The 57671-nt window shown below is 52.2% G+C and carries 48 protein-coding genes and 4 pseudogenes (2 of these 52 running past the window's edge); 29 read left to right on the top strand and 23 right to left on the bottom strand.

Features of this window, described 5'->3' with window-relative positions:
* Positions 1-423, bottom strand: partial view of a formate dehydrogenase N subunit beta gene (gene fdnH, locus OGY15_RS18735; protein ID WP_151225463.1) — the start only. It extends 462 nt beyond the left edge of the window; only the first 423 of its 885 coding nucleotides appear in the window; the start codon lies at positions 421-423; its stop codon lies off the left edge, out of view.
* A gap of 12 nt (positions 424-435) precedes the next feature.
* Entirely contained in the window at positions 436-3483 is a 3048-nt protein-coding gene (fdnG, locus tag OGY15_RS18730) for a formate dehydrogenase-N subunit alpha (RefSeq protein WP_286540597.1), read from the bottom strand.
* Between the two features lie 286 nt (positions 3484-3769).
* Between fdnG and yddG the strand changes: the two genes are divergently transcribed.
* The 3 genes from yddG to OGY15_RS18715 all read left to right on the top strand — a co-directional run bounded on the left by yddG (position 3770) and on the right by OGY15_RS18715 (position 6710).
* A complete protein-coding gene (yddG, locus tag OGY15_RS18725) occupies positions 3770-4651 on the top strand; it encodes an aromatic amino acid efflux DMT transporter YddG (RefSeq protein ID WP_286540595.1) in 882 nt (293 codons plus the stop codon).
* Positions 4652-5109: 458 nt separating this feature from the next.
* Entirely contained in the window at positions 5110-6186 is a 1077-nt protein-coding gene (ompD, locus tag OGY15_RS18720) for a porin OmpC (protein WP_210905099.1), read from the top strand.
* A gap of 83 nt (positions 6187-6269) precedes the next feature.
* Complete coding sequence (locus OGY15_RS18715; RefSeq protein ID WP_444505652.1) at positions 6270-6710, top strand: GFA family protein; 441 nt, start codon at positions 6270-6272, stop codon at positions 6708-6710.
* Here OGY15_RS18715 and OGY15_RS18710 read toward each other — a convergent pair whose 3' ends face one another.
* On the bottom strand, positions 6711-8198 hold the full coding sequence (locus tag OGY15_RS18710) for an MFS transporter (protein WP_210905100.1): 1488 nt from the start codon (positions 8196-8198) through the stop codon (positions 6711-6713).
* Between the two features lie 116 nt (positions 8199-8314).
* On the opposite strand from OGY15_RS18710, the gene OGY15_RS18705 reads away from it, so the two are divergent.
* The 7 genes from OGY15_RS18705 (at position 8315) to OGY15_RS18675 (ending at position 18186) form a co-directional block, all read left to right on the top strand.
* A complete protein-coding gene (locus OGY15_RS18705) occupies positions 8315-8893 on the top strand; it encodes a TetR family transcriptional regulator (RefSeq protein ID WP_151225465.1) in 579 nt (192 codons plus the stop codon).
* A 212-nt stretch (positions 8894-9105) separates the two neighbouring features.
* Positions 9106-10491, top strand: coding sequence for a NarK family nitrate/nitrite MFS transporter (locus OGY15_RS18700; protein WP_151219255.1), 1386 nt, complete (start codon positions 9106-9108; stop codon positions 10489-10491).
* A 49-nt stretch (positions 10492-10540) separates the two neighbouring features.
* Positions 10541-14281, top strand: coding sequence for a nitrate reductase subunit alpha (locus OGY15_RS18695; protein WP_278237954.1), 3741 nt, complete (start codon positions 10541-10543; stop codon positions 14279-14281).
* The gene (narH, locus tag OGY15_RS18690; protein WP_286540587.1) at positions 14278-15822 is read left to right on the top strand and encodes a nitrate reductase subunit beta; all 1545 of its coding nucleotides are present in this window, start codon (positions 14278-14280) and stop codon (positions 15820-15822) included. The genes OGY15_RS18695 and narH overlap by 4 nt, the downstream gene beginning before the upstream one ends.
* Positions 15822-16517, top strand: a complete 696-nt coding sequence (gene narW / locus OGY15_RS18685; protein WP_286540585.1) for a nitrate reductase molybdenum cofactor assembly chaperone — start codon at positions 15822-15824, stop codon at positions 16515-16517. The genes narH and narW overlap by 1 nt, the downstream gene beginning before the upstream one ends.
* Complete coding sequence (gene narI, locus OGY15_RS18680; RefSeq protein WP_187252403.1) at positions 16514-17194, top strand: respiratory nitrate reductase subunit gamma; 681 nt, start codon at positions 16514-16516, stop codon at positions 17192-17194. The genes narW and narI overlap by 4 nt, the downstream gene beginning before the upstream one ends.
* A gap of 98 nt (positions 17195-17292) precedes the next feature.
* Positions 17293-18186 (top strand): PhzF family isomerase, encoded by an 894-nt coding sequence (locus OGY15_RS18675; protein ID WP_151225467.1) that lies wholly within the window; start codon positions 17293-17295, stop codon positions 18184-18186.
* 56 nt (positions 18187-18242) lie between these two features.
* Here OGY15_RS18675 and nhoA read toward each other — a convergent pair whose 3' ends face one another.
* Positions 18243-19088 (bottom strand): N-hydroxyarylamine O-acetyltransferase, encoded by an 846-nt coding sequence (gene nhoA / locus OGY15_RS18670; RefSeq protein WP_252838794.1) that lies wholly within the window; start codon positions 19086-19088, stop codon positions 18243-18245.
* A gap of 157 nt (positions 19089-19245) precedes the next feature.
* Here nhoA and OGY15_RS18665 point away from each other — a divergent pair, with 157 nt between their 5' ends.
* Positions 19246-19818, top strand: a complete 573-nt coding sequence (locus tag OGY15_RS18665; protein ID WP_151219262.1) for a flavin reductase family protein — start codon at positions 19246-19248, stop codon at positions 19816-19818.
* 28 nt (positions 19819-19846) lie between these two features.
* On the opposite strand, the gene pptA is transcribed toward OGY15_RS18665, so the two are convergent.
* Positions 19847-20074 carry a tautomerase PptA gene (pptA, locus tag OGY15_RS18660; RefSeq protein WP_151219263.1) on the bottom strand — a complete coding sequence of 76 codons (228 nt, stop codon included), beginning with the start codon at positions 20072-20074 and terminating at the stop codon, positions 19847-19849.
* A 34-nt stretch (positions 20075-20108) separates the two neighbouring features.
* Positions 20109-20213, bottom strand: a pseudogene (locus OGY15_RS24725) (GntR family transcriptional regulator); the annotation flags it as partial.
* Positions 20214-20338: 125 nt separating this feature from the next.
* Between OGY15_RS24725 and OGY15_RS18650 the strand changes: the two are divergent.
* A pseudogene (locus tag OGY15_RS18650) lies at positions 20339-20464 on the top strand (glucarate transporter); the annotation flags it as partial.
* Positions 20465-20533: 69 nt separating this feature from the next.
* On the opposite strand, the gene OGY15_RS18645 reads toward OGY15_RS18650, so the two are convergent.
* Positions 20534-21151: a glutathione S-transferase family protein gene (locus OGY15_RS18645; RefSeq protein WP_151219266.1), complete on the bottom strand. Its 618-nt coding sequence runs from the start codon at positions 21149-21151 to the stop codon at positions 20534-20536.
* A gap of 120 nt (positions 21152-21271) precedes the next feature.
* Between OGY15_RS18645 and OGY15_RS18640 the strand changes: the two are divergent.
* The 4 genes and pseudogenes from OGY15_RS18640 to ansP all read left to right on the top strand — a co-directional run.
* A pseudogene (locus tag OGY15_RS18640) lies at positions 21272-21613 on the top strand (LysR family transcriptional regulator); the annotation flags it as partial.
* A gap of 2 nt (positions 21614-21615) precedes the next feature.
* Positions 21616-21753 (top strand): annotated as a pseudogene (locus OGY15_RS18635) (zinc-binding dehydrogenase); the annotation flags it as partial.
* 441 nt (positions 21754-22194) lie between these two features.
* A complete protein-coding gene (locus OGY15_RS18630; protein ID WP_286540579.1) occupies positions 22195-23736 on the top strand; it encodes a methyl-accepting chemotaxis protein in 1542 nt (513 codons plus the stop codon).
* Positions 23737-24014: 278 nt separating this feature from the next.
* Complete coding sequence (gene ansP / locus OGY15_RS18625) at positions 24015-25457, top strand: L-asparagine permease (protein ID WP_003833088.1); 1443 nt, start codon at positions 24015-24017, stop codon at positions 25455-25457.
* Between the two features lie 174 nt (positions 25458-25631).
* Here the strand turns inward: ansP and yncE are convergent, their stop codons facing one another.
* Positions 25632-26693, bottom strand: coding sequence for a 7-bladed beta-propeller protein YncE (gene yncE, locus OGY15_RS18620; RefSeq protein ID WP_286540576.1), 1062 nt, complete (start codon positions 26691-26693; stop codon positions 25632-25634).
* Positions 26694-26951: 258 nt separating this feature from the next.
* Here yncE and pqqU point away from each other — a divergent pair, with 258 nt between their 5' ends.
* Positions 26952-29072, top strand: a complete 2121-nt coding sequence (gene pqqU / locus OGY15_RS18615) for a TonB-dependent receptor PqqU (protein WP_286540574.1) — start codon at positions 26952-26954, stop codon at positions 29070-29072.
* A gap of 30 nt (positions 29073-29102) precedes the next feature.
* On the opposite strand, the gene curA is transcribed toward pqqU, so the two are convergent.
* Positions 29103-30140: an NADPH-dependent curcumin/dihydrocurcumin reductase gene (curA, locus tag OGY15_RS18610; protein WP_278237960.1), complete on the bottom strand. Its 1038-nt coding sequence runs from the start codon at positions 30138-30140 to the stop codon at positions 29103-29105.
* 58 nt (positions 30141-30198) lie between these two features.
* Positions 30199-30774 (bottom strand): helix-turn-helix domain-containing protein, encoded by a 576-nt coding sequence (locus tag OGY15_RS18605; protein ID WP_286540571.1) that lies wholly within the window; start codon positions 30772-30774, stop codon positions 30199-30201.
* A gap of 37 nt (positions 30775-30811) precedes the next feature.
* Between OGY15_RS18605 and OGY15_RS18600 the strand changes: the two genes are divergently transcribed.
* Together OGY15_RS18600 and OGY15_RS18595 are read left to right on the top strand one after the other, a co-directional pair.
* Entirely contained in the window at positions 30812-31330 is a 519-nt protein-coding gene (locus OGY15_RS18600; RefSeq protein WP_187252395.1) for a GNAT family N-acetyltransferase, read from the top strand.
* Complete coding sequence (locus tag OGY15_RS18595; protein ID WP_151219271.1) at positions 31327-31776, top strand: DMT family transporter; 450 nt, start codon at positions 31327-31329, stop codon at positions 31774-31776. Before OGY15_RS18600 ends, OGY15_RS18595 begins: the two co-directional genes overlap by 4 nt.
* Before the next feature lie 60 nt (positions 31777-31836).
* On the opposite strand, the gene OGY15_RS18590 is transcribed toward OGY15_RS18595, so the two are convergent.
* Both OGY15_RS18590 and OGY15_RS18585 read right to left on the bottom strand, forming a co-directional pair.
* The gene (locus tag OGY15_RS18590) at positions 31837-32070 is read right to left on the bottom strand and encodes a YdcY family protein (RefSeq protein ID WP_151219272.1); all 234 of its coding nucleotides are present in this window, start codon (positions 32068-32070) and stop codon (positions 31837-31839) included.
* Positions 32071-32087: 17 nt separating this feature from the next.
* Positions 32088-33686 carry an ABC transporter substrate-binding protein gene (locus tag OGY15_RS18585; RefSeq protein WP_286540567.1) on the bottom strand — a complete coding sequence of 533 codons (1599 nt, stop codon included), beginning with the start codon at positions 33684-33686 and terminating at the stop codon, positions 32088-32090.
* A gap of 282 nt (positions 33687-33968) precedes the next feature.
* On the opposite strand from OGY15_RS18585, the gene OGY15_RS18580 reads away from it, so the two are divergent.
* From OGY15_RS18580 to OGY15_RS18570, 3 genes are read left to right on the top strand one after another with little or no spacing between them, the layout of a single operon-like run.
* On the top strand, positions 33969-35276 hold the full coding sequence (locus OGY15_RS18580; protein ID WP_252838798.1) for an SrfA family protein: 1308 nt from the start codon (positions 33969-33971) through the stop codon (positions 35274-35276).
* A 4-nt stretch (positions 35277-35280) separates the two neighbouring features.
* On the top strand, positions 35281-38262 hold the full coding sequence (locus OGY15_RS18575; RefSeq protein ID WP_286540563.1) for a virulence factor SrfB: 2982 nt from the start codon (positions 35281-35283) through the stop codon (positions 38260-38262).
* On the top strand, positions 38259-40418 hold the full coding sequence (locus OGY15_RS18570; RefSeq protein WP_286540561.1) for a virulence factor SrfC family protein: 2160 nt from the start codon (positions 38259-38261) through the stop codon (positions 40416-40418). The genes OGY15_RS18575 and OGY15_RS18570 overlap by 4 nt, the downstream gene beginning before the upstream one ends.
* 19 nt (positions 40419-40437) lie before the next feature.
* Here the strand turns inward: OGY15_RS18570 and OGY15_RS18565 are convergent, their stop codons facing one another.
* Positions 40438-40611, bottom strand: a complete 174-nt coding sequence (locus tag OGY15_RS18565; protein ID WP_016153148.1) for a GhoT/OrtT family toxin — start codon at positions 40609-40611, stop codon at positions 40438-40440.
* A 192-nt stretch (positions 40612-40803) separates the two neighbouring features.
* On the opposite strand from OGY15_RS18565, the gene yncL reads away from it, so the two are divergent.
* Positions 40804-40899 (top strand): stress response membrane protein YncL, encoded by a 96-nt coding sequence (gene yncL, locus OGY15_RS18560; RefSeq protein ID WP_071524268.1) that lies wholly within the window; start codon positions 40804-40806, stop codon positions 40897-40899.
* Between the two features lie 543 nt (positions 40900-41442).
* Here the strand turns inward: yncL and patD are convergent.
* The 7 genes from patD to OGY15_RS18525 form a co-directional block, all read right to left on the bottom strand.
* Entirely contained in the window at positions 41443-42870 is a 1428-nt protein-coding gene (patD, locus tag OGY15_RS18555) for an aminobutyraldehyde dehydrogenase (RefSeq protein ID WP_151219277.1), read from the bottom strand.
* A 21-nt stretch (positions 42871-42891) separates the two neighbouring features.
* Positions 42892-43698 (bottom strand): ABC transporter permease, encoded by an 807-nt coding sequence (locus tag OGY15_RS18550; protein WP_151225474.1) that lies wholly within the window; start codon positions 43696-43698, stop codon positions 42892-42894.
* Positions 43688-44632: an ABC transporter permease gene (locus OGY15_RS18545; RefSeq protein ID WP_151225475.1), complete on the bottom strand. Its 945-nt coding sequence runs from the start codon at positions 44630-44632 to the stop codon at positions 43688-43690. The genes OGY15_RS18550 and OGY15_RS18545 overlap by 11 nt, the downstream gene beginning before the upstream one ends.
* The gene (locus OGY15_RS18540) at positions 44633-45649 is read right to left on the bottom strand and encodes an ABC transporter ATP-binding protein (RefSeq protein WP_151219279.1); all 1017 of its coding nucleotides are present in this window, start codon (positions 45647-45649) and stop codon (positions 44633-44635) included.
* Between the two features lie 16 nt (positions 45650-45665).
* Entirely contained in the window at positions 45666-46811 is a 1146-nt protein-coding gene (gene ydcS, locus OGY15_RS18535; RefSeq protein WP_151219280.1) for a putative ABC transporter substrate-binding protein YdcS, read from the bottom strand.
* A gap of 329 nt (positions 46812-47140) precedes the next feature.
* On the bottom strand, positions 47141-48550 hold the full coding sequence (locus tag OGY15_RS18530; RefSeq protein ID WP_151219281.1) for an aminotransferase-like domain-containing protein: 1410 nt from the start codon (positions 48548-48550) through the stop codon (positions 47141-47143).
* Positions 48551-48642: 92 nt separating this feature from the next.
* Positions 48643-49053, bottom strand: a complete 411-nt coding sequence (locus tag OGY15_RS18525) for a type II toxin-antitoxin system HicB family antitoxin (protein ID WP_252838834.1) — start codon at positions 49051-49053, stop codon at positions 48643-48645.
* 132 nt (positions 49054-49185) lie between these two features.
* Between OGY15_RS18525 and OGY15_RS18520 the strand changes: the two genes are divergently transcribed.
* The 4 genes from OGY15_RS18520 to OGY15_RS18505 all read left to right on the top strand — a co-directional run bounded on the left by OGY15_RS18520 (position 49186) and on the right by OGY15_RS18505 (position 52144).
* On the top strand, positions 49186-50589 hold the full coding sequence (locus OGY15_RS18520) for a cytochrome ubiquinol oxidase subunit I (protein ID WP_286540553.1): 1404 nt from the start codon (positions 49186-49188) through the stop codon (positions 50587-50589).
* Positions 50589-51599 carry a cytochrome d ubiquinol oxidase subunit II gene (cydB, locus tag OGY15_RS18515; protein ID WP_286540552.1) on the top strand — a complete coding sequence of 337 codons (1011 nt, stop codon included), beginning with the start codon at positions 50589-50591 and terminating at the stop codon, positions 51597-51599. The genes OGY15_RS18520 and cydB overlap by 1 nt, the downstream gene beginning before the upstream one ends.
* Entirely contained in the window at positions 51599-51724 is a 126-nt protein-coding gene (locus tag OGY15_RS18510) for a DUF2474 domain-containing protein (protein WP_005126742.1), read from the top strand. The genes cydB and OGY15_RS18510 overlap by 1 nt, the downstream gene beginning before the upstream one ends.
* Positions 51725-51913: 189 nt before the next feature.
* Entirely contained in the window at positions 51914-52144 is a 231-nt protein-coding gene (locus OGY15_RS18505) for a DUF2554 family protein (protein WP_286540752.1), read from the top strand.
* A gap of 3 nt (positions 52145-52147) precedes the next feature.
* On the opposite strand, the gene OGY15_RS18500 is transcribed toward OGY15_RS18505, so the two are convergent.
* Positions 52148-54109 carry a peptidase U32 family protein gene (locus OGY15_RS18500; protein WP_151219285.1) on the bottom strand — a complete coding sequence of 654 codons (1962 nt, stop codon included), beginning with the start codon at positions 54107-54109 and terminating at the stop codon, positions 52148-52150.
* 79 nt (positions 54110-54188) lie between these two features.
* On the bottom strand, positions 54189-54725 hold the full coding sequence (locus OGY15_RS18495; protein ID WP_151219286.1) for a helix-turn-helix domain-containing protein: 537 nt from the start codon (positions 54723-54725) through the stop codon (positions 54189-54191).
* A 105-nt stretch (positions 54726-54830) separates the two neighbouring features.
* On the opposite strand from OGY15_RS18495, the gene OGY15_RS18490 reads away from it, so the two are divergent.
* Positions 54831-55997: a benzoate/H(+) symporter BenE family transporter gene (locus OGY15_RS18490; protein ID WP_286540548.1), complete on the top strand. Its 1167-nt coding sequence runs from the start codon at positions 54831-54833 to the stop codon at positions 55995-55997.
* On the opposite strand, the gene OGY15_RS18485 is transcribed toward OGY15_RS18490, so the two are convergent.
* Positions 55980-56849, bottom strand: a complete 870-nt coding sequence (locus OGY15_RS18485; RefSeq protein ID WP_151225481.1) for an AraC family transcriptional regulator — start codon at positions 56847-56849, stop codon at positions 55980-55982. The genes OGY15_RS18490 and OGY15_RS18485 overlap by 18 nt on opposite strands.
* 186 nt (positions 56850-57035) lie before the next feature.
* Between OGY15_RS18485 and OGY15_RS18480 the strand changes: the two genes are divergently transcribed.
* Positions 57036-57671 carry the 5' portion of a DMT family transporter gene (locus OGY15_RS18480; RefSeq protein WP_187259624.1) on the top strand. 273 nt of this gene lie beyond the right edge of the window, so the window shows 636 of its 909 coding nt (coding positions 1-636); its start codon is at positions 57036-57038; the stop codon falls past the right edge of the window.

Below are 57671 nucleotides of genomic sequence, written 5' to 3'. Positions count from 1 at the left end.
GGCAATACAGTAGCCGCAGCCAATGCAGTGCTCTGACTGGAAATCGACAATCCCGTTGGCATACTGAATGATTGCCCCGGCAGATGGGCATGCTTTCAGGCAGCCCGGATCTTCACAGTGCATACAGCCGTCTTTACGAATCAACCATTCCAGCTTGCCGTTCTGTTCGGTTTCGGTGAACCGCATCACCGTCCAGGACTTAGCGCTGAGATCGGCGGGGTTGTCATACACCCCTACGCAGTGGCCGACTTCGTCACGGATATCGTTCCATTCTGAGCATGCCACCTGACAGGCTTTACAGCCTATACAGGTGGAGACGTCGATTAGCTTCGCAACTTCGGCTTTGTAATCACGGCCCTGAGGCGGCGGCGTGATGGAGTTTGTTGCGGACCTTTTGATGATGTCCTGCGTTTCCATAGACATTTGTTCGCCCCCTTACGCCTTCTCGATGTTAACTAAAAACGCTTTGTATTCCGGCGTTTGCGAGTTTGCATCACCGACATTCGGCGTCAGGGTGTTGGCGATAAAGCCTTTACGCGCGACTCCTTCAAAGCCCCAGTGAATTGGGATCCCAACCGTTTCAACCTGCTGACCGTTGACGTTCAGGGTACGCAGACGACGAGTGACGACAGCAACTGCGCGAATAAATCCACGCTTGCTGCTGACTTTCACGTAATCGCCATTGTTAATTCCCTTCGCTGCCGCCAGTGTTTCGCTGATTTCCACAAACTGCTCTGGCTGGGCAATCGCATTCAGTAATGCGTGCTTGGTCCAGGTATGGAAATGTTCGGTCAGACGATAGGTTGTCCCGACGTACGGGAAATCCTGCTTCGTCCCCATGCGTAATTTATCCGCCTCGTACAGACGTGCTGCCGGGTTGGAGATCACGCTCGGGTGCAGCGGGTTAGTACCCAGCGGTGTTTCCATCGGCTCGTAGTGTTCCGGGAACGGCCCTTCCGCCATTTTATCGATAGCGAACAGACGACCCAGCCCTTCCGGCTGCATAATAAACGGATTAGTGCCACTGCCCGGTGCCGCGGTGTTGAAGTCCGGGATATCGTTCCCCGTCCACTTCGTGCCGTTCCACTGGATCAGCATACGTTTTGGATCCCACGGCTTGCCCTGCGGATCCGCCGATGCGCGGTTATACAGGACGCGACGGTTCAACGGCCATGCCCAGGTCCAGCCCAGCGTATTACCAAGACCTGACGGGTCGGCGTTATCGCGGTTGGCCATCTGGTTGCCCTGCTCGGTCCAGCTACCGGTATAAATCCAGCAGGAGGATGAGGTCGTTCCATCATCGCGAAGGAGTGCAAAGCTGCTGAGCAACTGACCTTTCTTCGCAATTAGCACGCCGTTGGCGTCATAGAGATCTTCCAGCGCATAGCCGTTATTCTCTTTCGCCACTTCCTCGGAATGCGGTTCGTCCGGTTGCTTATAGTTCCAGCTCATTTTCAGCACCGGCTCTACGGCCTTACCGCCTTCAGTGCGATACATATCGCGCAGACGGTGGTAAATACCGGCCAGAATTTCGCCGTCGTTGCGGGCTTCACCCAGCGCATCCTGTCCTTTCCAGTGCCACTGCAGCCAACGGCCGGAGTTGGCGATGGAGCCATCTTCTTCCGCAAAGCAAGTGGATGGCAGACGGAAGACTTCGGTCTGAATAGATGCCGGGTCGACATCGTTAGACTCGCCGTGGTTCTGCCAGAACGTTGAGGTTTCAGTCACCAGCGGATCGATTACCACCAGATACTTCAGTTTACTCAGCGACTGCACCACTTTGTTTTTATCCGGGAAGGACGCAACCGGGTTAAAGCCCTGACAGATGTAGCCGGTGACTTTCCCGCTATCCATCATGTTGAAGTATTTAATGACGTCGTAGGACTGATCCCACTTCGGCAGCCAATCAAAGCCCCAGTCGTTCTCTTTTTGCGCCGCATTGCCATAGAAAGACTTCATCAGACTGACGAAGAATTTCGGATAGTTGCCCCAGTAGTTAACCTGATCGGCTAACGTGGCTTTCGGCGTATTCGCGGCCAGATAGGTTTGCAGATCCGCGTGTTTCTCTGACGGCAGCGTCAGGTAGCCCGGCAGACTGGTCGACAGCAGACCTAAATCAGTTAACCCCTGAATGTTGGAGTGACCGCGTAAGGCGTTAACCCCACCACCTGCCATCCCCATGTTGCCGAGCAACAACTGGATCATCGCCATGGTACGGATGTTCTGCGCCCCGACGGTATGTTGAGTCCAGCCCAGCGCATACAGGAAGGTGGTTGTGCGATCGGCTGCGCTGGTGGAAGCCAGCACTTCGCAGACTTTCAGGAAGTCTGCTTTTGGCGTACCGCAGATGTTTTCCACCACATCCGGCGTGTAGCGGGAAACGTGCTGTTTTAACAGATTCCAGACACAGCGAGGATGGCTTAACGTTTCATCGCGTTTCGCGTAGCCGTTTTCATCGAACTGATAGTTCCAGGACGATTTATCGTATTGGCGTTTTTGTGCGTCGTATCCGCTGAACAGACCGTCTTCAAAAGTAAAGTCATCCCGCACCAGCAGGCTGGCGTTGGTGTAATGCTTCACGTATTCAGCATTGATTTTGTTGTTTTCAATCAGGTACAGCAAAACACCTGACAGGAACGTGATGTCCGTGCCGGAACGAATCGGCGCGTAAATATCTGCCACCGAGGCTGTACGGGTGAAACGAGGGTCAACAACAATCAGCGTGGCATCATTGTTGTTTTTGGCTTCCATCGCCCAGCGGAATCCCACCGGATGTGCTTCAGCGGCGTTACCGCCCATCACCATCACGACGTTGGCGTTTTTAATATCTACCCAGTGGTTGGTCATCGCACCGCGACCAAATGTTGGAGCAAGACTTGCTACCGTTGGTCCGTGTCAGACGCGTGCCTGGTTATCAACTGCCAGCATGCCGAGAGAGCGCACAAATTTTTGCGTCAGCATGCCGGTTTCATTACTTGCCGCAGATGCACACAGCATCCCGGTAGAAAGCCAGCGGTTAACCGTTACGCCCTGCTCATTCTTCTCAATAAAATTGGCGTCGCGGTCAGCTTTCATCAGTTTCGCGATGCGGGTAAAGGCATCATCCCAGCTGATACGCTGCCATTTGTCGGAGCCAGGAGCGCGATATTCCGGGTAACGCAGACGGTTTTCGCTGTGTATGTAATCCAATAATCCTGCGCCCTTAGGACATAATGCCCCACGGCTCACCGGATGATCCGGATCCCCTTCAATATGGTAAATCGACTCTTTGGCGTTTTTAGCTCCATCACCCAGGCTATACATTAATAGCCCGCAACCTACGGAACAGTATGTGCATGTGTTTCGGATCTCTTTTGCGCGTAACAACTTATAGTTTCGCGCCTGAGCCAGTGCCATTTTGGGTGCAAAACCCAGAGCGGCTACTGTTGTTCCCGCCATACCGCCCGCGCAGATTTTAAAAAATTGTCTGCGGCTGACGTCCATTGCTTTCCTCTTTTTTGCAGGGGTTCGTACAGGAAATCTCTCAAATTGCGCCAGCGCGGCTGTTTGAAAGATGACATGTACAACTTCGCGACGAAACTATCAGCTATATCCATATTTTTTTTGCGTCAAATCAATAACGAAACGGTTCCGCTACTAAATAGTGCTCTTTGCTTAACCTTTGTACTCATAAGGGAGTAGGTAAAAGGTAATTAATTAGCGTGCTATGGTGCAAAAGTGCTATAAATTTCAGCTTAATTTTTGCCAGTATCATGGACAGACAAATAGCATGACAAAACAAAAAGCAACGTTGATTGGGCTGATTGCCATTGTGCTCTGGAGCACCATGGTGGGTCTCATTCGTGGAGTAAGTGAAGGACTGGGGCCAGCGTGTGGCGCGGCAATGATTTTTTCATTAAGCGGCTTGTTGCTGATATTTACTGTTGGCTTTACTGATATCAGAAAAATCCCTGTACGTTATTTGATCGCCGGTAGTGTGCTTTTTGTGAGCTATGAAATATGCTTAGCGCTGGCCCTGGGTTATGCCGCAACTCGTCATCAGGCTATTGAGGTCGGCATGGTCAACTATCTCTGGCCAAGCCTGACAATATTATTTGCCATTTTATTTAATGGCCAGAAAACAACCTGGTTGGTGGTTCCCGGATTAATCATCGCATTGACCGGGGTCTGTTGGGTATTGGGGGGTGAAAATGGTCTCAATCCTGGTGAAATTATCAGCAATGTCGCTACCAGCCCGCTTAGCTATTTCCTCGCCTTTCTCGGAGCTTTTATCTGGGCAACGTATTGCACGGTGACCAATAAATATGCAAAAGGTTTTAATGGCATCACCGTCTTCGTTTTACTGACGGCTGCAAGTTTGTGGGTTTACTATTTTATTACTCCTCAGCCGGAAATGGTTTTCAGCACGTCGGTGACGATTAAAATGTTCACCGCTGCATTAACGTTAGGATTTGCCTATGCTGCGTGGAATATCGGTATATTGCACGGTAACGTGACCATCATGGCTGTTGGGTCTTATTTTACCCCGGTGCTTTCCTCCGCATTGGCTGCTGTATTGCTCAGTGCTCCGCTGTCCCTTTCCTTCTGGCAAGGTGCGCTGATGGTCTGCGCTGGCTCGCTGCTTTGCTGGCTGGCAACGCGGCGCGCCTGAAAAAATACGGGTTTTATCACAAATAAATAAAACCCGGCTATACTTTAGACAAATTGATGAATAATAATTGTTCATTCTGTCTGCTCTTTATGTTTATATTTGTTTAATTAAATGTTAAATATATGGTAATCAATTAACGCCTGAAAATATTATGCGGTTATCCATATCCCTTCACATGTATATATTACACCTGCGAAACTAACACCATTTAAATCATAGGGCTGCCAATAGTCCCCTATGTAAATATACCCATTCAGATCTGTCACATATAAAGATTAATGCAATCAGTTATATTATGTAGATCTGGATCACACAACTTCAAATATTTCGCAATATTATGAAACTTATTATTGAACTTATACCACTGCGTCATTTAAAAATAGTTTGCCATTGACGAACCCCTCGTTTAGCAATGGTTTAGGAAACACACCAAGAAATAATTATAAGGATTATTTAGAATGAAACTTAAATTAGTTGCAGTGGCAGTGACTAGCCTGTTGGCGGCAGGTGCAGTAAACGCAGCTGAGGTATATAACAAAGACGGTAACAAACTGGACCTGTACGGTAAAGTTCACGCTCAGCACTACTTCTCTGATGACACCGGCAGTGATGGCGACAAAACTTATGCACGTATGGGTTTCAAAGGCGAAACTCAGATCAATGACCAACTGGTTGGTTTTGGTCAGTGGGAATATGAATTCAAAGGCAACCGTTCTGAATCCCAGGGTTCCGACAAAGACAAAACTCGTCTGGCATTCGCTGGTCTGAAGTTTGCTGAATACGGTTCTTTCGACTACGGTCGTAACTACGGCGTAGCCTACGACATCGGCGCATGGACCGACGTTCTGCCAGAGTTCGGTGGCGATACCTGGACCCAGACTGACGTATTCATGACTGGCCGTACTACCGGCGTTGCAACCTACCGTAACACCGACTTCTTCGGTCTGGTTGAAGGTCTGAACTTTGCTGCTCAGTACCAGGGCAAAAACGACCGTTCTGACGTCAAAGAAGCTAACGGTGACGGCTTCGGTCTGTCTACCACTTATGAGTATGAAGGCTTCGGCGTAGGTGCTACCTATGCGAAATCTGACCGTACCGATTCCCAGACCCGTGCTGGCAGCGCATTCAAAGCTGACGGTAAAAACGCTGAAGTTTGGGCTGCTGGTCTGAAATATGATGCGAACAACATCTATCTGGCAACCACCTACTCCGAAACCCGCAACATGACCACCTATGGTTCTGTAAACGGTATCGCTGAAAAAACTCAGAACTTTGAAGCTGTTGCTCAGTACCAGTTCGACTTCGGTCTGCGTCCGTCCGTTGCTTACCTGAAATCTAAAGGTAAAGACATTGCAGTATACGGCGACCAGGATCTGGTTGAATACGTAGACCTGGGTGCTACTTATTACTTCAACAAAAACATGTCCACCTTCGTTGATTACAAAATCAACCTGCTGGATGACAACAACTTCACCCGCGCTGCCGGTGTAAGCACAGACAACATCGTAGCTGTTGGTCTGAACTACCAGTTCTAATTTTGTTGTAGCCTGAATACAAAGCCAGTCCTTCAGGGGCTGGCTTTTTCTCTTGATGTAGACTCGGTCATAAGGAGTATGCCGTGCAGACATTCACTGGTCGTTGTCTTTGCGGACAGAGTCATTTTACCGTCGACGTCGAAATGCTGGATGTCTATGCCTGCCACTGTACGCTATGCCAAAAGTGGTCTGGAGGCATTGCTATGTATCTGGAATCCAGCACTCACCCGCAGATGTCGCCAGATTCAGCCGAACCCTCACACTTTCCTTCTTCAAATCGTGGGGAACGTTTCTTCTGTTCCGGTTGCGGATGTCCCCTGTGGTTTACCCTAACGGGCAGCGATCGTTATTTTGTGCCGTGGACATTGCTGGAACTGAATGAGGTGGATCGCCGCCGCCTGGTTTTAGCGGCAGAGATCTATACGGAAACACAACCTGCGTTCTGGAGACTGACGGGGCAATACGCTCGACTGAGTGGAAAAGAAGTCGAAGAGATGGATTACCCCTGTCATTTAGCCCATTAGTTAATGACGCTGTACCTTTGCCAGACTGAACCACATTCCTACCGCCAAAACGATAAGCATGCTGCCGGCACTGCTTAAGGCCACGCTGTGCGACCAGGTAAAGGCTTCTCTGGCTGCTGACAACAACGCCTCACTCAGGGACGCCGGAAGCGAATGCGCCAGTTGTACCGCCTCACCCATTGACGATGAGGCTCGCTCTATTTCCTGCGGATTAAGTCCCGCAGGCGGCAGAATCGAGGCTGAAAAGCTACGGCTCAACAACAAACCAAAGATAGCAATCCCAAGCCCGGCCCCCAGTTCATAAGCCATTGTTTCGATGGCGCCTGCGGCAGCAGCTTTTTCTGCCGGTGCTGCCGCCATGATAGCCGCCGTTGAGGCCAGGAGCGCGCTGGCGGCGCTAAAACCGAGCAAAGCCATCAATATCCAGGCCTGAATCTGCTGGGTACTAAAGTCCGTCATTGCCAGACCGTAAAAACTGACGGCGCTTAGCGCCATACCCGCCGTTGCCACGCAACGTAATCCCAGACGTGATACCAGCATACCAGCGATCGGTCCACTGAAGCCGCTGGCCAGCATCACCGGTAGCATAAATAACCCCGCCTGATACGGCGTTAAACCATGTACAAACTGCAGCTCCTGAGCCATCAGCAACTCAAAACCAACCAGAGTAATCATCGCCGTCATCGCCATAACTACGCCGCTTAAAATAATACGATGCGTGAACAGCCGCATATCAATCATCGGGCGCGCGGCCGCAAGCTGGATACGCACGAACTGCCCCAATAATAACGCACCAATTATCAATGTCAGTACGATGACCACGATCGCTGTATGCCCTTTCAACGCCGTTTTCGCGCTGTAAACCAGTAGCAGAATGGCGACAATCAGCATTATCGCATGACCGAAGTTTAACGATTGATCGCGTCGTCCGGCCTGGCGCGGCACATAACGCGCGGTTAATGCCATAACCACCAGGACAATGGGCACATTGATTAAGAACACGGAACCCCAATAGAAGTTCTCCAGCAGCATGCCGCCCACTAACGGTCCAAATGCGGCACCACCGGAACCCACGGCTGCCCACACGCCCAGCGCCATATTACGATGACGTTGCTCGGCAAAGGTTGCGCGGATACCCGCAAGCGTTGCTGGCACAATCATCGCCGCACCAATCGCCAATACGGCCCGGGTGGCAATCAACCAACTGGCGCTGTGGGCAAAGGCGGCGGCCAGCGATGCCAGACCAAACAAGCCTCCACCTAACAGCAGCAAGCGTTTAAAGCCAATGCGATCGCCCAGCGCCCCCATGGGCAACACCATACCGGCCATTACCAGAGAATAAATATCAATGATCCACAGCAGCTCGTTACCACTGGCACCCAGCGTCATACTCAGCGTGGGCGCGGCAACATGCAGCACCGTTGCATCAATCGCAACAGGGATGTAGACCAGCACAATAATCACTAACGTTAACCACTGACGAAACATAAAATTCCCTTCGAAACTAAAACTGGACACATGTCCAACTTCAGCGATCCTACGGAAAATTGAACATATGTCCAACTTTTTGTTACACTGCGTGCTAAACGGGTATGGGAGGAACGATGAGCTATCTGAATCGGGATGAACGTCGGGAAGTGATTCTGCAGGCGGCAATGCGCGTCGCGCTTGAGGAAGGATTTACCGCCATGACGGTGCGGCGTATTGCCACGGAAGCTCAGGTGTCCACCGGCCAGGTACACCATCACTTTACGTCTGCCGGTGAGTTAAAATCCCTCGCTTTTGTGCAACTGATCCGTACCCTTCTGGATGCCGAACTGGTCAGCGCAAACGCCAGCTTCCGTGAACGGCTTCACGCCATGCTGGGCAGCGAAGACGGCGGGTTTGAACCCTATATTAAACTGTGGCGTGAAGCACAGGTTCTGGCGGATAAAGATCCGGAAATCAAAAGTGCTTACCTGCTGACCATGCGGATGTGGCACGAAGAAACCGCCGCTATCATTGCTCAGGGACAGAAAGCAGGTGAGTTTTCTCCAGACCCGGATGCTACCGATGTGGCCTGGCGTTTGATTGCGTTGGTCTGCGGTCTGGATGGCATCTATGTATTAGGCATTGAAGAAATGGCCGATCCTGCGTTCGAGCGCCATTTGGATCGTATGATTACGTTAGAGTTAGTTAATTGATGTTATAGATGAATTAATAATACATCTTTTATATTTACAATTGGTAACACTTAAGCAACGTGTAATCCCCCCATCACGCCGCGTTATTGCGCTTTTTTATCTATTCTTTCAGTCAATATTCCCAAAACTTTTCAATAGTTTCTAAAAAGAACCCGCGCGGCGCTGTATGCGTTTATTTCTTTTTCATGAACGGCATGTGCATGGAGAATAATATGTCAGCATCAAATGAGAAAAATAATCGTTATCTTTTAACTGACTGGAAACCGGAGAACCCCGCCTTTTGGGAAAATAAAGGTAAGCATATTGCCCGAAGAAATCTCTGGATATCAGTGAGTTGCCTGTTGCTGGCGTTCTGCGTCTGGATGTTGTTCAGCGCCGTGGCCGTCAATCTGAATAAAATTGGTTTTAATTTTACCACCGACCAACTGTTTTTATTAACCGCATTGCCTTCTCTTTCTGGCGCGATATTACGTGTTCCCTACTCCTTTATGGTACCTATATTTGGGGGGCGTCGCTGGACCATTTTTAGCACCATTATTCTGGTCGTTCCCTGCGTCTGGCTCGGATTTGCCGTGCAAAACACCGCTACTCCGTTTGGCGTATTTATTATTATTGCGCTGATGTGTGGTTTTGCTGGTGCTAACTTTGCCTCCAGCATGGGCAATATCAGCTTTTTCTTCCCAAAAGCGAAACAAGGTAGCGCGTTAGGTGTTAACGGCGGTCTCGGCAACCTTGGCGTCAGCGTGATGCAGTTGATCGCACCGTTGGTGATCTTTCTGCCCATCTTTACCTTTTTGGGCGTACAGGGCGTCCCGCAAGCCGACGGCTCGTTACTGTCGCTGGCCAATGCCGCATGGATTTGGGTTCCGTTATTGCTGATAGCCACCGTGGCGGCAAGCACGGGAATGAACGACATTGCCAGTTCGAAGGCCTCCATTGCTTCCCAGTTACCGGTCCTGAAGCGTTTTCATCTGTGGCTATTAAGCCTGCTGTATCTTGCCACCTTTGGTTCATTTATCGGTTTCTCGGCAGGCTTTGCCATGCTGGCGAAAACCCAGTTCCCGGACGTGAATATTCTGCAACTGGCGTTCTTCGGCCCATTCATTGGCGCGCTTGCGCGTTCGGCGGGCGGCGTGATCTCTGACAAGTTCGGCGGTGTACGCGTCACATTAATTAACTTCATCTTTATGGCGCTGTTTAGTGCCCTGCTGTTTCTTACCCTGCCAGGGTCTGGCGAAGGAAACTTTGTCGCCTTCTACCTGGTGTTTATGGGCTTGTTCCTGACCGCAGGTTTGGGTAGCGGTTCGACCTTCCAGATGATTGCGGTGATCTTTCGCAAAATCACCATTTACCGGGTGAAGCTGCACGGTGGTACTGAAGAACAGGCTCAGCGTGAAGCGGTAACCGATACCGCAGCCGCTCTGGGGTTTATCTCTGCTATTGGCGCGGTCGGGGGCTTCTTTATTCCGAAAGCGTTCGGTTCATCGCTGGCGCTGACCGGCTCTCCGGTCGGCGCCATGAAAATATTCCTTGTGTTCTACATCGTCTGCGTGCTGGTGACCTGGCTGGTATACGGCCGTAAATCACAAAAAAAATAGTCATCTTTTAGCCAGTGCGGGCAACGTTATTCGAAGCAGGAGTTATGTCATGAGTAAACTGTTAGATCGCTTTCGCTACTTTAAACAAAAGGGTGAGACATTTGCCGAGGGGCATGGGCAAGTGATGCACACCAACCGGGACTGGGAAGACAGCTATCGTCAGCGCTGGCAGTTCGATAAAATTGTGCGTTCTACCCACGGCGTTAACTGTACCGGCTCATGCAGCTGGAAAATCTACGTCAAAAACGGGCTGGTAACCTGGGAAACTCAGCAAACCGACTATCCTCGTACCCGACCTGACCTGCCAAATCATGAGCCCCGTGGCTGCCCACGCGGCGCAAGTTATTCCTGGTATCTGTACAGCGCCAACCGCCTGAAATATCCGCTGGTGCGTAAACGTCTAATCGAATTGTGGCGCGACGCCCTGTCCCGCCAGCCCGATCCGGTGCTGGCCTGGGAATCCATTATGAACGACCCGCAAAAATGCCTGAGTTACAAGCAGGTGCGCGGGCGCGGCGGGTTTATCCGTTCCAACTGGAAAGAGCTTAATCAGTTGATTGCCGCCGCCAACGTCTGGACGGTAAAAACCTACGGTCCGGATCGCGTGGCCGGATTCTCCCCCATCCCCGCAATGTCGATGGTCTCTTATGCCGCAGGCACACGCTATCTCTCGCTACTGGGCGGAACTTGTCTGAGCTTCTATGACTGGTACTGCGACTTACCGCCTGCATCACCAATGACCTGGGGCGAGCAGACCGATGTACCGGAATCTGCCGACTGGTATAACTCCAGTTATATCATTGCCTGGGGTTCTAACGTGCCACAGACCCGAACCCCGGACGCGCACTTTTTTACTGAAGTACGTTACAAAGGTACCAAGACGATTGCCATTACGCCGGATTACTCGGAGGTCGCCAAACTCTGCGACCAGTGGCTGGCACCCAAACAAGGGACGGACAGCGCGCTGGCGATGGCAATGGGCCACGTCATCCTGAAAGAGTTCCACCTCGACAATCCCAGCGATTACTTCCTCAATTACTGTCGCCGCTATACCGACATGCCGATGCTGGTGCTGCTGGATGCCCGCGAAGATGGCACCTACGTGCCTGGACGCATGATGCGCGCCTCAGACCTTGTCGATGGTCTGGGCGAAAACAACAATCCAGAGTGGAAAACGGTGGCTTTCAACCGCGAAGGCGAACTGGTTGTCCCGAACGGATCCATCGGTTTTCGCTGGGGCGAGAAAGGCAAATGGAATCTCGAATCGCTGGCGGCAGGGACTGAAACAGAGCTTTCCCTCTCGCTGCTTGGTCAGCATGATGACGTAACCGGCGTGGCGTTCCCCTATTTCGGCGGCAACGAAAACCCACATTTTCGCAGCGTGAAACAGGAGCCGGTGCTGATTCGCCAACTGCCGGTAAAACATCTTACCCTCGCCGATGGCAGCCGTTGCCCGGTGGTGAGCGTCTATGATCTGGTACTGGCGAATTACGGCCTCGACCGTGGTCTGGATGATGTTCATAGCGCGCAAGATTACAGCGAAGTGAAAGCCTACACCCCTGCCTGGGGCGAGCAAATTACCGGCGTGCCACGCCGTCATATCGAGCAAATCGCCCGCGAGTTTGCTGATACCGCGCACAAAACACATGGCCGCTCGATGATCATCCTCGGGGCGGGCGTTAACCACTGGTATCACATGGACATGAACTATCGTGGGATGATTAACATCCTCGTGTTCTGTGGTTGCGTGGGGCAAAGCGGCGGCGGCTGGGCACACTATGTGGGTCAGGAGAAGCTGCGGCCGCAAACCGGTTGGTTACCGCTGGCCTTTGCGCTGGACTGGAACCGTCCTCCGCGTCAGATGAACAGCACTTCGTTTTTCTACAACCACTCCAGTCAGTGGCGCTATGAAAAACTCACCGCTCAGGAACTCCTCTCTCCGCTGGCCGATGCATCGAAGTTTAGTGGGCATTTAATTGATTTTAACGTGCGCGCAGAAAGGATGGGCTGGCTGCCGTCCGCCCCGCAGCTAAACCTCAACCCACTGACCGTTAAGGCAAAGGCAGATCAAGCGGGAATGTCTCCGGTGGAATATACCGCGCAGGCGCTGAAATCGGGTGATATTCGTTTTGCCTGCGAACAGCCGGATAGCGGCAAGAACCATCCACGCAACCTCTTCGTCTGGCGCTCTAACCTGCTCGGCTCTTCCGGTAAAGGGCATGAATACATGCTCAAATATCTGCTGGGTACCGAAAGCGGGATCCAGGGAGAGGCGCTCGGTTCAAGCGACGGTATTAAACCTGAAGAAGTTGAATGGCAGTCCGCAGCGATTGAGGGCAAGCTCGATCTGCTGGTAACGCTCGATTTCCGTATGTCGAGTACCTGCCTGTTCTCCGATATCGTTTTACCAACCGCCACCTGGTATGAAAAAGACGATATGAACACCTCGGATATGCATCCGTTTATTCATCCCTTGTCAGCGGCAGTCGACCCGGCGTGGGAATCGAAGAGCGACTGGGAAATTTATAAAGGCATCGCCAAAGTCTTCTCCGAGGTTTGTGTCGGGCACCTTGGGCAAGAAACGGATGTTGTATTGCAACCACTGCAACACGACTCCCCGGCAGAACTGGCGCAGCCGTTTGACATTCTGGACTGGCGTAAAGGCGAATGCGATCTCCTGCCGGGGAAAACAGCGCCCAATATTGCCGTTGTGGAGCGTGACTACCCCGCCACCTACGAACGTTTTACTTCGCTCGGCCCACTCATGGATAAGCTCGGCAACGGCGGGAAAGGCATTGCGTGGAATACTCAGACGGAGGTCGATTTCCTCGGCAAGCTGAACTACACCAAACGCGAAGGCCCGGCAAAAGGCCGACCGTTGATTGACACCGCACTGGATGCTTCTGAAGTAATCCTCGCCCTGGCACCGGAAACCAACGGTCAGGTGGCGGTAAAAGCCTGGGAAGCGCTGGGCGCGATGACTGGTCGCGACCATACGCATCTGGCCTTGAACAAAGAAGACGAGAAAATTCGTTTTCGCGATATCCAGGCCCAGCCGCGCAAAATTATCTCCAGTCCTACCTGGTCCGGTCTGGAAAGCGAACATGTCTCCTATAACGCAGGCTATACCAACGTCCACGAACTGATCCCATGGCGTACCCTGTCCGGTCGTCAGCAGTTGTATCAGGATCATGCGTGGATGCGAGCGTTTGGTGAAAGTCTGGTGGCATATCGTCCGCCTATCGATACCCGCAGCGTCAGCGAAATGCGCGAAGTTCCGCCTAACGGCTTCCCGGAAAAAGCGCTCAACTTCCTGACGCCGCATCAGAAATGGGGGATCCACTCCACCTACAGCGAAAACCTGCTGATGCTGACGCTTTCTCGCGGCGGCCCCATTGTCTGGATCAGCGAGACCGATGCCAAAGAGCTGGGCATTGAGGATAACGACTGGATTGAAGCCTTCAACGCCAACGGTGCGCTCACTGCGCGTGCAGTGGTGAGTCAACGCGTGCCGCCGGGAATGACCATGATGTATCACGCTCAGGAGCGAATCATGAATATCCCAGGCTCGGAAGTCACCGGGATGCGTGGCGGGATCCATAACTCGGTCACCCGCGTCTGCCCGAAACCCACGCACATGATCGGCGGCTATGCGCAACTGGCATACAGCTTCAATTATTACGGGACGGTCGGCTCTAACCGCGATGAGTTCATCATGATTAGAAAAATGAAAAACATTAACTGGCTGGATGATGAAGGTCGCGATCAGGTACAGGAGGCGAAAAAATGAAAATACGCTCACAGGTAGGCATGGTCCTTAATCTGGATAAGTGCATCGGCTGCCACACCTGCTCCGTCACCTGTAAAAACGTCTGGACCGGGCGTGAAGGGATGGAATATGCATGGTTTAACAACGTCGAGACCAAGCCGGGCATTGGTTATCCGAAAAACTGGGAAGATCAGGAAGAGTGGCAAGGCGGCTGGGTTCGTGATGTCAACGGCAAGATCAGACCGCGTCTGGGCGGCAAGATGGGCGTGATCACCAAAATTTTCGCCAACCCGGTGATCCCGCAAATCGATGATTATTACGAACCGTTTACCTACGATTATCAGCATCTGCATAGCGCGCCGGAGAGCAAGAATCAGCCCACCGCGCGTCCGCGTTCACTGATTGATGGCAAGCGGATGGACAAGATTATCTGGGGTCCCAACTGGGAAGAGCTGCTCGGCGGTGAGTTTTCAAAACGAGCCCGTGACCGTAACTTTGAGAAGATGCAAAAGGAGATGTACGGGCAGTTCGAAAACACCTTCATGATGTATTTACCGCGCCTGTGCGAACACTGTCTGAACCCAAGCTGTGTCGCCACCTGCCCGAGCGGTGCCATCTATAAGCGTGAAGAAGACGGCATCGTGCTGATCGACCAGGACAAATGTCGAGGTTGGCGTTTGTGCATTAGCGGTTGCCCGTATAAAAAAATCTACTTTAACTGGAAGAGTGGCAAATCAGAGAAGTGCATTTTCTGTTATCCACGTATTGAGTCCGGTCAGCCAACGGTGTGTTCAGAAACCTGCGTCGGGCGTATCCGTTATCTCGGCGTATTGCTGTACGACGCCGATCGCATCGAGGAAGTTGCGAGCACCGAGCATGAAACCGATCTCTACGAGCGTCAGTGCGATGTGTTCCTCAATCCGAACGATCCGGCGGTGATTGAAGAAGCGCTGAAACAGGGGATTCCGCACAACGTTATCGAAGCGGCCCAACGTTCACCGGTCTATAAAATGGCGATGGACTGGAAGCTGGCGCTGCCTCTGCATCCCGAATACCGCACTTTGCCGATGGTCTGGTATGTTCCGCCGTTGTCACCGATTCAGTCAATTGCCGACGCCGGTGGCTTGCCGCACAACGGCAACATTTTGCCTGCGGTTGAGTCACTGCGAATTCCGGTTCAATACCTCGCCAACATGCTTAGCGCGGGCGATACCGGCCCGGTACTGCGCGCGCTAAAACGGATGATGGCGATGCGCCACTATATGCGTTCGCAAACCGTCGAAGGTGTTACGGATACTCGCGCGATTGAGGAAGTGGGTCTGAGCGTTGAGCAGGTTGAGGAAATGTATCGCTATCTGGCGATTGCCAACTATGAAGACCGCTTCGTGATCCCGACCAGCCACCGCGAAATGGCGCGCGATGCCTTCCCGGAGAAAAACGGCTGCGGCTTTACCTTTGGTGACGGCTGCCATGGTTCCGACACTAAATTCAACCTGTTCAACAGTAGCCGTATTGACGCTATCGACATCACCGAAGTGCGCGATAAAGCGGAGGGGGAATAATGCAAATCCTGAAGGTTATCGGCCTGCTGATGGAGTACCCCGACGAGCTGCTATGGGAGTGTAAAGACGAGGCACTGGCGCTTGTGGCCTGCGATGCCCCAATGCTTAGCGAATTTAGCCAGGCGCTGCTCAATGCGCCGTTACTGGATAAACAAGCCGAATGGTGCGAAATCTTTGACCGGGGTCGGGCCACCTCTCTGCTGCTGTTTGAACATGTGCACGCCGAGTCTCGTGACCGTGGTCAGGCAATGGTTGATCTGTTGGCGCAGTACGAAAAGGTCGGGCTGCAGCTCGACTGTCGTGAACTGCCGGATCACCTGCCTTTATATCTTGAGTACTTAAGCGTGTTACCGGAAGCGGAGGCTAAAGAAGGGCTGCAGAACGTCGCACCGATTCTGGCGTTACTGGGTGGGCGTTTGAAGCAGCGTGATACGCCCTGGTATCAACTGTTTGATGCCCTGCTGCTGCTTGCAGGAAGCCCCCTCTCAAGTGACAGTGTCACTAAACAGGTTAGCACGGAAACTCGCGACGATACCCGACAGGCGCTGGATGCAGTCTGGGAAGAGGAACAGGTGAAGTTTATTGAGGATAACGCCACCGCCTGTGACAGTTCACCGTTACAAAATTATCAACGACGCTTTAGCCAGGACGTGGCACCTCAGTATGTCGACGTCAGCGCGGGAGGCCCGAAATGATACAGTACCTGAACGTCTTTTTTTACGATATCTATCCGTACCTGTGCGGTACGGTGTTTATCCTCGGCAGTTGGCTACGCTACGACTACGGGCAATACACATGGCGCGCCTCTTCCAGCCAGATGCTGGACAAACGCGGTATGGTGTTGTGGTCAAACTTATTCCATATCGGTATTCTGGGGATATTCTTCGGTCACCTGTTTGGCATGTTAACGCCGCACTGGATGTATGCCTGGTTCCTGCCGATTGCGGTAAAGCAGCAGATGGCGATGATTGCCGGCGGATTTTGTGGCGTGCTGACGCTGGTTGGCGGCGCTGGCTTGCTGGTGCGCCGGCTGACTAATCCGCGCATTCGTGCAACCTCCTCCACCGCCGATATTCTGATCCTCTGCGTTCTGCTGATTCAATGTATTCTCGGTTTAACCACTATCCCGTTCTCAGCGCAGCATCCTGACGGCAGTGAAATGCTGAAACTGGTCGGTTGGGCGCAGTCGGTGGTGACCTTCCAGGGCGGTGCGTCTGCGCATCTGGATGGCGTGGCGTGGATTTTCCGTGTGCATCTGGTTCTGGGAATGACCATTTTCCTGCTGTTCCCGTTCACCCGACTGGTCCACGTATGGAGTGCGCCGTTTGAGTACTTTACCCGCCGTTATCAGATAGTGCGTTCACGCCGCTAATTTTCTCTGATGCCCGGTATAGCTTGCGCTTACCGGGCCTGGATCGCTATCCCGCTTTTTGTACGTTATGATGCTTCTCCATCCCAGGGAGAACGCTAATGAAACCACAGGTTTATCACGTCGATGCCTTTACCTCGATACCCTTTCGTGGCAATTCAGCGGGAGTGGTGTTGCATGCTGACGGACTGAGCGAAGCGCAGATGCAGCTCATTGCTCGCGAGCTACGTCATTCGGAAACCGCATTCCTGCTGACCAGTGACGACAGCGATGTTCACATCCGTTATTTCACGCCGACGGTCGAAGTTCCTATCTGTGGGCACGCTACCGTCGCAGCACATTATGTGCGCGCCAATGTGCTGGGTTTGGGCAACAGCACCGTCTGGCAAACCTCGCTCGCCGGTCGTCATCGGGTCGATATTGAAGCAAGTGACAATGACTATCGCATCAGCCTTGAACAAGGCGTACCTGGATTCGAAGCTCCGCTGGAAGGTGCTGTACGTACCGCGATAATCGATGCACTGCACTTGAGCGAAGACGATATGCTGCCCGGATTACCCATTCAGGTAGCCACCACCGGACACTCTAAAGTGATGATTGCGCTGAAGCCTGAGGTGGACCTCGACGCTCTTTCACCGGATTTGCCTGCCCTGACCGCTATCAGCCAGCAAATTGGCTGTAACGGGTTCTTCCCTTTTCAAATTCGCAAGGGCGAAAACGCCACCGATGGCCGCATGTTCTCGCCTGCTATTGGTATTGTGGAAGATCCGGTCACCGGCAATGCCAACGGTCCAATGGGGGCGTGGCTGGTTCACCATGGCGTGATGCCGCATGACGGGAAAACGCTACGTGTTCAGGGGCATCAGGGCCGCGCGCTCGGGCGCGACGGTATTGTTGATGTGACGGTGGCTATCCGTGATAACCTGCCGGAAAAAGTGACTATTACCGGTTCGGCAGTGATCCTGTTTCATGCCGAATGGGCGATCGATTTTTGATTGAATCTGTAAGCCGGATGAAGCGATGACGCCGCATCCGGCATTATTCCCATCCTCTATTTCCCCGCCTCAGGATGTGTATCAAACGCCGCCATGACGGTCGCCAGCTCATCCAGGGTAAACCCATGCTTCACATCATCCACACCCAGTCCAAACCGTTCCTGCAGCAAGGCATACAGACTGGCGACATCGGGTAAATTTATCTGTTCTACCGCACGACCATCCTGATAATGGGTAAAATGAAAATTGGTCAACGTCAGCTTGCCGCCGTCCGGAAGATGGCGACACATCAGCAGATGATGACGAAAATGTGATTGTGGCCAGTGCGCGGACCAGAAGTTACCTATCAGATAATCGCTGTGATGTTGCACCACCAGATCGAAGCGGTACATTGACTGCCAGTGATCGTGATGGCGGAACTGCAGAAGCCAGTCTTCCCCCTCCTGAACCAGGCGATATTCGCCGTGAGGCGTTTGCTGCTCAATGTCGGCCTGCAGACGAATCGGCGCCGTCAGCGTTTGTCCGCCGAAGCCAACGTCGGCAATCCACTGTTCTCCCTGCAACTCAACCAACAACAGACGATGCGTGCGCGGCGGCAAGCTTGACGGATTAGCCAGAACCACTCGTCCGAGAAGGCTACGTACGTTAAAACCGATTTCGCGTAACGCACGCTCAAATACTCCGTTCTGCTCAAAGCAATAGCCGCCGCGACGCGCGGTCACCAGTTTCTCTTCCAGCGACTGATCGTCGAGCTGCATCTCTCTTGGCAGCAATACATCCAGGTTCTCAAATGGAATTGCACCGTTGTGCAGTAAATGCAGTGCTTTTAAGGTTTCAATGTCGGCGCTGGCCGAACCTGACCAGCCAATGCGGGCAAAATAAGCGGTTAAAAAAGGCGTCATACGGCGTTCCTGTTCGATTGGTGCAGTACTTATAACGCATTTTTAATTTTACGCTGTCGAAATTGTGCGTTGTTCCTCAAGACGAGGCGACAAAATCGCTAATACCGTTAATATCTATATCTATTGTGGCGTGTTATCTCTCAGACCAGGAGCATCCATGAGCCATTTCCGTTCAATCGAATTAAAACATGCAAGTCGGCTGCTTAACCACGGCCCTACGATACTAATCACCAGCCGGGATGAGCATACCGAGCGGCGCAATGTGATGGCGGCGGCATGGTCAATGCCCGTGGAGTTTGAACCGCCGCGGATCGCAATTGTTGTCGATAAAACCGCCTGGTCGCGTGAATTGATTGAGCGTAGCGGCAAGTTCGGCATCGTTATTCCGGGCGTGGCCGCCACCAACTGGACCTGGGCGGTAGGCAGCGTTTCGGGTCGCGTAGAAGATAAATTTAACTGCTATGGTATTCCGGTGGTAAAAGGTCCGGTACTGGGATTACCGTTAATAGAAGCGAAATGTCTGGCCTGGATGGAGTGTCGTCTGCTGCCTGCAACTGCGGCACAGGAAAAATATGACACCCTGTTTGGCGAAGTGGTATCTGCTGCCGCTGATGAGCGTGTCTTCGTTGAGGGACGCTGGCAGTTTGATGATGGCCTACTCAATACCCTGCATCATCTTGGCGCCGGAACGTTTGTCACCAGCGGGAAACGCATAACAGCGGCTGAATAATACGGGCGCAATAATCGCCCGTTTACTTTCACATGCTGTAGCCGGGTTTTTTAATCAGCCTCGTCATCTGCGGCGCAATTTCGGCATCCCACACGCCCTGCCACGCCTCGGGCTCAATTTCATTCAGCGCCACGCTCACTGAACTCTCTTTGCTTTGTAAATGACGAATAATGACTTCGGTAATATCCGCCGCCAGTGCGGCCTTCTGTTCTTCGTTCAGATCGCGAGGAAAACATTTGATATCAACGTGCGGCATGACAGGTTCCTTATTGTTTTGGGATGCAGGTTACTTATGCAGACTCTCGTTCAACCAGGTGAAATCCGACATCAATAATATCGTCTTCACGCGGGATTTGTTCGATACGATCGGCCAGAAGTGAGGCGGCGCGTTGTCCATAGCAAACCAGGACGGCGATAACCTTTGTTCAGCAAATAGTCTGCCACCGCCTGTATCACTTTTTCCACGGTTTTCGGGCGCGCCAACTGCGGGTTATTTAGCGCCCTGCTCACCGTGATGGGTGACAATCCTCAGTCTTTTGATTACGCCATTCAGTACGTCGGTTCGATGGGGCTGATTGGCCTGATTTCTTATCTGTTTATCGTGGGTCCATTGGATCGTATTACGCTGACCCCTGCTGTCGAGTAATTTAACCTTATGGCGATAGTTCGCCCGCTGTTCCAGGATTTGCACTCCTGCGGAACAGCGTTTTTTTATTCAAATAATCTTATTGTTTTTCAGGACAGTTCGCAGCCTCGGATGCTGACAAACTGCATCAGCGATGGCGCTAATATTCGGCGTGTTGTCCTGAAACCAGTCATGCCCTGGTCCCCAGGTGCGCATAACGGCAATATATACGTCCAGTAGTGTTAGCTGATCCCCGAATGCGTACGGCTCGGCGTTTAGCTGATCGTTCAGCCACATATAGAGAGATTTCCGGTACTCAATGCAGTTTTTTTTCAACTGCGCCGGAGCATCTGGCGCCCAGCGATCGGGATAGTCGGCAAAGGTAAATGTAGGATAGACATTTGCCACCAGCCAAATCAGCAGGCGCTGAAACTGCTGGCGTTCGGCGTGTCCAACGGGTGGCGCAAGTTCAGGGCAACGATCGAGGATCATCAGCGCGATCGCTGCCGTTTCCGTCATCACATTGCCATTTTCCAGCACCAGTGTGGGCACCTGACATAGCGGATTCATTTTTTTAAGTAACTCCCGCTGAGGGCCGTCACTGTCAAAACCGTCGACATTAATAAAATGATAAGGGATTTCCGCCAGTGTGAGCATAACTTCACTGATGGCCGATCCCCAGCCCGGCACCCCATAGATTTTCATCATGCTGCAACCCTCAATGTTAAAACCCTAAGTGTAGAGCAGCATTCGTGAGTCTATGCAGTCATCATTATTACTCTAATAATAACAATACCCGTGCCAGAGCGAACACCAGGAGAGTAAGAGATGCGTTCCAGTATGTTTAAATACATGAGCATTTTTGTGCAGGTTGTGGAGCAAGGCGGATTTGCCAAAGCCGCCGATGTGTTACACCTACATCGCCCTGCTGTAACCAAAGCGATGGGCGTAAAGCTGCTTAAGCGCACCACCCGCAAAGTGAGTCTGACTGATGAGGGCGACGCTTTTTATCAGCGCACAAAAATATTACTTGGTGATGTTGATGACATCATGACCTCTTTCTCACCCACTCGCCCTCCGCGCGGAAAACTCAGGGTGAACGCTCCCCTGTCGCTGGCGCATTCGGTATTAGTCCCGGCCCTGAACGATTTCCAGTCGCGCTACCCGGATAACGGTTTATCTTTGAAGGACTGCAATCCGGTCAGCTCAAACCGCTGATTGATAAAACCTTCGCTTTTGATGACATTGTCAACGCGCATCGCTACATGGAAGCCAACGGTCAGGTGGGTAAAATCGTCGTCACCCTGTAATCCCTGTGCGGCGCAGCCTTGTGCCTCACGATGCGCTCCTGACAGCGCTTTCTTTCTGGCACGATATTTTCACTATGCCTATCACTTCCTGATTAAAAAATCTTGTATACGTACACTACAAAATATAATAGGGATGTTATCCGCCCTGTAAAAAAATATACTTTTGAGTTTGTTTTATTTCAACAGTAAGATAGCAGTTAATTTAACTTAGGTCAGGGCAAACCGCCTTTCGCGTTATATGTTTGTATTAATTGTTTAACTTTTATGACAACAAATGAATAGTTTAAATGGAAATTTTTATTTTAAGTACTTTCACAAAATTGATGATTAGTGGAGAATGCAGCGTTTCTTATTAAGACTTATTTAAAACAACTTTTAATATACCCTGGTTTCATTGCGGGGATTTTTTGTATGGATTTTACATACCATCATGGGGTCTCTATGAAAAGTAACACGCCCGTTACACAAATTGAGCACAGACTTAACGATAAAGCGACGCTGCTTTCTACGACGGATAAAGAAAGTCATATTACCTACGCCAACTCCGCATTTATTGATGCCAGCGGATTTAACGAACAGCAATTAATGGGCGAACCGCATAATATTATTCGCCACCCTGATATGCCTCCCGCGGCGTTCGCCGATATGTGGTACACGCTACAGCAGGGAGAGAGCTGGACAGGGATGGTGAAAAACCGTCGGCAGAATGGCGACCATTACTGGGTTCGCGCCAACGTTACACCGGTCTGGCAAAATGAAAAGCTCACTGGCTACATTTCGGTGCGTACCGTTCCTTCGCGTGATGAAATAACTCATAGTGAAAGCTTATACCAAAAAATTAATAGTCAGCAGTTTAAAGGCTTTCGGCTTTATAAAGGCATTATCATTCGTCGCGGCATAATGGCATGGGCTTCTATGTTTAAATGGCTGAGTATTAGCCAGCGCGTCAATTATTCTTTAGGAGTAGCCGCCCTGCTCACTTTGTTATTTCAGTTCGCCCCTATCAACCCATTTATTCAGGCGGGTGGGTTGTTAATATTATTTCTTATGCTTGCTATTTACCTTAAGTATCAAATTTGTCAGCCAGTTAATACGCTACTGACGCAAATGAAAAAAGTGGTATCCGGACGAAAACCTGATAACTGTCATTTAAATCGGGTGGATGAGATCGGAATGCTGATGCGGCTGGTTAATCAGTCCGGACTTAACCTGAATTCACTGGTCGATGACGTCAGTACGCAAATCTCCGGCATTCGCGCGATCAGTCAACGGGTATCAAAAGAAGGTACGGCGCTGCATAAACGCTCAGAAGAAACCTCAGCCGACCTGCAACAGACGGCTGCGGCCATTGAAGAAATTGGCAGTGCAGTACAGCAAACCGCTGAAACGGCGGCTCATACCATGACTATGGCCGATAAAACCAGCGCCAACGCTGCAGAAGGCGGCGATATCATGAAACAAACTATCGCCATGATGCAGGCGATATCGCGTGACAACGGGCAGATCGTTGACATCATTGGCGTCATCGACAGCATCGCTTTTCAGACCAATATTCTGGCGCTCAATGCCGCAGTTGAGGCGGCGCGCGCCGGGGAATCCGGCCGTGGTTTTGCCGTCGTGGCGGCAGAAGTACGAAATCTGGCGCAGCACTCAGCGTCCGCGGCAAAAGAGATCAAGCAACTTATCGAAAAAAACGTCGCTAACGTGAATAGCGGGGTCAAAATGGTGGAGCAAACTGAAACACATCTCACCGGGATGATTGGCGATGTACTGCAGATGTCGATGATGATCAAAGACATTAGTCTGGCCACCCGCGAGCAAACCCTGGCGTTGGATCTGATTAATGATTCGATTTCACGCGTTGGCACCATGACACACAATAACGCCGAGATGGTGGAACGTGTCACTGACGCGACTGCCGATCTGACCCAGCGTTCATCACGTTTACAGCAGGCCGTTCAGGTCTTTGGCGCATCGGCATAAACACGCCGCGCTTATCAGGTAAATGTCTTGATAAGCGCGCCTCTCCTTGTATTAACCCCCCTCTTTTTTATTGGCTGAATCGAGGCCACACCGCGCCAGCTATGGCTGTACAAAAATACTGAATTCTTGTTATCGGGGCTTTGCGGAACCGATCAATTGAATGTAGGATGCTCGGCCGGCTGTTTTCCCTCGTAACAGAATGAAGGGTAACGCTGTTTTCGCCGCAGCAGGTGCGGCAAAAAGGACGTTGAATTTTTGTCAGGTCAACAGGAAACGTAATGAACACAAACAACACGCAAGCCGCAGAGCAACATGCGGCGAAACGACGCTGGTTGAATGCTCACGAAGAGGGGTATCACAAAGCGATGGGCAATCGACAGGTGCAAATGATCGCCATTGGCGGCGCAATTGGTACCGGATTGTTTTTAGGCGCAGGCGCACGCTTGCAGATGGCCGGGCCTGCTTTGGCGCTGGTCTATCTGGTGTGCGGTATTTTTTCGTTCTTTATACTGCGCGCGCTCGGTGAACTGGTTTTACATCGCCCTTCCAGCGGCAGTTTTGTTTCCTATGCTCGTGAATTTTTAGGTGAGAAAGCCGCCTATGTGGCGGGCTGGATGTACTTCATCAACTGGGCAATGACCGGCATTGTCGATATCACCGCAGTGGCGCTGTATATGCATTACTGGGGCGCATTTGGCGATGTGCCGCAGTGGGTATTCGCCCTCGGCGCACTGGCCATTGTCGGCACCATGAACATGATCGGCGTGAAGTGGTTCGCAGAGATGGAGTTTTGGTTTGCACTGGTTAAAGTACTGGCGATTGTCATTTTTCTGGTGGTGGGGACCGTATTTTTAGGTACCGGAAAGCCGCTTGATGGTAACGCCACGGGCTTTCACCTGATTACCGACAACGGCGGATTCTTCCCGCATGGCCTGCTGCCAGCGCTGGTACTTGTACAGGGTGTGGTTTTTGCGTTTGCCTCTATTGAACTGGTGGGCACTGCCGCCGGTGAATGCAAAGATCCGCAAACGATGGTGCCAAAAGCAATCAATAGCGTTATCTGGCGTATTGGTCTGTTTTATGTGGGTTCTGTCGTGCTGCTGGTTCTGTTACTACCATGGAACGCCTATCAGGCAGGACAAAGCCCGTTTGTCACCTTCTTCTCCAAACTGGGTGTGCCGTACATCGGCAGTATCATGAATATTGTGGTGCTCACTGCGGCGCTTTCCAGCCTTAACTCCGGGCTGTATTGCACCGGGCGTATTTTACGTTCCATGTCGATGGGCGGATCTGCGCCGAAGTTTATGGCGAAAATGAGCCGTCAACAGGTACCCTGGGCTGGGATCCTCGCCACGCTGGTCGTGTATGTCGTTGGCGTATTCCTGAACTATCTGGTTCCATCGCAGGTGTTTGAGATTGTGCTGAACTTCGCATCGCTGGGCATTATTGCGTCGTGGGGATTTATTATGGTCTGTCAGATGCGTCTGCGCCGGGCCATCAAAGAAGGCAAAACGGCAGATGTCAGCTTCAAACTGCCGGGCGCACCGTTTACCTCCTGGTTAACGCTGCTGTTCCTGCTGAGCGTGCTGGTACTGATGGCGTTTGACTATCCGAACGGTACTTATACCATCGCATCATTACCGCTGATAGCCATCCTGCTGGTTGCGGGTTGGTTTGGTGTACGTAAGCGCGTTGCTGAAATTCACCGCACTGCGCCGTAATGACAAAAGGCCTGACAGGTTAATCCTTCAGGCCTTCTTTTTTAGTTAGTTTCAATCAACTGCGCGACGTCATTGCTGTTAATTCCCCGCGCATTCCCGTCTTTTTATCCAGCTTTGACGAGGCGTATCGTAGGGTTTGGAGAAATGATCGGAGGGGTTTCCCCCTCCGGTTAATTACAGCGCAATACGAATAACATCGTCCGGCTGGGTAGCTTCCTGTTCGCGTGTAGACTTCTGCTTCACGCTGACGTACAGGGTTTTACCATCGGCGGAGAGCGCCAGGCTGTTCGGGAATGTTGGGGTATCAAACGTTTTGACGACTTTATAACTTTTCGCGTCGATCACGCTGACTTTTCCGGCCTGACGATGGGTCACGTAGGCTTCGTTACGCACCGGGTTGAACAGCACGGCCAGGGATTCCGGCGCGGCGACTTTAGCCAGTACGTTACCATTACGGGTGTCGACTACCAGCACTTCTGCCGCTTTAGAGTCGGTGACAAATGCACGGTTACCCGCCGTGTCCAGGCTCAGGTTGATGAAGAAATGCTCTTTGCCATCATCCAGCAGCTTTTTGCGAATGAGAATTTTGTTGGTGGTGGTATCGATGGTAATGAATTCACCGTCTGCATTGGCCGTATACAGGCGCTTAGCGTTGCTGTCGACCGCCAGAGCGGTGCTCATTTTGCCAGTATTTTGAATGGTGTCCTTCAGTTTAATGGCATCACCGTCCACCACCCAAATCACGCTCTCTTTACCAATACCGCTAATGTATACCGTGTTCGTGGCGTCATCTGCGGCCAGTTCACGCGGCTGCAGCGGGCGAACATCTTCAGAACGCTTACGCGCATCCAGCACCAGACGCCCTTTCACTGTGCCCGTTTTGGCATCCATCGCCGTTACCGCGCTATTTACCGTGTTGCCGAACCACAGCGTTTGCGTGGCGTTGTTAATGGTGGCACCAAACGGTTTGAGATCGTTATGAATAACCTGAGTCACTTCGAGGGTGACTGGATCAAGACGATAAACCACCCCGCCGACATCCAGTTTGCGGCTCTGCGAGGTTGCCAGCCACAGTGCGTTCTCTTGTTGGCTGTACGCCATTTCATAGGCGCCTTTACCCACGGCTTTGCGCAGTAGTTCTTCTGCAGCCTGCGTAGTAAAAGATGATGCAACGAGCAGTGAACCTAACAGTAATGAACCACGCAGACGCGGTGAAAACAGATGACGTAAAGACATGACGACTCCCTTTGAAAAATTCGTTTGTTACTGCTTCACATAGCTTCAATGCGCAAAATCATAGTTTTGCTTTGTAGTAATGAGAATAGTAATCATTATTCATCTCAAAGTGGAGCACTTATTCACATATTGACTACAATCGTTTTGGTTGTCCGGTTATTTACCGCAATTCAACAGCGCTAAATTTCATCTTTTATAAAAATATTCACATGATTACCGCCGATTTTACGGCGTAAACATCATTTACTGGCCTTGTTCATGACGATTTTTTCAGCTCGCTTTATTGCATTTCCTGTTTCATTACTGTCTTTCCTGCTCTCCCCATGTGCTGTGGCAGAAAGTGAGATCAACGATCAAACGCTGATCGTGAGCGCGACGCCGCAATCCGTTTCTGAGCTGGACACCCCAGCCGCCGTCAGCGTCGTTAACGGCGAAGATATGCGTCTGGCAACGCCGCGAATTAATTTGTCTGAATCCCTGACTAGTGTCCCAGGGCTACAGGTGCAAAATCGGCAGAACTACGCCCAGGATCTACAGTTGTCGATTCGCGGATTTGGTTCGCGAACCACGTATGGCATCCGCGGTATTCGTTTGTACGTCGACGGGATCCCGGCAACGATGCCGGATGGACAGGGTCAAACCTCCAATATTGATATCAGCAGCGTACAAAATATTGAGGTTTTACGTGGCCCCTTCTCGGCTTTGTATGGCAATGCCTCCGGCGGGGTGATGAATGTCAGCACTGAAACGGGTCATGAACCGCCAACCATTGAAGCCAGCAGTTATTACGGCAGCTTTGGCACCTGGCGCTACGGGTTAAAAGCAACGGGCGCGCTGGGTGATGGTACTCAACGAGGGGATGTGGATTACACCGTTTCAACAACCCGGTTTACCACCCACGGATATCGCGATCGCAGTAGTGCGCAAAAAAGTCTGGCCAATGCCAAACTGGGCGTGCGCATAGATGATGCGAGCAAACTGACACTGATTTTCAATAGTGTAGACAGCAAGGCCGACGATCCCGGCGGTCTTACCGAGTCGGAATGGCAGTCTAATCCGCAGCAATCGCCTCGCGCAGAGCAATTTAATACGCGAAAAACCATCAAGCAGACCCAGGCGGGATTGCGATATGAACGCCAGCTTAGCGCGCAGGATGATATCAGTATCATGACCTACGCGGGGGAACGTGAGACCACGCAGTACCAGTCGATCCCAATGGCCCCTCAGTTAAAACCGTCTCACGCCGGAGGCGTCATTACCCTGCAGCGTCATTATCAAGGGATAGATAACCGTTGGACTCACCGTGGTGAGCTGGGCATACCCGTGACCTTCACTACCGGTCTGAATTATGAATACATGAGCGAAAACCGGAAAGGCTACAACAACTTTCGCCTTGATGAAGGCGTGCCGGAGTATGGCCAGAAAGGCGACTTACGACGTAACGAGCGTAATCTGATGTGGAATCTCGATCCCTATCTGCAAACCCAGTGGCAATTAACGCAGAAGCTTTCGCTGGATGCAGGCCTTCGCTACAGTTCGGTGTGGTTTGATTCTAACGATCGCTATATTACCCCAGGTAACGGAGATGACAGCGGTGACGCCAGCTATCACCAGTGGTTACCTGCCGGGTCGTTAAAATACGCCATCACTGATGCCTGGAACGTTTACCTGGCTGCGGGACGTGGGTTCGAAACACCGACCATCAATGAATTGTCTTACCGCGCTGATGGTCAAAGTGGGATGAATTTTGACCTTCAGCCTGCAACAAATGATACCGTTGAAATTGGCAGTAAAACGCGTATCGGTGACGGATTGTTTACCGCCGCCCTGTTCCAGACCAACACGGATGACGAAATCGTCGTTGACAGTAGCAGCGGTGGAAGGACGACCTATAAAAACGCCGGTAAAACCCGCCGTCAGGGCGCCGAGTTAGCCTGGGACCAACGTTTTGCAGGAAACTGGCGCGTAAAAGCGGCATGGACCTGGCTTGACGCAACTTATCGCAGCAACGTCTGTGGCGATCAAAACTGCAACGGCAACCGACTGCCCGGCATAGCGCAAAACATGGGATTTGCGTCACTGGGCTACGTGCCTGATGAAGGTTGGTATGCGGGAACAGAAGTTCGTTATATGGGCAACATTATGGCCAATGATGAAAATACAGCGAAAGCCCCGTCCTATACCGTTGTTGGTTTGAATACCGGTTATAAATTTTATTACAGCAGTCTCATGATCGACCTGTTCACTCGGGTGGATAATCTGTTCGATAAAACTTATGTCGGCTCGGTGATTGTGAATGAGTCAAACGGCAGATACTACGAACCGGCGCCAGGACGAAACTACGGTTTAGGAATTAATCTGGCATGGCGTTTTGAGTAAAACTGGCGGGAATGACTCCCGCCCTCCGATTTACGCATCGTCGGTAAGACGAATAACCACCTTGCCAAAGTTTTTGCCGGTCAGCAGGCCGATAAAGGTCTGCGGCGCATTTTCCAGACCGTCGGTGATTTGCTCGCGGTAATGGATTTTGCCCTCTTTAACCCAACGTCCCATCTCGCGCTGAAACTCCTGAATGCGGTGACCATAATCCTGACCAATGATAAAGCCCTGCATGCGGATACGCTTTTTCAGCAGCGTTGCCATCAGCAAAGGTAATCTGTCCGGTCCGGCAGGGAGCGATGTGGCGTTGTAACCGCTGACCAGTCCGCAAAGCGGAATGCGCGCAGACGTGTTGAGTAACGGCAGGACAGCGTCAAATACCTTTCCGCCGACGTTTTCATAGTAAATATCGATCCCCTGTGGACAGGCTTTTGCCAGCTGTTGCGCGAAATCTTGTGCGTGGTGATCGAGACAGACATCAAAACCCAGTACTTCGGTGGCATGGCGGCATTTTTCAGCGCCGCCTGCAACGCCGATCACCCGGCAACCTTTGAGCTTACCTATCTGTCCTACCGTTGCGCCAACCGGGCCTGTCGCGGCTGCCACAACCAGCGTTTCTCCCGCTTTCGGCTGACCGATATCGAGCAGCCCCATATAGGCGGTAAAACCTGGCATACCCATAACGCCCAGTGCCCAGGAGGGATGCTCGGGGTTATCGCCAAGTTTCACCAGCCCGTTCCCATCGGAGATGTCATAGTCCTGCCATCCGCTGTAGCTCAGCACCCACTCGCCAGGCTGATAGTCAGGATGATTAGATGACACTACGCGACTTACGGTACCGCCAACCATAACGCCGCCAATCTCAACCGGTGCGGAGTAAGACGGTTCATCGCTCATGCGTCCACGCATATAGGGATCGAGAGAAAGAAAAACAGTGCGCAGTAAAATCTGACCTTCACCCGGCGTTGCAACCTCATCTTCTTCAAGACGGAAGTTGTCCGTAACTGGCGCGCCATGCGGGCGGGAAGCCAGTACCCAGCGGCGATTACGATTAGTCTGTTGACCCATGATGTGCTCCTCTGCTTTTGGCATGAATCCATCAATAGTAGCAGCCCGGACCTGCCATTTAGCTGATGCCGGGGTTTAACCGCACAACCAGGTAAACGCAGGGTTGTGTAGTTTCATTGATAAACCGACAGTCATTTGGTGGGCCAAGCTCCAGGCAATCGCCCGCCTGCATTTCATGTCGCACGTCCCCCTCCACAAAGACTAACTCCCCTTGCTGGAGCCAGATAAGCTGTCTGGCCTGCACATAAGAAGAGGCTGGCATCGGAATATCGCTGCCGGCAGGCAATTCTATCTGCACCAGATCAATCGGCAGATCGCTGCGCGGTGAAACATGGCGGCGTAAATAATGGCTTTGCGGGTCGTGCCAGACGGGCTGGTCAGCGAAGCGCAGCAGCTTACCCTCCTGCATTTCGGCCCGCGCAATCAGCATAGACATGCTGATACCAAAGGCGCCGGAGAGCCTGCCCAGCAGCGTGGCCGTTGGGCTGCTTTCACCGCGTTCTATTTTATGGATCATCGCCCGCGACACGCCCGCGCGCTCGGCAAGTTCCGTCAGTGACCAGCCGCGAGATTCCCGCTCAATGCGAATTCTTGCCGCGATCCGTTGATTTATGCTGTCTTCAATAGTATTCATATTGTAATACTATAGTGAACAAGCCTTGAGGTTCAACATGTCAATTCGATTTGCCAGCAAAGAAGACTGTGCAGCTATTGCCGAAATCTACAACCACGCGGTACTGCATACGGCGGCTATCTGGAACGATCAAACGGTCGATGCCGAAAACCGTATTTCCTGGTACGAAGCCCGCCAGTTGATGGGGTATCCGGTGCTGGTAAGTGAAGATAATGGCGTGGTTACGGGATATGCCTCCTTTGGCGACTGGCGTAACTTTGATGGATTTCGCCATACCGTTGAACATTCGGTGTATGTCCATCCTGAGCATCAGGGAAAGGGCCTGGGACGAGCGCTGCTTAGCAGACTGATAGAAGAAGCTCGTGTATGCGGCAAGCATGTGATGGTGGCCGGTATTGAGTCTCAGAATCAGGCGTCTTTGCATCTGCACAGCACGCTGGGTTTTAAAACTACCGCGCAAATGCCGCAGGTTGGCACCAAATTTGGCCGCTGGCTGGATCTGACCTTCATGCAGTTGCAGTTAGACGATCGTCGCGAACCGGATGCCGGCAGATGAACCAGACGCTGACCCTCTCCTTTCTGATTGCGGCGGGTATTGGTCTGGTGGTGCAAAATACCTTGATGGTGCGCATTACGCAGACATCCTCGACGATCCTCATCGCCATGTTATTGAACTCGCTGGTCGGGATCGTATTATTTGTCAGCATATTGTGGTTTAAGCAAGGCGCGGCAGGATTTGCAGAGCTGGTCTCCAGCGTACGTTGGTGGACGCTAATCCCCGGCTTGCTGGGATCGTTCTTCGTTTTTGCCAGTATCAGCGGATATCAAAATGTGGGCGCAGCGACGACTATCGCGGTGCTGGTCGCCAGCCAGTTAATTGGCGGGTTGGTACTGGATATTTTGCGCAGCCACGGCGTGCCGCTGCGGGCGCTGGTGGGGCCAGTTTGTGGTGCGGTGCTGCTGGTCGTCGGGGCCTGGTTGGTGGCGCGACGCTCATTTTAATTGCGCTTATCCGACCTACAGAATGTGCCTGTAGGCCGGATAAATTCCGGCAAGGAAATATCAAAGAATAGAGCCGCCTTTGGTCAACTGTTCGCGACGGGCTTCCATATCTTCTTTATGCTGACGGCCATGATGTGCGATCGCTGTACGCAAACGCTGTTGCTGGGTGTAGCGATCTTCCCGGCTCAGCACGTCATCATCGCTGAGTTCAATCAGCAATTCATTCATATGCGTAATGACGCTCTCTTCAATGGCGGCATCAACCCGTGCGCTAACCTCATCCAGATGCGACATAACCTCTCCTTAACTCATTAATTTAACTTCGCTTTCGAAAAATCACTGCCCATCAGGCTCACGCTGTATCCGCTGACATTACTGCGTGTCGCGTAGAACGTTTTACCGTTCGCCAGCGCAATCCACGGTGCCTGCTGATAGAAAATCTCTTGTGACTGCTGGTAAAGCGCGGCGCGTTCTTCAGGTTTGCTCACCAGTTTCGCCTTTTCAACCAGCGAATTATACGCTTTATCGCACCAGCGCGCGGCATTAGATCCGGTTTTAATGCTGTCGCAGCCCAGCAGTACATCGGCGAAGTTATCCGGATCGCCGTTGTCCGACATCCAACCGAACAAAGCGGTGTCATGCTCACCTTTACGCATTCCAGAAAGATATTCGCCCCACTCGTAGGACACAATTTTCGCCTTCACGCCAACTTTTGCCCAGTCGCTCTGGATCATCTCGGCAATCCGTCGGGAGTTCGGGTTGTACGGACGCTGAACAGGCATTGACCACAGTGTCGCTTCAAAACCGTTTTCCAGCCCCGCCTGTTTCAGCAGTTCTTTCGCTTTTTGCGGGTCGTATGTGTAATCCTGCAGATCTTTATTGAACCCCAGCATATTCGGCGGAATCGGTGATTTTGCCACCGTACCAGAACCTAAAAAGACAGCGTTAATAATGGCCTTTTTATCCGTTGCGTAGTTCAGAGCCTGACGCACCAGCACGTTATCAAACGGTTTTTTCTCGGTGTTAAACGCCAGATATCCAACGTTCAACGCGTCAACCGAATGCAGCGTCAAATCTTTATTCTTTTTAATCTCGTCAAACTGTACGGGCGCTGGTGCCGGGATTATCTGGCATTCATTGGTTTGCAGTTTTGCGAGCCGCGTCTGAACGTTCGGCGTGATTGAGAAGATCAGGTGTTTTGTCGGGACCGCACCATCCCAGTAGTTCGGGTTGGCGAGATAACGGATTTGCGAATCCTGCTTGTACTGCTGCAACACGTAAGGCCCGGTGCCAATTGGCCAGTTATCAACGTTTTCCGGGGCGCCTTTTTTCAGCATCGCGTCGGCATATTCCGCTGAAAGAATGGAGGCGAAATCCATTCCCCAGTCGGCAAGAAACGCGGCGTTAGGTTCATTCAGAACAAACTGAACGTGATAATCATCGAGCTTCTTCACTTCTTTAATCAGTTTATCCAGACCGACATCGTTAAAGTATTCGTAGCTTCCCTGAGAAACCTTGTGGTACGGATGATCGGCATCTTTCTGCCTTAATACCGAGAAAATCACGTCATCAGCATTGAAGTCGCGCGTCGGTTTAAAGAATTTATTGCTGTTGAATTTTACACCCTGACGCAGGGTAAAGGTGTAGATCTTACCGTCCGGCGAAATCGTCCAGTCCGTCGCCAGAGACGGTACCGGCGTATTTTTTACCGGGTCGAAGTTGATGAGTCGGTTATACAGCACTTGTGAACTGGCCACAAACGACGGGCCTGAGCTGGCGATTTGCGGGTTAAATGACTCAGGCGACGCTTCAGAGCAGTAGATGATAGTGTCAGTATTGGCCGCCAATGCAGCGCCTGACGGTATGACAGCGCTGAGCGTCAGCGCGAGTAACGTTTTCCTTGCAATCATGGTTATAAGCCTTCTTATTTTATTATTAACCGTGATATCAGAGCATAGCTGACAAAAACTGACCAATAACGAATCACTATCAGGTTATTCTAATCCGGTGTATTTCGCTGAATAATCCATCACCCTAAGCGAATTAATTTCCCTTAAGTCTTTTTCTAAACGTCAAGATTTTTCCCGGCACTCTATGCCATGAAAATTAGCCCCTTTTTGCCTCTCTTTCACCGTTTGCTCGTTTTTATAAAACGTAAAGTAGATACGTGAAGAAGTCTAAGGGGTAACAACGTGGCAAAAACTCTCTTGCGCAGCGGCAATTTGGATGACTATCAGGCCGTGGGTGGCGGTGGTCAGGCCGTGTTTGATTCAGCATTGCAAATTCGCGAAACGCTTCGTCTGCGTAAACAACAGGCAATGGTGGATTGTCTGGCGATCCCACAAATTAACGACAACGGCGATCGGGTGGACTGGTATTCCCCGATCGAAGGGAAAGTCGTTGCGTGGAAAGCCGCTGATGAGGAGGCTCGTTTTCGTGCGCTGCGCTATCTGGGGAGCACGCTGGAAAATGCGGCTGCTCTGAGCCGTAAAAGCCTGCAATCGGGGAAAACCTCACTACAGCTGTTTGGCTCACTGCTCGAAAAAGCCATCCAGTTTCCTGGTGAGAATCACGTTTTTTTGGTTGAAGGCAAACCCGTTATTACGTTCTGGGGCTTCGTCAATCTGAACGAAAATCCTCGCGACGAGGTGCTCGATTGCCTGCGACTTGCTGATACTCCTCCTGTCGTTACCGTAGCAGAGCCGGAGCCGGAAGAAGAAAGCAGCCCTGAAATCACCTTCGCCGAGGCTGATACGCCTTTATTGACGCCGGTCGTCGAGCTGGCTAAACCGGCTGAACCTGAACCACAGCCGCCGGTTATAGTTAACGAACCTGAAGTCACACCGCCACTGGCACAAGAGAAACCCGCGCGCCGCCTGCCGCTGTGGAGCCTGCCGGTTGCCGCAGTAATCATTGCCGCCATTGTTGGGCCACTATTGTGGAAACAACAGACAGTCCAGCCCACTCCCGCAGTCATCCCTGTTGACGTTGCGAAGGCAGATATGGCTCCGCTGCCAGAACTGACATCTGCACTGCCGCTGCATCGGGCTGAAGTGATCCCGGTCGCGAAGAAAGAGAAACCTGTGGAAGGACCTGTCGTGATCGCCGCGATTCCGAAAGATGCGCTGGTCATGGATGCCAACCAGATGAAGGCAGGAACAACGCGTTTTCTCAACGGCAACTGGCGTGTAATGGTCGATGTTAAAGATCCGGTCAGCGGCAAAGCGCCGTCGCTACGCTATCAAATCCAGGCCAATAAAGGCACTGCTCGCGTGGTTCATGGTGACAATATCGTTTGTCGAGCCGAGATTTTCTCCGGTTTGCACCAGTCGGGTGAATTAATGATTAAGAGTCGCGGGAATGCCCGTTGCACGGACGGGTCACGTTATCCAATGCCTGAAATTACCTGCAAAGCGGGAACCAATGACGTCGCCGCGTGTACCGCACGTTATGACGATCACGCGGAAATCCCTCTGACGATCAAAAAGATAGGTGCCTGATTTTATGTTGGTGAATCTGTGTGATTACAAACAGAGCGTGACGCTCATCGCCAATAGCGGTGTGCAATTCCTGGATTTTGGCCTGACGCCGCAAGAATCTGCGCATCATGGTCGCTTTGTGCGCAAAACAGCAAACGGTCCCCTACTACGGCTGGATTTCGATCTGGCAACGGGTCGCTATACCTTGCCAGGCAGTACCGGCGGTCAGCCCGAAGTGGTGAAACCGGAAAGCACCCAGACGCTGCATTATTCGCTTGATGTCCTCGACGGCGTCTGGCTGCCACTGCCGTTTCTGCGCTTTAACCCACCGCGCACGTTTGTTGAAGGTCCGGATAACTGGGCACGCGTGCAGGTACGAAAACTGGCGCAGCCCGACAGCGCGGGCAACACCCACCGCGTTACCGTAGCTCTGGACAGCCAGCTCACTGAAAATGCCCCTGCAGCGTTAACGCCTAATGAAAACGACCTGCTCAACGGGACACGATTCGCGCTGGCCTGGCATGACAATGAAATTGCCGATTTCCTCGACCAGACATGGATTGACGGTTGGTTGCGCGAGTCTTTTATGCATCATGTCACACAGCATGAGAACCGCTCTGAACACGAGATCCAGCAGGCTCTGCGTAATTTTGAATATCAGGCACACTGGCTGAATGTGCTGACCCTGTTAGGCGAACAACTTTCGCTGCCGGAAGTGAAGCTGGTTACGCACACCCTCAGTACACCCGCCATTCCCGTCGATCTCATTCTGGATATTGGTAATACACACACCTGCGGCGTGCTGATTGAAGATCATGGCGACGCCAATGACGGACTGCGTCAGACTGCTGAATTACAGGTGCGTTCGTTAAGCGAGCCGCAGTATCTCAACGACCCACTGTTCACCAGCCGACTGGAGTTTTCTGAAGCGCGTTTTGGCAAGCAGCACTTTTCTGTGGAGAGCGGTCGTGATGACGCCTTTATCTGGCCGTCGATTGTCCGCGTGGGTGACGAAGCCCGTAAGCTGGCGATGCAGCGTATGGGCACTGAAGGCAGCAGTGGGATCTCCAGCCCACGCCGTTATCTGTGGGACGAAACGCCGGTGCTACATGATTGGCGCTTTAGCCAGATGAATGGCAAAACCCAGCGCGAGCCGCTGGCTACCGCCTTCCCGCTGATGAACCTGATGAACGATGACGGGCAACCGCTGTTTAGCCTGCCGCAGGACGATCGTCTGCCGGTATTCTCACCGCAATACAGTCGCAGCACGCTGATGACACATATGCTGTGCGAAATTCTGGCTCAGGCGCTGGGCCAAATTAACAGCGTGGCAACGCGATTGCGTCTTGGATTCCCGGCCTCTCCTCGTCAGTTGCGGACGTTGATCCTGACCCTACCGTCGGCAATGCCCAAACAGGAGCGCGAAATTTTCCGCCTGCGCATGTTTGAGGCTATTGCGTTGGTGTGGAAAGCGATGGGCTGGCACCCGCAGGATGAAGATTTCACCACTCGTAAACAACAAGAAAAGAGCGTGGTTCCCGTACCTGAGATCCAGATGGAATGGGATGAGGCCAGCTGTGGGCAACTGGTGTGGCTGTATAACGAGGCTATCTCCCACTATGATGGTCACACTGAATCGTTCTTTAACGCCCTTGCCCGCCCGGACCGTCTGCCGGAACCCGGTGAGACTAAAGGTCGTGCGCTGCGCGTGGCGTCGATCGACATTGGCGGCGGGACAACGGATATGGCCGTGGTTCATTACCAGCTTGATGATGGCGTTGGGGCGAACGTCAAAATTACCCCGCATCTGTTGTTCCGTGAAGGTTTTAAGGTCGCGGGGGATGACATGCTGCTTGACGTAATTCAGCGTTGCGTTTTGCCCGCGTTGCAAACCCGCTTACAACAGGCTGGCGTGACTGATGCCGCCGCATTGCTGGCGACGCTATTCGGCGATTCCGGGCGCATCGATACTCAGGCGATTTTGCGTCAACAAACGGCATTACAGCTCTTTATGCCGCTTGGTCATGCGGTGCTCTCTGCCTGGGAACAAAGTGATATTAACGATCCGGTAGCCGGGCTGCATGCCACCTTTGGCGAGCTGCTCAGCCAGCGCCCCACACGTAACGTGATGAATTATATCCAACAGGCCATCGACCATGCGTTGCCAGCAGGATCGCCAGCGTTTGATGTTCTGAACGTTCCCTTACAGGTACAGTTCAGGCAGCTACAAGAAGCGTTACTGGCGGGACAATTTACTCTGACTGCGCCGCTGCACGCGGTCTGTGAGGCCATTTCGCACTATCGCTGCGATATTTTATTAGTGACCGGCAGACCCGCCTGTTTACCCGGCGTACAGGCGTTGATCCGCCATCTGCAGCCTGTTCCGGTTAATCGTATGATCTGGATGGATAACTACCGCGTACATGAGTGGTATCCGTTTAGCCAGCAAGGACGGATTGGTAACCCCAAATCCACCGCAGCAGTAGGTGCCATGTTGTGTAGCCTGGCGCTGGATTTACGTCTACCACGCTTTAACTTTAAAGCTGCCGATATCGGCGCTTACTCAACCGTACGATATCTCGGCGTGCTGGATAATACGGTCAATACGCTGCGCGATGAGAATATCTGGTATCACGATATCGATCTGGATAAGCCCGGCGCTAAGCTGGATACCCGCCTGCACTTTCCTTTGCGCGGTAACGTGACGTTAGGTTTCCGTCAATTGGCAAACAGTCGCTGGCCTGCCACGCCGTTGTATACGCTCAGCATAAATTCTGCCGAACTGGCAAAAACCATCGCCGGAGATGGCGTGTTGAATGTCCGGTTGCAACTACGCGGTGGTAGCAAAGAAAGCGGACCGGAATTCTTCGTACTGAGCGACGCCTGGTTACAGGATGGCACTCCCGTTGCCGCTCATGCCTTAACGTTAAAACTGAATACGCTGGCAGACCGTCGCCATAGCGGTAGCCATTACTGGATTGATAGCGGGAGCGTGTACCTGAAATGAGTAAGATGTTAAATACCGCGCAGGCCGCCATCGAATGGGTATCTGATACCCGTCAGCGCTCGGCACGTCTTGATGATGAAGCAGATGCCCTGCTGGCCCAGCTCACGTTAGCCGCCGTGCAGGAATCTGCGTTAAAGACGGCTTTTTCATCGCGAGGGTGCGTTGGGTTATATGGACATTCACAATCGGCGAAAGCGCATCTGCTCGCGGCATTGTGCAACAACGCCAATGGCAAAGTGAATATCGTCACTCCGGATCGCAGTTTTGATTACTTTTCGCATATTAATCCCGGTCATGCGCCAACCAATATGGCGATCCGTTTCACGCAGGAAGAAAATCCGCTTGATAATGAATGGCCATTGCGTCTGCGGTTACTCAGCGAAGCCGAACTGGTACAACTGTTTATCGCCCAGTTCAGTGCGCTCCCGGACAATCGCCAGGTTGAGAAATCGATTATTGAGTCGCGCCTGGAAAAATGGCAAACGCTACGTCAACGTCATCCGGTACAGGGCATTACTGCACAAGATGTTGCGTCGATTGGTCGCTTCTGGCGCGCCTGCGTGCCAACCAATCAGCAGCAAATCGACGATACGCTATGGCATCAGTTTGCCACGCTGTTACCCGCACTGGACCTGACGACCCGGGCAAACGCCTGGGCGTTACTGTGGGGAGAGCAACCAGAACTGACGCAACAGTGGTTGGCGCTGGCGCATACGCTGCAGCAAACCGGGAACGCGTCAGAATTAGCAGCACCGCTGAGCCTGCTGGTCGATCATTTCGGTTTACCTGCGGAAAGTTTTCTTACCCAGATGGCGTTAACCGGGAATGAGGCGCAAAGCGATGTGGTGGTTCATCCCGTTGAAAATCATCAGTTGCTCAACGCGGTTAGTCTCCCTCAGGCATCACTGGCGCTGCTCACGCGCGAACTGGTCCTGACAGTTGAAAACGCTGAACTGGGGAATGTCGATCTGCTTGATATTCCCCTCGCCCCGGATGTTCATCTCCATCCACTGTGGCAGGCCAAATTAGGCTGGATGCTGGAACATTACCGCCAGCATCTGCAACCGGATGTGCTCTTAATCTGTAATGCGGTATCGACCCGTTCCCAGACGCCTGCTATCACCCGCAAGCTGCTGGGCTGGGTTAACGATACTCAGCCCGTACATGACGCCGCATTGCCGGGCGTGGTGTGGGCCATTACCCCGCAGGATGCGCGTTTTAGCACTCAGCAAAACCTGGATGAATCCGTACAGCAATTAATGGGTAAGCCCGGACTGCACTGGGGCACACTGCAGGCGCTGGATAAACACAGCTTACAGCGCCTTGTCGAGTGGCTGACTCAAGCCACCTCGCCACAGCAGCGCCAGGCCAGGTTGGATTCCCTGCGTGAGCAGCACCAACAGCACGTACGCCAAACCCTGATCGGCTGGATTCATCCCGTTGAAGCCGAATCCGGTAGCAATGAGTGGGTGATCCGCCAGTTACAGGCTCAGGCGGCAAAGCATGGCGAACTCCTTGATGGTTTGCTCCCGCCGATGCGCCTCTTTGAGTCGCTGCTGCGTATTCAGCAGCCACGCGAGGAACAGGTGAGCGGACTCTTTAATGAAGATATTGACCTGTTTGCCGAGGTGCGCGACACGCAACACTCGCCGGAAAACAAAGAGATCGGATATCAGGCGCACAAAATGTGGATAAACCACGTGCGCCAGTGGTGTCGCGATGAAAATAATGCGCGCCGGTTACGCCTCGACGCCCGTACGCTAAGGCAGGTTGCCGATATCCTCGTTACCGCCAGCTATCGCCTGGAGATGCCGCAACGCTTACAGCGCATTTTGCAGCGAGAAAACGTCTGCGCCGCGCAACTTCACGCCGATATTGGCGATTTTATTACCTGGCTTGGATTTGCTAACGTTGCCGAGGAACAGCGTCCGGCCAGCAGGATCCAAAAAGGATCGGCTATTTTTAGCGCGCCTAAGCAACAGCCAATGTTACGCCTGACGAAACTGGATGAACAACCTTCGCACGGCGCAAGTCGCTACGTTTACGACTGGCTGGTCGCTTTATATACCCGTGCGAATGAGAACGTGGGGTATCAGCATCCGCAGGACGTCAGTGACGCCGACAGAAAACGATTAGATGCCCTGCTTTCCGCCTGAAACGGCGTTTACGCCGTCATCAGAAGAGAGAAAACATTAACGCGACGGGAAAACTCATCGGCCAGGTCGCCCCGACTAATACTGCGCTGAGAAAACGAATCCGCTTTTTATCGCGGGAAAGAAACCAAGTGATGATTGCCGTGATAGCGGCCATCACCGCATAAAAAACCAACATTTTTTGGTACAGAGACATGTAAGGCATCCGGGCCGAAAGGTGAAATCGCGCGCAATATGCTCTTTTTCATGACCCACATCAAGTTTTATTAATTATTTTAAGAGAAACAGCGGTAAAACACACCGTTTTCATTGTGTTCGGAATTCGTACTATTGCGGATAGTTATAACCCGTACTATACCCATAAGGGTTTAAACGAAAGGTGGCACAAATGAATGTTTCCAGTAAAACGGTGGTGCTGATAAATATATTTGCTGCTGTAGGACTTTTCAGTCTGATTTCCGCAAGGTTTGGCTGGTTTGCTTGATGTGGTTCTTGTTTAATTAATCGCAGCGTCCGCTGGCAGAGAGGTTTTTCTCTCTGCCATTAGTACACCATCTTCCCACTCTCACACTTCCGGGTAAATTATCCTTAGTATGTAATCCCCCTAATCCTTCTATGGCATTAGGTATCCAAATAACGCCTCGGTGTTGTGCCGGTATGCTGATGGAAATTGAGATCCCTTGGCTGAACGGGGTTGTTACTGGCATTTGCTTCACTATTGGGCAGCCTGCTGAACCGGCGATTATTGACGACAGGTCTGACGCCGGAACAACTGGGACTGGTTCTGAGCGTTTGTGCGCTACTCGCCTGACTTAGCAGCTTACGCCGCTAATAACCGGACGGTATACCTGAAAGCACAAAGCCCCGATATTCAACCGGGGCTTTGTTGTATCAATTAGCCTGACCTCGCGGATATTTCCAACTTACCGCCGTCCGATGGCGACGAGGCCAGTGGCACGAATAGTATAGACGCACGTTTGCCAATATTTAGCTATCCGTGCCCCATTTACCGCTCGCGCTTCAGAGACTACTCATGCTTGATCATGACATGGCGAACAATCGTGTAATCTTCCAGCCCGTAAACCGACATATCCTTGCCATAACCAGACTGTTTTTGCCCGCCGTGCGGCATCTCGCTGACCAGCGTGAAGTGTGTATTGACCCAGGTGCAACCATACTGCAGGCGAGCGCTAAATCGATGCGCGCGCCCCACATCCCGGGTCCAGACGGAGGATGCCAGCCCATACTTCGAATCGTTAGCCCACGCCAATACCTGATCTTCATCATCAAAGACCGTTACGCTGACCACCGGACCGAAAACTTCCCTCTGCACAATGGCATCGTCTTGCTTTGCCCCAGCCAGCAGCGTCGGGGCGAAATAGTAGCCTGCCCCCTCCACTTTCTTACCACCGGTGATAACGTTGATGTGCCCCAACGCTTTAGCCTCATCAACCGCTTTGGTGATGCGATCAAGATGCGCCTGAGAGCTTACTGGCCCCAGCTCTGTCGACTCATCATTCGGTGAACCGGTTTTCAGGCTGGCAACCGCGGCGCCAAGTTTCTCAACCAGCGCATCATAAATGCCTTTCTGGGCATAGATTCGGCAAGCGGCAGTGCAGTCTTGTCCGGCGTTGTAATACCCAAAGGTTCGCACGCCGCTCACCACCGCATCCAGATCGGCATCATCAAAAATGATGACCGGGGCTTTACCACCCAGTTCCATATGCGTGCGCTTAATCGAAGGCGCAGTATGCTGGATAATGTGTTCGCCGGTTGCAATGGAGCCGGTCAAGGAGACCATGCGGACTTTTTCATGGCCGGTCAGCGGGTCACCCACCGTTTTACCCCGGCCAAACAGCACGTTGATAACGCCAGCCGGATAAATATCTTTGGCAAATTCAGCCAGTTTTAGCGCCGTTAGCGGGGTGATTTCTGACGGTTTAATCACCACGCAGTTACCCGCCGCCAGCGCCGGAGCCAGCTTCCACGCCGCCATCATCAGCGGGTAGTTCCACGGCGCAATAGAGGCCACCACGCCCAGTGGATCCCGACGAATCATCGACGTATGCCCTTCCAGATACTCTCCGGCCGCCTGTCCTTGCAGAGTTCGCGCTGCCCCGGCAAAGAAGCGGAAAACGTCGACGATTGCCGGAATTTCATCATTGAGGACGCAGTGCAGCGGCTTACCACAGTTGAGTGATTCCAGCTCGGCAAAGGTTTGCGCGTTATCGGCGATAACATCCGCCAGTTTCAGCAGCAATTCCGAGCGGACTTTCGGCGTGGTTTGCCCCCAACTGGCAAATGCGCTGTCTGCTGCACGTACTGCGGCATCAACCTGCGCAGCAGACGCCTCGGCAATCTCCAGAATAATTTCACCAGTGGCAGGGTTATAGACTGGCTGCTTTTCACCTTCACCGTTGACCAGCTCGCCATTAATCAGTAATTGATGTTGCATAGCAATTTCCCATATCGTCGTTTATTTACCGTTTCCGGCGAGAGTGTCGCCTTCACGCGTTAGCCACCAGGCCCCTAAAATTGGCAGTGTTGTCACCAGCATTACCAGCAATGCCACAACGTTGGTGACAGGCACATCTCGTGGTCGACCCAGTTGATTGAGTAGCCACAAAGGAAGTGTTCTTTCATGTCCGGCGGTGAACGTTGTCACGATGATTTCATCAAACGACAAGGCAAACGCCAGCATCCCTCCCGCCAGCAGTGCCGATGCCAGGTTCGGCAGCACGACATAACGAAAGGTTTGCCAGCCATTGGCGCCAAGATCCATAGACGCTTCAACCAGACTCCATGAGGTACGGCGAAAACGCGCCACGACGTTGTTAAACACCACCACCACGCAAAACGTCGCATGGCCCACCACGATCGTCAGAAACCCTGGTTCCAGGTTGATGGTTTTAAACGCAGTCAGCAGCGCCAGACCGGTAATAATTCCCGGCAGCGCGATCGGTAAAAGTAGCAACAGCGATATTGCGCTTTTACCAAAAAAGTCCCTGCGCCACAGGGCAGCCGCGGCCATCGTCCCCAGAACCAGGGCAATAGCTGTCGACAGCGCCGCGATTTTAAGTGACAACGTCACCGATTCCAGAATATCGCTACGCTGCGCCGCAACGCTAAACCATTTCAGCGTTAACCCCTGCGGTGGGAAACTAAAAGCGGCCTCCTCTGTATTAAAAGCATAGGTGGCGATGATGAGGATGGGAAAGTGCAGGAAAATAACCCCGCCCCATGCCGCCAGTTTGAGTAGCCAGGGTGCGCGTTCAGAGTGCATCGAAAGCTCCCAGACGCTTCACGAACGCCAGATACAGTGCGATTAAGACAATTGGCACCAGAGTAAATGCCGCCGCCATCGGCATATTGCCGATAGCCCCTTGTTGCGAATACACCATGTTGCCGATGAAATAGCCTGGTGGTCCCACCAACTGCGGTACGATAAAATCGCCCAACGTCAGTGAGAAGGTAAAAATCGAACCCGCCGCGATGCCGGGTATCGCCAGTGGGAGAACCACATAGCGGAAGGTTTGACGCGGACGCGCGCCCAAATCAGCGGAGGCCTGTAACAGTGACGGCGGAAGTCTCTCTAGTGCAGCCTGTACCGGCAGAATCATAAACGGCAGCCAGATGTAGACGAAGACCAGGAAACGACCCAATCCTGACGTCGACAACGTATTGCCGCCTACCGCAGGCAGCGTCAGGAACGAAAGCAGCAGCGGCTCCAGCCCAAGATGGGTTAAAAACCACTGCGCCACGCCGTCTTTAGCCAACAGCAACGTCCACGCGTAAGCTTTAACAATGTAGCTGGCCCACATCGGCAACATCACGGCAATGTAAAAAAAGGCTTTCATTTTGCCGCTGGTATATCGCGCCATATACCACGCCATCGGAAACGCCAGAATCGCGCTGGCAATGGTGACTGCCACCGCCATCGTCAGGGTACGCAAAATGATGTCGTAGTTAGCCGGATTAAACAGCGCCTGCAAATTCGCCAGCGTCAGGTCCGGCGTGACCGACATCGTGAAATCGTCAAAGGTATAAAAACCTTGCCACAACAGCGTCAGTAATGAGCCAAAGTAAACGATTCCAAACCACATCAGCGGCCCGAGGAGCAGCAAAAACAGCCCCAGCCCCGGATTACGCCAAAAGAAACCTGAGATCCGGTTCAGATTTGTCGGCTGTGGAGGCGAATGTAAGACGTTCATAGCCATTCACCTCTCCTCAACCAGCGGTACCATCACATCACGTGACCATGAGGCTATCACCTGCTGACCCGGTGACAGCGTTGGCGGCAGCACTTCTCCCGTCAGGTTAGCCTGGCTAACCAGCAATTTTTCACCACCGGCGAGTTTCAGCTCAAACCGCGTCGCCGCTCCCTGGTATTGCACAGCCTGAATGATCCCCGGAGCCTGGACTTCGCCACTGACGTCATTCAAGCGAATGTGTTCCGGACGCAAGGAAAACATACCCTGCAGCCCGCAAACGTTGGCCGACATCGCCTCATCGAAGACATTTGACGTCCCAACGAAACTTGCCACAAACGGTGTCCGCGGGCGCATGTACAGTTCACGCGGAGAATCCACCTGTTCAATACGACCGTTATTAAACACCGCCACACGATCGGACATCGACAGGGCTTCCCCCTGATCGTGGGTGACAAAAATGAACGTAATACCCAGGGATTGCTGTAACTTCTTCAGCTCCAGTTGCATCTGTTCACGCAATTTAAGATCCAATGCCCCAAGCGGCTCATCCAACAGCAGGACGCGTGGTTCATTGACCAACGCCCGGGCAATAGCCACGCGCTGCCGCTGCCCACCGGAAAGCTGTGACGGTTTGCGTTCATGAACAAAACCGAGCGCGACCTTATCCAGTGCCTCGCGTGCTTTTGCGTGACGTGTCTTTTTATCAATGCCTTTGACCATCAACCCGTAAGCGACGTTATCGAGAATCGACATATGCGGGAATAGCGCGTAATCCTGAAAAACCGTATTGACGTCCCGTTCCCAGGGCGGCAATTCGCTGGCCTGCTTACCAAAAATAGTAATTGCGCCGCCTGAAAGTTGCTCAAAACCGGCAATCAGGCGCAGACAGGTGGTCTTGCCGGAGCCGGATGGCCCCAGCATAGAGAAAAATTCACCGTCGTTAATCGCAATACTCACCCCATCAACAGCACGAACATCCCCGTACAAACGCGAGACGTCATGAAACTCCACTGCGTACGTCATAAAACCCCCAGCGGAATTAACGACCACCCATAATGGCGATGTAATCCTGCGTCCAGCGACTGTAAGGAACGAATTTGCCGCCTTCTGCGATCGGCGTTTTCCAGAAGGCAATTTTGTCGAAATAGCTATAACCGTTGGTTTCACAGCCTTTTTCACCCAGTAACGGGCTGGCTTTACAGCCTTCCGGCACCACTGGCAGAGAACCAAACCATGCCGCTACGTCGCCCTGTACTTTCGGGGTTAATGACCAGTTCATCCATTTATAAGCGCATACCGGGTGTTTTGCCTGACTGTGCAGCATGGTGGTATCAGCCCAGCCAGTAACCCCTTCTTTTGGGAAAACTGTGGCAATCGGCTGACCTTCCCCTTTCAGGGCGTTAGCCTGATAAGGCCAGGCGCTTGAGGCCACCACACCTTCGTTTTTGAAGTCGCTCATTTGCACGGTGGTATCGTGCCAATAGCGATGGATTAACGCGTGCTGATCGCTCAGGACTTTGATAACCGCCTGATACTGCTGTTCGGTGAGCTGATAGGGATCGGTAATACCCAGTTGCGGCTGAGTGGCCTTAACGAATAACGCGGCGTCGGCAATATAGATCGGGCCATCGTAAGCCTGAACGCGACCTTTATTGCTTTTACCGTCAGGAAGATTTTGTTCAACGAATACCACGTTCCAGCTGTCCGGCGGCGTTGGGAAGGTTTTGGTGTTATACATCAGCAGGTTTGGTCCCCACTGGTATGGCGTACCGTAAACTTTACCCCCAACGTTAAACCACTCTCCTTTTACCACTCGCGGATCAAGGGTTTTCCAGTTAGGGATCAGCGCGGTATTAATTGGCTGAACGCGTTTACCCATAATCAGTCGCAATGAAGCATCACCGGAAGCGGTAACCAGGTCGTAGCCGCCTTTCGCCATCAGGCTGACCATCTCATCAGAGGTGGCCGCCGTTTTAACATTGACCGCGCAGCCGGTATCTTTCTCAAACTGCGAGACCCAATCATATTGTTTATCAGTTTGTCCACGCTCGATGTAACCCGGCCAGGCAATAATATCCAGACGACCTTCCGGTTTACTTAATGATGTCGGGGGTTCGGCTGCCTGCGCCGTCATCAGCGTCATGCTGAAGGCACAGAGGCTACTGAGGGCAAGTTGCTTGCTCATAACGTCTTACTCCTGTCGAAAAAATATTGAGCGGCAGCCTTGCCGTAAATATATGTCCTTTCCTAAAAATAGTCGGGGTGTGGTAAGCGTTCCTGCTGGCGCAAGGAAATTTAATCAGGTTGTGAGCTAACGCTCATTACGCGACTGACTCCGACCATGAGGCTTAATCTTCTGGAGTATAGACAAGGAGTTAGGTGCAAAGGTGGCAACAGTAAGAACTATTGATTTTTTGTATGGTAGCACTCGATATAAATAACATCAGTGCTATGTATTCTCTATTTCGAAAATAAGAACGCGCTATTCTTTTATATTGAATAGCGCGTTACGTTTTATTTCATCATCTCGCGAATTAATTTTCCCAACTGTTTCACCGCCTGTTCCTCACGTTCTCCCCAGTGCCATGCGGTATTAAAACGAAAGAAACGCGTCCAACTCCCCGAGGTTGAGAACATTTTTCCCGGCGCAATGCTGATATGGTGCGCCAGTGCCTGGGTAGTGAGTTCGCCTGCATCAAGCGGTTCTGGTAATTCCAGCCATAAAAAATAGCCGCTGTCGTTGTGGTGAATTTTGACTTCCGCCGGAAGATGACGCAGCAACGTTTGCCAGGCCTGCTGTTTGCGCTCTGCCAGTTGGCGGCGTAAGCGACGCAGATGTGCGTCATAGCGCCGGGTTGACAAGTAATCCACCAGTGCAAGCTGCATCGGGGAACTGGTGGATAAGGTGCTCATTAACTGAAGTCGCTGAATACGCCGGGCATGCTTCCCGGCCGCCACCCAGCCCACACGGAACCCGGGCACGAGGCACTTCGAGAAAGACGAACAATGTAAAACGCGGTCAGCACGATCCCAGGCCTTGGCGGGCTGCGGTTTTTCACGACCAAAGTACAGTTCGCTGTAGACATCATCCTCTATCAGCATCACGTGGTATTTTTCCAGCAATGCCACCAGGTGCGCTTTTTTCTCTGGGTTGAGCGTAAAACCCAGCGGATTTTGACTGTTAGTCATCAGCCAGCAGGCTTTGACCGGATACTCCTGCAACGCCTGCTCCAGCGCAGCCAGATCGATCCCCTCTTTGACATCGGTGGCAATCGCAAGCGCCTTCAGGCGTAATCGCTCCAGAGCCTGCAACGCGCCGTAAAAACAAGGGTTTTCGACAATCACCCAATCCCCCGGTTCGGTCACCGCCTGCAGGCTCAGGTTGAGGGCTTCCAGCGCGCCGGTGGTGATCACAATCTCATCAGGTGAAATAGTCATTCCCTGTTGAGCATAGCGACGGGCAATGGCATGGCGCAATTCTGCATTTCCCGGCGGCAGGTTTTCGATCACGCTCATAGCAGTGGCGGTTTTACTCACCTGCGCCAGCGAGCGGTTCAACTGCTGAAGTGGAAACAGTCGCGGGTCGGGGAATGCAGAGGCAAATGGCATTACTGACGCATCACGACTGGCTTGCAACATATCAAAAATATAAGTGTTGATATCCACTGCTTCATCGCGCATGACCTGTGCCTGCGGTGCTGCCAGCTCACGTTGTGGGCGCGCGGCGACATAGTAACCCGACTGCGGTCGGGCAATAATCCGCCCCTGACTTTCCAACAGTTGGTAGGCGTGTCCGACGGTCATAAAACTCATGCCGCTGCTGACCACCTGTTCACGCAGTGACGGCAGGCGATCGCCTGGCTGCCATACGCCAGACGCGATTTGATCGCGAATTTGCTCAGCCAGTCGCTGATACTTTTTCATTTTTGATCCTGATTACCGGTGTCGGTGACAATCACTGTGTATATCAGTTTACATAATCAGGGTGTTTTTTATAACTGTTATAGTTAACAGTTTTACAACATCGTTAACGCCAGTTCTTTGCCTAAGACGCGAGCAGCAATCTGTACGGCATCAATTTTGGTCGTGTGCTTTAAATCAAATAAACGGGTGATCTCCTGCTTAGGTCTGCCGATCCTGTTCGCCAGCTCCTGCTGGGTGATTTTTGATTCAAGGAAGGCATTCAGCAGAAGAACCTTAGACGCAACGCTCAGCGGTATTTCTACGTAGGTATCTTCAGCGCCAACCGCCGAAGGGAGTGGAATCGCCTCGTTGTCGTCGAAATAGAATTCAAAAGCGGTAATCAATGCAGCCTGTGCGGCCTGCAAAGCGTCATGGCGAGTATTTCCCTGAGTTAATGCTTCCGGAATATCCGGAAAAGAAACCACAAACCCACCTTCCACTGCCGGTGTTAGACTCGCTTCCAGATTTCATATCAGCGTGTACAACCTATAACAGCACTGCAACTGTTATGGTTAAAAAGAACTGTTCTGTTTCTGCCCCGCATTCCTTCCGAAGCTTAGAATTGCGCCAAATCAATTTTGCCTGCGGAGTTAAGCATGTTCGGTCTTGACGCGTTTCACCTGGCGAGGATCCAGTTCGCGTTTACGGTATCCTTTCACATCATCTTTCCGGCCATTACCATCGGCCTCGCCAGTTATCTGGCGGTGCTTGAGGGGTTATGGCTAAAAACAAAAAATCCCACCTGGCGTTCGCTATACCATTTCTGGTCGAAAATATTCGCCGTAAACTTTGGTATGGGCGTCGTTTCCGGGCTGGTGATGGCTTATCAGTTCGGCACGAACTGGAGCGGTTTTTCCGAGTTTGCCGGAAGCATCACCGGACCGCTGCTGACCTATGAGGTGTTAACCGCCTTTTTCCTCGAAGCGGGCTTCCTTGGGGTAATGCTGTTTGGCTGGAACCGGGTTGGTCCTGGACTTCACTTCTTCGCCACTTGTATGGTTGCGCTGGGTACGATTATTTCTACTTTCTGGATCCTCGCCTCCAACAGTTGGATGCAAACACCGCAAGGCTATGAAATCGTTAACGGGCAAGTGGTTCCCACCGACTGGTTCGCCGTTATTTTCAATCCTTCATTCCCTTATCGTTTGTTGCATATGTCCGTTGCCGCTTTCCTCAGCAGCGCGTTGTTTGTCGCGGCTTCAGCCGCATGGCATTTACTGCGTGGGAATAGCACTCCCGCTATTCGCGCCATGTTTTCGATGGCGCTGTGGATGACGCTAATCGTCGCCCCACTGCAGGCCTTGATTGGCGATATGCACGGATTGAATACGCTGAAACACCAACCGGCAAAAATTGCCGCTATTGAGGGACACTGGGAAAATCCGCCAGGCGAACCAACCCCGCTGCTGCTCTTCGGCTGGCCGGATATGGAGCAAGAGCGCACTCGCTATGGGCTGGAAATTCCTGCGCTGGGCAGTCTGATCCTGACCCATAGTCTGGATAAACAAGTCCCGGCCCTGAAAGAGTTTCCTAAAGAAGACCGGCCCAACTCCACCATGGTGTTCTGGTCGTTTCGCATTATGGCGGGGCTAGGCATGCTGATGATCCTGTTGGGTGCGTTTGCCTTGTGGCTGCGTTATAAGCAGCGTTTATACACCTCGCGCGCTTTCTTGCGCTTTGCATTGTTGATGGGCCCTTCCGGTCTGATTGCCATTCTGGCTGGCTGGGTGACCACTGAAGTGGGCCGTCAACCGTGGGTGGTTTACGGTCTGCAACGTACAGCGGATGCGGTTTCCGCTCATGGCGATTTACATATGAGTATCAGCCTGCTGTCCTTCTTTGTGGTGTATAGCTCGGTATTTGGCGTGGGTTACAGCTACATGATCCGCTTGATCCGTAAAGGGCCGCAGGAAGATGACCCGACCATTCCGCCAACCGGCACACCTGCCCGGCCGCTTTCTGCCGCAGTTCTCGATTCTCAACCGGAGGCACATCGCTAATGGGTATCGATTTATCAGTTATCTGGTTTGTGATTATCGTGTTCGCCACGCTGATGTATATCGTGATGGACGGTTTTGACCTCGGGATCGGTATTTTATTTCCCGCTATTCAGGACGCTGATGATCGCGACGTGATGGTTAACAGCGTCGCTCCGGTATGGGACGGGAATGAAACCTGGCTGGTTCTGGGGGGGGCCGGGTTATTTGGTGCGTTCCCGCTGGCCTATGCGGTGATTGTCGATGCGCTGACGATCCCGTTGACCCTGATGCTAATCGGCCTGATATTTCGCGGCGTCGCGTTCGAGTTTCGCTTCAAGGCTACACCGGCGCATCGACCATTCTGGGATAAAGCCTTTCTCGGCGGTTCAATTCTGGCGACATTCACCCAGGGCGTGGTGGTGGGTGCTGTACTCAACGGATTTTCCGTTACCGGTCGCAGCTACAGCGGCGGTCCTTTCGACTGGATGACTCCGTTTACGCTGTTCTGCGGCATTGGTCTCGTGGTGGCCTACGCCCTGCTGGGAGTAACATGGCTGGTGATGAAAAGCGAAAACCCGTTACAGGATAAAATGCGCGGCGTGGCAAAAAAACTACTGCTGGCGATGTTGGCTGTCATTGCCATTATCAGCCTGTGGACGCCGTTGGCGCACAGTGCTATTGCCGTGCGTTGGTTTAGCCTGCCCAACCTGTGGTTCCTGCTGCCGGTTCCGCTGCTGGTTGCGTTAATTAGCCTGTGGCTGTGGCGCGCGCTGGGCCAGCGAAACAGCCATACTCTGCCTTTTGTCTTGACGCTGGGGCTGATTTTCCTCGGGTTTAGCGGACTGGGGATCAGCATTTGGCCACACATCATTCCACCGTCCATTACGCTCTGGCAGGCGGCGGCTCCGGCGCAAAGTCAGGGCTTTATGCTGGTTGGCGCACTGCTGATTATCCCAATAATCCTGGTGTATACCTTCTGGAGCTACTACGTTTTCCGCGGCAAAATTCAACATGGTGAGGGGTATCATTAATGCAACAATCTATCTGGAAACGTCTGATGTGGCTGGTCATTCTCTGGGGCGGCAGTGTGCTGGCCCTGGCGGCCGTCGGTTCATTCTTTCGCTTACTGATGACCGCTGCTGGGTTTAAGTCCTGATTTTCCCCCCGGTAACAACCGAGTCGCCCTGTGCTTCCCGGTTGTTACAAATCCTAATGCTGGCTAAACAAAAATGTAAAAAACATCGAATTGGCAAAACAGAGATTGCCATTATCCCGATTAAAATATTGAATAGTCACAAGGTGAAATTATCGCCAATTCCGCAGCTAACGTACCAGAGGGTGCATGATGTTTAAGAAAGGGTTAACGGTGTTATTGCTGGCCAGCGCGCTTTTTTCTGGTCAGCTTTTCGCGACTAATCAGGGACATGAATATCTTCAGGTACAGGATGCCGATCACGTATTACGACACACGGCCGACAGCGATGAGCTGCGAGTGACGGCGGAAGAATCCGCCGTCACTCTTCGCGAGCACCATCACTGGCAAAAATCACGAAAACCCGATATCCATATGAGTTAACCGTCAGCCTTTACGCTTCGGCAGTGTCTTCATCAGGTCTTCGGGGCTGACGGAAGCCACTATACTGCCAGGCAATGGCATCTTCAGAATGTGATGTTTCATCTTGCCGATCACGTGCATTTCGCACGGTCGGCAATCAAATTTCAGCGTCAGGACTTCATCGCCGTTAACCAGTTGCATCGGCGTGGCTTTCCAGCTCTTGATGTTCCCTTTCGCCTGTTTCGGACACAGGTTAAAGGCGAAACGCAGACAATGTTTGGTGATCATCACCGGTACATCGCCCTTTTCTTCATGCGCTTCATAGGCGGCATCAATCAACTGCACACCATAGCGGTGATAAAACTCACGCGCTTTATGGTTGTAGACGTTAGACAGGAAACTCAGATGCGTTTGCGGATAAACCGGCGCCGGTTGTACGACCGGTTTACGACTGCCCCGCTGATAATTTTGCAAACGCGCGGCATCCAGCATGTCGACAGCTTCACGTCGCAACTGATTCAGTTGACCGTTTGGTACGAACAATGCCCCCGGCAAGTTGATCTGAATATCGCGGGCGTAATACATCGTTTGTCCGAGCTTTGCCAGGCCATCCTGCAGATTGTTCAACGCTTTTTCTGCATTGTTCGCTTCCTCAAACTGACCATCCAGCGTATGGGTGATACTCACGCCCTCCTCGCTGGTGAGCGTCAGGATTAACTGTTCCTGCCAGCCGCCCAGTTCAATATCGACCGCAACTCGGCGTTCGCTGGAGGTTTTGGTCAGCGCCTGTTGCCAGTTATGATCGAGATTGCGATTCAGCGGATGGTTAGCACGAACTTTGTGCAGATCGACGGGCATTTCATTCGGCCACACCCGATAACGATTGTGCCCGGTTTTTTCAACGGTGTTAGCGCGAAATCCAACGACCTCACGCTTGATTAACACGTTCAGACCATCCCCGTTCGCCAGCGGTTCTGTCACCTCAACGTCGAGATGATCTTTTGCCACTTTCAGGACTTCACCAATCGGCAGGCCAATAAACTTTGGAGAGTCGAATGCGCCGATATCGGCCTTACGGGCATTTACAAAGTAATCAGTACTGCCGCGATGGAAGGTTTTCTCCGTAGACGGGGTGAAGAAATGTTCTGTGCGTCCAGCTGAAGAACGGGCCAAATCTCCCCGCTCTTCGATGATAGCGTCCAGCATCTGACGATAATGCGCGGTAATATTCTTCACATAGCTCATGTCTTTGTAGCGCCCTTCAATTTTGAAGGAACGCACACCTGCGTCAATCAATGCGCCGAGGTTGGCGGTCTGATCGTTGTCTTTCATCGACAGCAGGTGTTTTTCATAGGACACCACGCGCCCCTGATCGTCTTTCAGGGTATACGGCAGGCGGCAGGCCTGAGAACAGTCGCCACGGTTAGCACTGCGTCCGGTTTGGGCATGAGAAATATAACACTGGCCTGAATAGGCAACGCACAGCGCACCGTGGATGAAAAATTCAATGGTTGCGTCAGTAGCCTGATGGATGGCGTTAATTTGCTCAAGGCTCAGTTCGCGCGCCAGGACAATCTGGGTGAATCCGACATCAGCAAGAAACTTCGCCTTCTCAACACTGCGAATGTCACATTGGGTGCTGGCATGCAGCTCAATGGGGGGAATATCCAGTTCCAGAATTCCCATATCCTGCACAATCAGGGCATCAACACCGGTCTGATACAGATCGGTAATTAACCGTTGTGCGGGTTCCAGTTCATCATCGTGCAAAATGGTATTTAGCGTCACAAAGATTTTCGCCCCGTAGCGATGGGCGAAAGGCACTAGTTCGGCAATATCTTTCAGACTGTTACTGGCGTTATGACGCGCGCCAAAACCCGGGCCGCCAATGTAAACGGCGTCTGCGCCGTGCAAAATGGCTTCACGGGCAATGGCGGTATCCCGGGCCGGGCTTAACAATTCAAGGTGATGAGGCTGCTGGCGCATACAGTTGTTATCATCCACAAGCGGTAAAAATGGCGGTTATTGTAGTCACAAGCGGGGCGTTTCGGAATAGTTTTCCCGATTAACCACGTCGGTAATGGATCAGCGAATGAAAGTGCACCGTTTGTTCGCTGCTGTTACGGTAGCTATGTGCCCTGTCTCCGGCAAAACGAACTCCCTCGCCGGATGTAATGGTACGCCACTGCCCCTCAATACACATATCCAGCAGTCCGTTAATCACCACAACATGCTCGATAACCCCGGATTCATGCGGAGTTGATTCGCTGAGTGCACCGGGTGCCAGCAGGATTGAAAAATGATCGAAGCACAGTTGCGGATCCCACGGGAACAGTGATGTGACGACCATCGCCTGCTGCTGAGGATCAAATGCCGGCGTATTGTCTGACTCTGGCGGTGAAATAAACGTCGAAAACGGCACGTTCAGTCCAGTGGCAATTTTCCACAATGTCGCCACCGTTGGGCTGGACTCGTTGCGCTCAATTTGCCCCAACATGGCTTTTGATACACCGGTTTCCTCCGCCAGGCGTGAAAGGCTCCATTCTCGCTGGTGACGTAACGTCCGGAGCGTAGTAGCCAGATACTGGGTTAAGTTGTCCATTTTTCTCCTTCATCGGTCTCCTTTCACGGACCTACAGTTTAGCACTTGTACGCTATAACGCACAGTGTTACAGTGTCTGACCGTTATAACGCACAAGGAGTGAATATGCGCGCATTTTCTATCCCTCTGCATACCGTTCTGTCCGGTTTTGTGGCTGTCCTGGTCGGCTATGCCAGCTCCGCAGCCATCATCTGGCAAGCCGCTCTGGCCGCAGGGGCGACGACTGAACAAATCGCGGGCTGGATGACCTCGCTGGGGATAGCAATGGGTGTCAGTACGCTGGCGCTGACATTATGGTATCGCGCCCCTGTTCTCACCGCATGGTCAACGCCCGGTGCCGCGCTGCTGGTTACGGGCCTGCAAGGCATCACGATTCAGGATGCTATCGGCGTTTTTATTGTGGCTAATGCGCTGATTGTGCTGTGCGGCGTAACCGGGCTGTTTGCCCGTTTGATGAAAATCATTCCGCATTCACTGGCATCTGCCATGCTGGCCGGGATCCTGCTGCGTTTTGGTTTGCAGGCATTTAATAGCCTGAATAACGAACTTATCTTATGCGGGAGCATGCTGCTGGCATGGCTGGTGTGTAAAGTCATCGCCCCACGGTATGCGACGCTCGCCGCGATGCTGGTAGGTATCGCCATTGCGCTGATTAAAGGTGACGTTGTCACTAGCGGTGTTAATCTGTCGCCGGTATTTCCTGAATTTATTGCCCCACACTTTTCATTTGCCCACAGTATCAGCATTGCGCCGCCGCTGTTTCTGGTCACCATGGCCTCGCAAAATGCTCCAGGCATTGCCACCATGAAAGCATCAGGCTATGCGTTACCCGTATCACCACTGATTGTTTTCACTGGCCTGATGGCGCTGCTGTTTTCGCCTTTTGGCGTTTACTCTATTTGTATTGCCGCCATAACCGCAGCAATTTGCCAAAGTCCCGAAGCACATCCTGATGCCAAACGACGCTGGCTCGCCGCCGCTGCGGCAGGCGTTTTCTATCTACTGGCCGGGGTTTTTGGTGGTTCGGTCACAGGACTGATGGCGGCCCTGCCCGTAAGTTGGATCCAGATGCTGGCTGGCCTCGCCTTGCTCGGTACGATTAGCGGAAGTTTGTATCAGGCACTGCATAATGAGGCCGAGCGCGATGCGGCTATCGTTACTTTTCTGGTCACGGCCAGCGGTCTGACGTTGTGGGGTGTTGGGTCTGCATTCTGGGGGCTGGTCGTCGGCGGTTTCTGCTACGCAGCCTTGACGTTATTTCGCCGCACGTAACTGCGTTGGCGTTTTACCCGTTACCTGTTTAAACCGGTTACTAAAATGACTCGCCGAACTAAACCCGCAGGCCATCGCAATATCCGACAAACTGCGTGAAGAATAACAAACCAGATTCTGCGCCAGCGCCATCCGACGTTGCATCACATACTGGTGCGGCGCCATATTCATCGACTGGCGAAACATTCTGGCAAAGTGGAAATCACTAAGCGCCGCCTCGCTTGCCAGATCGCTCAGGGTTATCGGGTGCGCCAGATGCGCTTCAATATAGGCCAGCACATTACGCAAAGTGGCAGGTGCAAGACCTCCCGTGACTGTGGGCAACCGCCATTGTACATTGCTGTAATGCTGGATCAGATGCGTTAGCAGCAGTGAAGATGCGGCGCTGAGCGTAAGATGATTGGCCGGTTGCTGCCAGTCGTTACCGAGCAAAAACTGACGATAAACCGCTGTGATCCCCGGATCGCTGCCAAATGTATGCTCGTCCAGCGTGAAGCTATAGGGGCTTTTGTCCCAGACTTTTTCACCCACTTCGCGCAGATGGGTATCCGTACAATAGAGGTGAACGAAGGAAAGATCGTCGCGAATATCCCAACTGGATTCGCTCTCTTTTGGCATCAGGCAAAAACGATCCGGCCCGCCGCCATTCTTCCAGCCTTCCGCCGTCTTGTGATAACTCTCGTAGCCATCCGCGATGTATAAACTGAGCGTGTGGTGATCGCAATACTGGGTAATAGTATCGCGCTTGTTTGACCAAGCGGCCAGTTGGATCCCCGAATGTAACGCAACTGATTCATGCAGCACGGCATTATGTTTGCGTAATTTTTCAAAGGCATCGTAGGGCTGAGACATACCATCACGTTCAAAAATAGATTAGCAGGCTTTCAGTCTATATCAGCTACATGTTGTTAACAGCCAACTTTTCGTTTCTTACGCTAAAAAAGCGCAAGATTTTGCAAGTTCGCCGCAAGCCGATGAAAGCCCCCTGCCGCCAGCCGTGACACAGTGTGAGCCTGATTACAAAAATGAGAGAGTTTTATGAACGCACTGTTGTACTGTCTGGTCGTCGTCATTTGGGGAACAACATGGATTGCGATTTATTTGCAGCAAGGCCCTGTTTCTGCCCCGGTTTCTATCTTTTGGCGCTTTGCCGTGGCCAGCTCGGTAATGATTGTTGCCCTTCTGGTTAGCGGGAAATTACGCAAACTGTCCGGTCGCGATCATCTGTTTTGCCTGTTGCAAGGTGGATGCGTTTTTTGCTTCAACTTCTGGTGTTTTTACACAGCTGCGGCATGGATTAATACCGGCCTGGAGTCGGTAATTTTCTCAATGGCCGTTCTGTTCAATGCGGTCAATAGTTTTATCTTTTTTGGGCAAAAACCACCGCTGCGTTTCTATATTGCAGCCGGCCTGGGATTGACGGGCATTGTCACTTTGTTCTGGCAGGATTTGCTCAACAGCGGATTCAACCATTCGCTGCTGCTGGGCATTGGCTTAAGCGCCCTTGGTACTTTTGGTTTCTCATTGGGCAATATGATAAGCCTACGTCACCAGAAAAAAGGGCTGGAAGTATTAACCACCAACAGCTGGGCCATGCTGTATGGCACGCTATTGATCGCCGTTATTGCGCTGGTGCGCGGGGATAACTTCATGCCGCAGTGGACTTTCAGCTAT

This window comes from Citrobacter sp. Cu231, from assembly GCF_030332265.1.
Taxonomy (GTDB): domain Bacteria; phylum Pseudomonadota; class Gammaproteobacteria; order Enterobacterales; family Enterobacteriaceae; genus Citrobacter; species Citrobacter meridianamericanus.
This window is presented reverse-complemented; position numbering and strand designations above follow the sequence as displayed.

Coding starts and splice junctions, on each gene's coding strand:
- yddG (WP_286540595.1), top strand. CDS start 3,770: ATGACAAAACAAAAAGCAACGTTGATTGGGCTGATTGCCATTGTGCTC.
- ompD (WP_210905099.1), top strand. CDS start 5,110: ATGAAACTTAAATTAGTTGCAGTGGCAGTGACTAGCCTGTTGGCGGCA.
- OGY15_RS18710 (WP_210905100.1), bottom strand. CDS start 8,198: ATGTTTCGTCAGTGGTTAACGTTAGTGATTATTGTGCTGGTCTACATC.
- OGY15_RS18705 (WP_151225465.1), top strand. CDS start 8,315: ATGAGCTATCTGAATCGGGATGAACGTCGGGAAGTGATTCTGCAGGCG.
- OGY15_RS18700 (WP_151219255.1), top strand. CDS start 9,106: ATGTCAGCATCAAATGAGAAAAATAATCGTTATCTTTTAACTGACTGG.
- OGY15_RS18695 (WP_278237954.1), top strand. CDS start 10,541: ATGAGTAAACTGTTAGATCGCTTTCGCTACTTTAAACAAAAGGGTGAG.
- narH (WP_286540587.1), top strand. CDS start 14,278: ATGAAAATACGCTCACAGGTAGGCATGGTCCTTAATCTGGATAAGTGC.
- narW (WP_286540585.1), top strand. CDS start 15,822: ATGCAAATCCTGAAGGTTATCGGCCTGCTGATGGAGTACCCCGACGAG.
- narI (WP_187252403.1), top strand. CDS start 16,514: ATGATACAGTACCTGAACGTCTTTTTTTACGATATCTATCCGTACCTG.
- OGY15_RS18675 (WP_151225467.1), top strand. CDS start 17,293: ATGAAACCACAGGTTTATCACGTCGATGCCTTTACCTCGATACCCTTT.
- nhoA (WP_252838794.1), bottom strand. CDS start 19,088: ATGACGCCTTTTTTAACCGCTTATTTTGCCCGCATTGGCTGGTCAGGT.
- OGY15_RS18665 (WP_151219262.1), top strand. CDS start 19,246: ATGAGCCATTTCCGTTCAATCGAATTAAAACATGCAAGTCGGCTGCTT.
- pptA (WP_151219263.1), bottom strand. CDS start 20,074: ATGCCGCACGTTGATATCAAATGTTTTCCTCGCGATCTGAACGAAGAA.
- OGY15_RS18645 (WP_151219266.1), bottom strand. CDS start 21,151: ATGATGAAAATCTATGGGGTGCCGGGCTGGGGATCGGCCATCAGTGAA.
- OGY15_RS18630 (WP_286540579.1), top strand. CDS start 22,195: ATGAAAAGTAACACGCCCGTTACACAAATTGAGCACAGACTTAACGAT.
- ansP (WP_003833088.1), top strand. CDS start 24,015: ATGAACACAAACAACACGCAAGCCGCAGAGCAACATGCGGCGAAACGA.
- yncE (WP_286540576.1), bottom strand. CDS start 26,693: ATGTCTTTACGTCATCTGTTTTCACCGCGTCTGCGTGGTTCATTACTG.
- pqqU (WP_286540574.1), top strand. CDS start 26,952: ATGACGATTTTTTCAGCTCGCTTTATTGCATTTCCTGTTTCATTACTG.
- curA (WP_278237960.1), bottom strand. CDS start 30,140: ATGGGTCAACAGACTAATCGTAATCGCCGCTGGGTACTGGCTTCCCGC.
- OGY15_RS18605 (WP_286540571.1), bottom strand. CDS start 30,774: ATGAATACTATTGAAGACAGCATAAATCAACGGATCGCGGCAAGAATT.
- OGY15_RS18600 (WP_187252395.1), top strand. CDS start 30,812: ATGTCAATTCGATTTGCCAGCAAAGAAGACTGTGCAGCTATTGCCGAA.
- OGY15_RS18595 (WP_151219271.1), top strand. CDS start 31,327: ATGAACCAGACGCTGACCCTCTCCTTTCTGATTGCGGCGGGTATTGGT.
- OGY15_RS18590 (WP_151219272.1), bottom strand. CDS start 32,070: ATGTCGCATCTGGATGAGGTTAGCGCACGGGTTGATGCCGCCATTGAA.
- OGY15_RS18585 (WP_286540567.1), bottom strand. CDS start 33,686: ATGATTGCAAGGAAAACGTTACTCGCGCTGACGCTCAGCGCTGTCATA.
- OGY15_RS18575 (WP_286540563.1), top strand. CDS start 35,281: ATGTTGGTGAATCTGTGTGATTACAAACAGAGCGTGACGCTCATCGCC.
- OGY15_RS18570 (WP_286540561.1), top strand. CDS start 38,259: ATGAGTAAGATGTTAAATACCGCGCAGGCCGCCATCGAATGGGTATCT.
- OGY15_RS18565 (WP_016153148.1), bottom strand. CDS start 40,611: ATGTCTCTGTACCAAAAAATGTTGGTTTTTTATGCGGTGATGGCCGCT.
- yncL (WP_071524268.1), top strand. CDS start 40,804: ATGAATGTTTCCAGTAAAACGGTGGTGCTGATAAATATATTTGCTGCT.
- patD (WP_151219277.1), bottom strand. CDS start 42,870: ATGCAACATCAATTACTGATTAATGGCGAGCTGGTCAACGGTGAAGGT.
- OGY15_RS18550 (WP_151225474.1), bottom strand. CDS start 43,698: ATGCACTCTGAACGCGCACCCTGGCTACTCAAACTGGCGGCATGGGGC.
- OGY15_RS18545 (WP_151225475.1), bottom strand. CDS start 44,632: ATGGCTATGAACGTCTTACATTCGCCTCCACAGCCGACAAATCTGAAC.
- OGY15_RS18540 (WP_151219279.1), bottom strand. CDS start 45,649: ATGACGTACGCAGTGGAGTTTCATGACGTCTCGCGTTTGTACGGGGAT.
- ydcS (WP_151219280.1), bottom strand. CDS start 46,811: ATGAGCAAGCAACTTGCCCTCAGTAGCCTCTGTGCCTTCAGCATGACG.
- OGY15_RS18530 (WP_151219281.1), bottom strand. CDS start 48,550: ATGAAAAAGTATCAGCGACTGGCTGAGCAAATTCGCGATCAAATCGCG.
- OGY15_RS18520 (WP_286540553.1), top strand. CDS start 49,186: ATGTTCGGTCTTGACGCGTTTCACCTGGCGAGGATCCAGTTCGCGTTT.
- cydB (WP_286540552.1), top strand. CDS start 50,589: ATGGGTATCGATTTATCAGTTATCTGGTTTGTGATTATCGTGTTCGCC.
- OGY15_RS18510 (WP_005126742.1), top strand. CDS start 51,599: ATGCAACAATCTATCTGGAAACGTCTGATGTGGCTGGTCATTCTCTGG.
- OGY15_RS18505 (WP_286540752.1), top strand. CDS start 51,914: ATGTTTAAGAAAGGGTTAACGGTGTTATTGCTGGCCAGCGCGCTTTTT.
- OGY15_RS18500 (WP_151219285.1), bottom strand. CDS start 54,109: ATGCGCCAGCAGCCTCATCACCTTGAATTGTTAAGCCCGGCCCGGGAT.
- OGY15_RS18495 (WP_151219286.1), bottom strand. CDS start 54,725: ATGGACAACTTAACCCAGTATCTGGCTACTACGCTCCGGACGTTACGT.
- OGY15_RS18490 (WP_286540548.1), top strand. CDS start 54,831: ATGCGCGCATTTTCTATCCCTCTGCATACCGTTCTGTCCGGTTTTGTG.
- OGY15_RS18485 (WP_151225481.1), bottom strand. CDS start 56,849: ATGTCTCAGCCCTACGATGCCTTTGAAAAATTACGCAAACATAATGCC.